Here is a 57,671-nt window from a genome sequence, read left to right as displayed (position 1 = left end):
ACCTGCTGGGGTGTCACGGCGTTGATGTTTTTCACCTGCTCGGTGAGGTAGGTTTCGGGCAGGCCGTGCAGGTCGAGGGTGTTGAGCTGGCCGATGATGCCGCCGGGGGTAGAGTTGCGGAGCACAAACATGCCTCCCTCGTAGTTCTGAATGCCCTGCAATTCCTCGGCGGTGGGCGGCGTTTTTTGCAGGCGCTCCACTTCGCTCATTATTTCGCGCAGCGAATTATAGGTGTCGGCGGTGGTCACGTCGGCGTTTTCGGTCCAGTTGCCGGTGCGGTAGTGGGTTTCCACGTAGCTGTAGGGCGAGTAGGTGTAGCCTTTGTCCTCCCGGATGTTGCGCGTGATGCGCGAACCAAACGAGCCGCCGAGCAGCGAGTTCATCACCCGCAGCCGGATAAAATCGGGGTTGGAAGGGTCCACGGCCGGCAGGCCCACCACAATGGTCGACTGCGGCGCGCTGGGCCGGTCCAGGGTCAGCACGTCGCCCTTGGTCAGCGGCTTGGCAATTTCGATGCGCGGGGCCGGTCCCTGCGGGAAGTCCTGCCAGGCGCTGCTGATGGCCTGGCGCAGGGCCGGCGCATCAAACCGCCCCGCCACGTACACGCTGGTGCGCTGGCCGCCAAACTGGTTTTTATAGAAGCTTTGCACCTGCTCCAGGGTCAGGGCGTCGAGCTGGGCATCGGTGGGCAGGGGGCGGCCGTAGGGGTGGCTGCCGTAGATGGCGGCCGAGTACTTCTGGCGGGCCTGGGTGCCGGGGTAAGAGCGGGCCAGGTTCATCTGGCGCTTCAGGTCGGTTTTGAGGCGGGGCAGCTCCGAGGCGGGCAGGGCCGGGTGCAGCACCACATCGGCCATGAGCGCGGCCAGCTGCGGCGCATACTCGCTCAGGCAGGAGGCCCACAGCGTGGTTTGGTCGAGGCCGGCCGAAATACTGAGCGTGCCGCCCATGCGGGCCACTTGCTCGGCCAGCTGGGTGGCCGACCGGCTGGCCGTGCCTTCCTGCAGGAGCTTGGCCAGCAGGTCGGCCACCGCCACTTCATCGGCGGCTTCGTGCACGTTGCCGGCCTGAATGGCCACCATCATCGTCACCTTGGGCACCTGGCCGTAGGGCACCAGCCGGGCCTTCAGGCCATTGTCGAGGGTGAATTCTTCCTTGGCGGGCAGGGCAAAGTCGCGCGGGGCGCTGCCTTCGGGCGGGTTTTCCTTGGGTGCTGCCGGCGTGGCGGCGGCGGGCCGGGTCGGCGTTTTGGACTTGGCTTTTGGCTTCTGGGCCTGGGCATCTGCGGCGGCGGTGGCAATGAGGGCGGCACCTAGTAGCCCGATAATCAGCTTGTTCATGGCGAAAGAGTAGGAGTCTGGGCTAGCTCTTGGCCAGCGGATTGACGGTGATAATGGTCCGGTTGCCGGGCCGCAGGTACTCGCGAATGGTCTTCTGCATCAGCTCGGGCGTCACCTTGCGGAACTCGCCCTCGATGCGGTTAATGCGCGCCGGGTCGTTGTCGAACAGCGCGAACGCGGCCAATAGGTCGGCCCGCCCAAAGTTGTCGGACCCGCTCAGCTGGTCGTAAAAAGCGGAGCGGATTTTCACCATCGCCAGGTCCAGCGTGGCCTGGTCGATGCCCGTTTTGGCCAGGCGGCTGATTTCCTGGTCGAGCACGCTCACCACCGAGTCGGCCTGCACGCTGGGGTCATAAATGATGCTGCCCATCCACAGCATTGGCCCGTTGTAGTTAAACTGGTTGCCGAGGTCGGAATTGATGCCGCCGCTCACGCCGTCGGAGTAGCCGCGCTTTTGCACCAGGGCTTGGTAGAGGCGGCTGTCGTTGCCCTGCAGCAGAATCTGGTCGAGCATTATCAGGGCGTAGTATTCGGGCGTGTTGCGCTCGGGCATGTGGTAGGCGAAGGCCAGCGCGGGCTTGCTGGCCAGCTTGTCGTCCTTCGAAAACCGCTGCTCCTGCTCTTGGCGCGGCTCGGTGAGGTCGGGCTTGGGCGGCGGCGTGGCGCTGGGGATATTGCCGTAGTATTTCTCCACCCAGGCCTTGGCCTCGGCGGGCTCAAAATCGCCCACCACGGCCAACACGGCGTTGTTGGGAGCGTAGTACGTCTTGAAAAACGCCTTGGTGTCGGCCAGGTTGGCGGCGTCCAGGTCCTTGAGGTCGCCGTAAAAATTGTGGGCGTTGTTTCAGTTCTTGTTGGCCTTCTGGGGCATGTCGAGCCACGGGAAGCCGCCGTAGGGCTGGTTGAGCACGTTCACCCGCACCTCGCTTTTCACCACGCCCTGCTGGTTGGTCAGGTTGCTTTGGCTGATGGCCAGGCCGCGCATCCGGTCGGCCTCGGCCCACAAAATGGTTTCGAGCTTGTTGCTCGGCACCACCTCAAAGTAGTTCGTGAAGTCGAACCGCGTGGAGCCGTTCAGCGCCCCGCCGTTCTTCTGAATCAGTTGAATAAACTCGGCCTTGCCCAGGTTCTGCGAGCCCTGAAACATCAGGTGTTCAAACAAATGCGCAAAGCCCGTGCGGTCGCGCGGCTCCGTCCGGAAGCCCACCGCGTAGTACGCCGCCACCGTGGCCGTGGGCGCGGTGTGGTCGGGCGAGAGCACCACGCGCAGCCCGTTTGGCAGGGTGTAGTATTCCACCGGAATCTCGAAAGCTGGCCCGGCGGGCGCGGGCGCGGCCGCCATGGGCGCCGCCGGGCTGGCCGGCGCCGTGACCACGGAAGTGGCCTGCTGGCTGCACGCGCCCAGCGCCAGCGCTACGGCCGGCCCCCACAGCAAGCTGCGGCAAAGTTTAGGTAACTGTCTCATCGGCAAAAAGGTGTAAAGTGGAAGAACATGTATTCGATTTACAAAATATTGGGCAATACCTTGGCCGCGTAGGTGCTAAGCTCCTGCGATATAGCCTCCGCAACCCAGATGCGCCGACGTGCGCCGCGGTTGTCTCCGGCGCGGCCCGCGCCATTTTTGTTTGCCCTCACCCAAATGCGGGACCGTTGCGCCGGTCTGACCGCCCTAGGCGGTCTGACCGGTTGTCGTTGGGGTGAAACCGTGCTTGCTTCAACCGGTCAGACCGCCTAGGGCAGTCTGACTGGCGCAACCGCCGTTCGATAGTAAACAATTCCGTGAAAGGCCACGCCGTTTTTTGCCGGACCTTTGCGGCATCATGTCTTTCCCCCGCTTCCTCGACCTGTCCGCCCGCGTTTCCGGCCACCTACGGCAGGCGCCCGCCGATGCCTCGGCCACCGTGCGCCACCTGCTGCTCGATAGCCGCCGGGCCGACCTGCCCGTTGGGGCGGCCTTCTTCGCCCTGCGCGGGCCCAGCCACGACGGCCACCGCTACCTGCACGACCTCTACGCCCAGGGCGTGCGCCTGTTTTTCGTGGAGGAAAATATTGCCCTGCCCGGTGGCCTCGCCGCCTACCCCGAGGCTGGGATTATGGAGGTTGTCAGTCCGCTGGCCGCTTTGCAGGCGCTGGCGGCCGCCCACCGGGCGCAGTTCACGGCCCCCGTCCTGGGCATCACCGGCTCCAACGGCAAAACCATTGTGAAGGAATGGCTGGCCCAGCTGCTGAGCCCCGACGAGGATATTTGCCGCTCGCCGCGCTCCTACAACTCGCAGGTGGGCGTGCCGCTTAGCGTGTGGGAGCTGAACCCCGAGCGCCACACGCTGGGGATTTTTGAAGCCGGCATATCCGAAGTAGGAGAGATGGCCCGGCTGGCCCGCATCATTCGGCCCACCGAGGGAATTTTCACCAACCTCGGCACGGCTCACGACGCCGGTTTTGCCTCTGAGGAACAGAAGCTGCTGGAAAAACTGACGCTGTTCCAAGGTGCTGATTTTCAACGGCTGTTTTACTGCGCCGACCAGCCCCTGGTGCGGGCCGCCGTAGTAGCCCTGCAGCTCCCGGGCTTTAGCTGGACGCGCCTGCCCACACCGCCCGCCGACGTACGCTTCACCACCGAAGCCAGCAGCCCCGCCAATACCACCCGCCTGCGCGCCGATTACCCCGCTCCCGGCCTCACCGCCGAATTCACGCTGCCCTTCGCCGATGAGCCGTCCATCGAAAACGCGCTGCACTGCCTGGCCGTGCTCTTGCACCGGCAGGTAGAGCCTGCCGAGATTCAGCGCCGACTGCTGCGCCTGCACCCGGTAGCCATGCGCCTGGAAATGAAGCTCGGCCGCCACGATTCCTACCTGCTCGACGATACCTATAATAACGACCTCGCCGGCTTGGCCCTGGCCCTCAATGCCCTGGCCCGGCAGAGCCGCCCCGGTCGCCGCACCCTCATTCTCAGCGATGTGCTCGAATCGGGCCTGAGCAGCCCCGAGCTGTATGCCCGCGTGGCCGCCCTACTGCCTGCGGCGGGCGTGAGCCGTCTGGTGGGCATCGGGGAGGAAATTTCGAGGGAATTAAAAATTGAGCCTGGGTCGACTCCATCTGGCGCTGATGCTTCGACAGACCCGGCTTCATTTTTAATTCAAACCTTCCCGACCACCGAAGCCTTCCTCGCCCAGCTTAATCCCACTGATTTTGCCCACGAAACCATCCTCATCAAAGGAGCACGGCGCTTCGGCTTCGAGCGCATTGTGGCCGCTTTGCAGGCCCAGCAGCATGGCACCGTGCTCGAAGTCAACCTCGACGCCCTCAGCCACAACCTGCAGTACTACCGTCGCCAGCTGAGCCCCGGCACCAAGCTCATGGTTATGGTGAAGGCCTTTGCCTACGGCGCGGGCTCCTACGAAGTAGCCAGCTTGCTGGAGTTTCAGCGCGCTGACTACCTGGCCGTGGCCTACGCCGACGAAGGCATCGCCCTGCGCGAAGCCGGCATCAGCCTGCCCATCATGGTGATGAACGCCGCCCCGGACAGCTTCGAAACCCTGCGCCGCTATCGCCTCGAGCCCGAAATCTACTCCCTGGAGATGCTGGACGAGTACCTGGCCACATTCGATATTCCCGCCGAAAGCCCGCTTCTCACCCCCAAAATCCACCTCAAGCTCGATACCGGTATGCGCCGCCTCGGCTTCGACGAAGCCGACCTGCCCGCCCTGGCCGCCCGCCTGCGCCAGCACGCCGCCCGTCTGCCCGTGGCCAGCATGATGACCCACCTTGCCGCCGCCGATGAGTCCGGCCACGACGATTTCACCCACGAGCAGCTGGCCGCCTTCCGCCGCATGACCACCGCCCTGGAGGCCGCCCTAGGCCACTCCGTGCTCAAGCACGCCCTGAACTCGGCTGGCATCCTGCGCTTCCCGGCGGCGCAGTTCAACATGGTGCGCCTCGGCATCGGCCTCTACGGTGTGGATGCCAGCAACACCGCCGACCCCGCCGTCCTGCGCCCCGTGAGCCAGCTGCGCACCACCATTTCCCAGATTAAGACCCTGCCCGCCGGCACCACCGTAGGCTACGGCCGCCGGGGTACCGCCGCCGCCGCCGAGCGCCGCATTGCCACGCTGGCCATTGGCTACGCCGATGGCTACGACCGTCGCTTTGGCAACGGCGCGGGCACGGTGCTCATCCACGGCCAGGCGGCCCCGCTGGTGGGCTCGGTGTGCATGGATATGTGCATGGTAGATGTAACGAACATCCCGGCCGCGCGGGCCGGCGATGTGGCGCTGCTTTTTGGCGAAGGATTGCCGCTGCCGGAGCTGGCCGCCCGCATCGGCACCATTGCCTACGAGCTGCTCACCAGCGTGAGCGAGCGGGTGAAGCGGGTATTTGTGAGCGAATAAGCGGGGCGCGTTGCCCGCTTACTGCTTTTCCCAATGTGAAATAGTCTGCCGGATTCATCCGACAAGTTTCCCTGTTCAACGCCAAAACAAGTAATTTTTTTGCTCAGCGGGGCGCGCGCGTAATGTTGGCAAGGTATTTATTTTGCTACTTTACAGCTGGTGTAATGTGCCCGGAATACCTTTGGGGTGGCCCAGAGCTTTGTGACGCTCTTTAAGTAATATGAAAACCAATACGTTCTGTTCCCTTCGCTTCTTCTGCAGCGTCCTTCTCTGCTTGGTACTGGCGGTTTCTGCGCACGCCATTTCCCATGCCCAACCGGCCCCGGTAGCGGTGGCCGACGTGCCGCCCCTCGACGGCTTTTGGAAGGGCCCGCTAAAAGTGCCCGGCGGCCAGCTCGAAGTCATTTTTCGCTTCGTGAAACTCGCTGGCGGTGAATATTACTGCACCCTCGACGTGCCGCTCCAGAAGGTGAGCCGCATGAGCGTGAAAACCGAAATCAAAGGCGATACCGTGCGCTTATATGCTGAGGAAGCCGCCACCCGCTTCGTGGGCCGCGTCTCGGCCGATGGCAAGCAGATGGCTGGTATCTGGCAGTCGCCCGGCTTCAAAGTGCCCATGACGCTCACCTTCAGCGCAATGCCGGCCATGAATGCCAAAAACGTGCGCCTCACGCCGCCCTACCGCGAGGAAGAAGCCACGTTCAGCAACCTGACCGTGAACGCCCGCCTCAGCGGCATGCTCACCATTCCGGCCGGGCCGGGGCCGTTTCCGGCGGTGGTGCTGCTCAGCGATAGCGGCCCGCACGACCGCGACGGCACCGTGGGCGACTTCGCCCCGCTGGGCCAGCTCGCCGACTACCTCACCCGCCGCGGCGTGGCCGTGCTGCGCTTCGACGACCGGGGCGTGGGCAAGTCCGGCGGCACCCCTGCTGTCACTACCGACGACCTGGTGAGCGATGCCCAGGCCGGCCTCAATTTCCTGCGTACCCGCCCCGAAATTGACCTTTCGCACCTGGGCCTAGTGGGCCACGGCGAGGGCGGCAACGTGGCCCTGCTGGCGGCGGCTCAGCCCTTGCCCCCTGCTTTTGTGGTCACGCTGGCCGCCTATGGCCTGCCCGGTCGCGACATTGTGGTGCAGCAGCAAGCCACCACGCTACGCACCTTGGGCACCGATGCGTCGCAGATTGAGGCGGCTACCAAGCGCCAGCAGGCCATGCTCGAAATCATCCGGCAGACCACCGACAATGCCCAGGCCCAGGCCATTGTGGCCAACATGCTGAAGCAGAACAATGCCGCCATCGACAACGCCACGGCCCAGGCCAGCGCCGCCGAAATGACTTCGGCCCGCTACCGCTACTTCCTGGCGTTCAACCCGCTCGAAAAGCTGTCGGCCGTCAACTGCCCCGTATTGCTGCTCAACGGCACTTCCGACCTCACCATCAACGCCGATGCCAACATGACGGTCCTCACCAAGGGCTTGAAAAACAACAAGAACATCACGGCTAAGAAGCTGGTGGGCGTCAACCACCTTTTTCAGCCCGACCCAAGCAAGTGGCCGATTGTCAACGGCCAGCTCCAGCCCAACTTCTCGCCCGAAGCCGAGGAAACCATCCGGGAATGGATTGTGGCGCAGGCCAAAAAGTAAATCACTGATTAGCGCGGATTAACCGTGATTTCACTGATTGAATGATTCGCCCGATAACGGGATGGGTAGTAGGTAGCCAAGCATAAGCAACCGTATGCGATTCGGGCCTGCCGGTCCGACTGCCCCAGGCAGTCCGACCGGCAGGCCCGATTTCGTTCTCACGACAACCGGTCGGACCGCCTGGGGCGGTCCGACCGGAGCATCCGAGTGGTTTTGCACAAGTACTTAAGTAGGTAGTCTGTAATCAGGCTTCATCTATCTAAAAATCAGTCAATTGATTTCTGTCTGGCTGCCGATTACTGACTGACTACTCAACAAAAAAAGCCCGGCTTGAGCCGGGCTTTTTTTGTTAGGATAATGCCCAAAAAAAATCAGCGAAATCACGGTTAATCCGCGGCAATCAGTGATTTACTTAATCATGTCTACTTCGGCCTTAATCATAGCATTGTAGCGGCGGCCCTGGCCGTTGGCCAGCGTCAGCAGGTTCCAGCCCTTGCCGATGGTGTAGCTCCAGGTGCGGCTTTCCTTGTACTCGAAGGTGGGACGCATAATCTGGCCGTAGGGCGTGTAGTTGTCCATGAAGTTGGTGGTGTAGAACTTGTCGCCGCCCACAATCCACTCCATGGCCACGAAAAAGCCTTCCTCCGGCGCCGGAATGTTGTAGGTACTCAGGTCGATGGTGTACCACTCGCCACCCCGGGCGGCCGAAACCACCACGTTTTCGGTGAGCAGGTCGGTGTTGGGGGCGTTGTAGTTGCCGTCGGCCTTATAGATGCGGACGCGGAAGGGCTCGCGGGGGAAGCCGTTTTCGCCGATGTAAAAGGACACGGTGCGCACGTTGCCCAGCTTCTTCTGCTTGTCGTTCTTCACGAAGAAAGCGTACTGCGAGCCCGGCAGGCCCTGAATCATGCCCTCGCCAGGGTTGTTCGACTTCGAGCCCAGCTCCAGGTTTTTGAGCTTGCCGCCCTTCACGGTCACGTTGGACAGCTCAATGACGCGCTTTTTCAGCTCGATGATGAGGTCTTCGGTGCTGCCGCGCTTAATGAACACGGCGCTGCGCTCGTAGCCGAGCGTCATCACGATAAGGGAATCCTGGCTGGTTTTCTCGAGGCCGGCCAGCTGAAAATAGCCGTATTCGTTCGTGAGTGCCCCGGTACCCTCTTCACGCAGGCCAATGGAGGCGAACGGAACCGGGTCTTTGGTTTTGGCATCCACGACGCGGCCCGTAATGCGATTTTCCTGCGCCCAGCTTAGCGCTGGCAACAGCAACAGAAAGACTAAAGCGAGAAAAGGTATGCGTTTCATCATCGCCAAAAATAATTATAATGGATGGTAGTCTGGCAAATTTACAAATTTTGCACCACTCCCGTAGCATCCTCGCTAGTACAGGACTCATAATGGCGCGCTATATGCAGATTTTTTTTTTCTGAGTAACAGCAGAAGATGGATTTTATTGCTGTACAATACCATCAGACCCCGCTAGCTGAGGTTTGTGCAAGCGCGTGATTAATGCGGCCAGGCAGTAGAAAAATAAAAAAAATTAACATTATCGGGTATTTTCCCGTATTGGGACCGGACCATTTTCCAGAACTTATCTACTTCATTTCATGAAAAAATCCTTCTTTTCCCTGCTGGCAGCAACGGCGCTGCTGGCTAGCTGCGAAACCAAACGCTCTGATACCAAAGACCAACTCAGCGAAGCCGGTCAGGACACGGCCGTGATGGCCCGCGATGGGAAAACAGCGGCTGATATGGCCAGCGATGCAGGTGCCGCCATCGATAATACCTGGGACATGGGCAAAGCCAAGCTCGCCGATGTAAAATTCAAGGAAATCACGCTGCCCGGCGTGTCGGTACGTGGCGACAGCACCTATAATGTGTACAGTGTGGACGAAACGGTGCTCTTTGATACCGACAAAGCCGAAATCAAGCCCACTGCTGCCGAGGCCCTGAAGCAAATCACCGGTTCTATCGGGCAGCGCTACAAGACCAGCCAGGTGCGTGTGATGGGCTTTGCCGACTCGCGCGGCAGTAAGGACTACAACAAAGACCTGAGCGCGCAGCGCGCCGAGGCCGTGAAGAACTACCTGGTAGCCAACGGCGACATTACCGCCAACCGCGTGAGCGTGGAGCCGATGGGCGAAACCATGCCCGTAGCCTCGAATGCTACGCCCAGCGGCCGCCAGGAAAACCGGCGGGTAGAAATCGCGGTGCGTACCAAGTAAGCAGCCCCGACTATACTACCAAAAAGCCCTTGCAGCATGCTGCAAGGGCTTTTTGTTTGCCCGCCTGGCCCCCTTTTCGGAGGCTCCTTGTCCGGTTGGCAGGCTTGCAGCCAACCGGACAAAGGGCACCAAAGAATCCCGGCGTTTCCGGCACTGCTACACGGCTGCTTCGCAGCGGGCGAGGGAAGTAGTAGAATCCCGGGCAAGGGTGGATGTGGGCAGCTCGGCGCAATAGCAGGGCGTAGTGCCCCACTATTCCGGCGGCCTCTACTTGGAGAAATGGTGATACAGTGCAAATATTTATCTGTTATTTTGTATTGGTGCTTTAAGCGTTCAAGTTTCAATACTGAGTAAATGAGTTTACTATATACGGTATGCTACTGCTTATCTTTCGGGGCCATAAGTCGAGTTAAGTTTTTATAGAATGAGGAGAAGTTTACTATGCGTTCTTCTACTGTTTGGAATAACGAATACCGTTTTGGGCCGGGCCACTGCCCAGGCTCCGCAGGACCACTCGCCCCTGGGAGGATTGTGGAAGGGTAAGCTTCCGGTGTTGGGAGGCAACCTGGATTTAACGATTAGTGTGATTCCGCTGGCGGGTGGCAAGTACTTCGCCGCCCTCGACGTGCCCGCCCAGAAGGTGAGCCGCATGGTGACCGAAGTGACCGTGCGCGGCGACTCGGTGCTGCTGTACATGCCGGCGGCCGGCAGTCGCTACGCTGCCCGCCTCGATTCGGTACGGCGCGAGCTGAACGGGGTCTGGACGCAGGCGGGGGTGAAATCGTCGGTGCGACTGCTGCATTCGCCCATGCCCTCGGTTACGGGCCAGGGCACGCGCCTGGCCCCGCCCTACCGCGAAGAAGAAGTGGTGTTTAACAACCCCACGGCCCGCCTGAATTTTGCCGGTATGCTCACCATACCCGCCGGTCCGGGGCCTTTCCCGGCCGTGGTGATGGTGAGCGACCTGGGTGCGCAGGACCGCGACGGTACCATGGGCAACTACCACCTGATGGGTTCATTGGCCGACTACCTCACCCGCCGGGGCGTGGCCGTGCTGCGCTACGATGACCGGGGCGTGGGCCAGAGCGGCGGCAGCACCAGCACCGCCACCACGGCCATGCTGGTGAGCGACGTGCAAGCGGCGCTGAACTTTTTGCGGGCGCGCCTGGAAATCAACATCAACCGCATTGGGGTGCTGGGGCATGGCGAAGGGGCTAATGTGGCGCTGCTGGCGGCGGCCCAGCCGCTGCCGCCGGCCTTTGTGGTATCGCTGGCGGGCTACGGCCTGCCCGGCGAGCAAACCATTCTGCAACAGCTGGTTGACGAACAACGGGCCCGAAAAGTAGCTCCGCTGGAAATACAGGCAGCCTACGAGCGGAAGCGGACGATGTACGACATCATTCGGCAAACCAATCCGCCGCAGGCGCTGGCCATTGTGAGCAACATGCTGCGGCAGGACCAGCCCACGCTGGAGCCGCTGGCGGCGCAGGCCGCGGCGGCCCAGCTGCTCACGCCCTGGCGGCGGTACTTCCTGGCCTTCGACCCCCTGGCAGAGCTCGACCAAGTGCACTGCCCCGTGCTGCTACTCGGCGGTACCGATGATGCAGAAGCCCCGGCCGACCTCCACCTGGCGGCCTTGGAGAAAGAGCTCAAAAGCGTGAACCACAACCTGACAGTGAAACGCCTGCCGGGTGTGAACCACCTCTTTCAGCCTTCCAAAACCGAGTGGACGCTGATGAACGGGGAGATGAAGCCGCTGTTTTCGCCCGTAGCCCAGGAAACCATTCGGGAATGGCTGGTGGGGCTGGAGGTGAAGAAATAAACCACTAATTAGCGCGGATTAACCGTAATTTCACTGATTGGGTGATTTGCCCGATAACGAAATGGGTACCAACAAAAAAAGCCTGGCAATCGCCGGGCTTTTTTATTAGCATGTCACCCAAAAAAATCAGCGAAATCACGGTTAATCCGCGGCAATCAGTGATTTACTTAATCATGTCTACTTCGGCCTTAATCATGGCGTTGTAGCGCAGGCCCTGGCTGTTGGCGGCCGTGATGAGGCTCCAGCCCTTGCCGATGGAGTAGTTCCAGGTGCGGCTTTCCTTGAACTCGAAGGTGGGGCGCATAATCTGGCCGTAGGGCGTGTAGTCGTCCATGAAGTTGGTAGCGAAGAACTTATCGCCGCTCACTACCCATTCCATGGCTACGAAAAAGCCTTCCTCGGGGGCCATGATGTTGTAGGGCGTGAGGTCGACGGTGTACCACTGGCCGCCTTGTGGGGCCGAAACCACTACGTTCTCGGTGAGTAGGTCGGTGTTGGGGGCGTTGTAGTTGCCATCGGCCTTGTAGAGGCGCACGCGGAACGGCTCGCGCGGAAAACCGTTTTCGCCGATGTAGAAGGACACGGTGCGCACGTTGCCGAGGCGTTTCTGCTTGTCATTCTTCACGAAGAAAGCGTACTGCGAGCCCGGCAGACCCTGAATCATGCCCTCGCCGGGGTCGTTTGAACGAGCCCCCAGGCCGAGGTTCTTCACCTTGCCGGCTTTCACCACCACATTGCTGAGCTCGACGGCCCGCTTGGGTACCTCGATGGTGAGGCTGGGCAGGGCGACGCCCCGCTTCACGAGTACGGCGCGCCGGGCGTAGCCCAGCGCTACCACGATGAGGGAGTCGTCGGCATTCTTGGTGGGAGCGGGCACAATGAACTGGCCGTGCTCGTTGCTAAGCGCACCTATCTGCTCGCTTTTCAGGCCGATGGACGTGAATGGCAGCGGCTCTTTGGTGTCTTTATCAACGATTACCCCCTTTATCTGAATTTGCTGTCCCCAGCTGGAAGTTGCAGCTAGGGCTAAGAATAGTGCTATAAGCGGTAGGCGTGTAGACATAGTAAGCGGTATATTCCGAACAAAATTACAAATTCCTGCGCCGAAAGTTATCAGAAATTATTAGCAGATGCAACCGAATAATCCAAATCACTGTCCGGAAGGGCTTGCGGGAGACGTAAAGGGATTGTTGACCGCCAAAAAAAGGCACTGGGCCGAAAAGCTTTTAGTAGCGTACCTTTGTTTGTATTCTTTCTAAATAAGGTTCAGCCCGTTCAACGCCCGTGTCATTATTTCGTCGTTCCCCGCAAAAGGCCGTTATTAGTACGGCTACCCGGCGCACTGCCAAAGACCTGCGCGTGGGCGAAGCCGGCACTATCTGCTGCCTCGAAGACCCCGAAATGGCTCTTAAGTTGCTGGAAATGGGCTGTGTGCCGGGCGTGCAGGTGCGCCTGAGCGGCCGGGCTCCCTTGGGCGACCCGCTCATGCTGGTGCTTGGCGACCAGGAGTATACGCTGTCGGTTAGGGCTAGTGAGGCGGCTACCATTTTGCTAAAGGAGTAGCAGATGCGCGATGGCCGTAACAGCAAGTAGTTCAGCAACAACAGCGCCGCAAACCGGCCCCGAGGCCGATGCCCGGCCCCTGCGCATTGCCCTTATCGGCAATCCGAACAGCGGCAAAACTTCGCTCTTCAATCAGCTCACCGGCCTCAACCAGAAGGTAGGCAACTTCCCCGGCGTGACCGTGGACCGCAAAACCGGCGTGGCCCAGCTCACGCCCACCCAGCGGGCCGAGATTATCGACCTGCCGGGCACGTACTCGCTCTACCCCAAGAGCCTGGATGAGAAGGTGATTACCGATTTGCTCTACGACAAGGCGGCCGATAACTACCCCGATTTCGTGGTGGTGACGGTGGACGCTAATAACCTGCGCCGCAGCCTGCTGCTGTTCACGCAGCTCGGCGACCTGGGCCTGCCGGCCGTGCTGGCCCTGAACATGATGGACGTGGCCGAGCGCCACGGCGTGAACATTGACCTGCCGGCGCTGGAGCGGGAGCTGGGGGTGCCCATCATCCCGATGAATGCGCGGAAGGGAATTGGCGTGGCCGCCCTCAAAATTGTGATGGCCCAGCGGCTGGACGCGCCGCCGGTGCGCTTCTGGCAGCCCGATGAGCAGCTGCTGCCGCTGGTGCGCCAGCTTCGCTACTACTTCAATCTGCACAACGACTACCTGGCGCTGCACTACGCCCAGCAGTACCGCCAGATTAGCTTTCTGAGCGCCGAGGAAAAGGCGCACATCCAGGAGCTGACGCAGCAGGCAGGGTTTGATGCCACGGCGGCGCAGGCGGCGGAAACCATTAGCCGCTACGCCCGCATCAACGAGATTCTGCTGGAGACGGTGACGGTGGTGCGCACGGAGAAGCGCGAGCCGATAAGCAACCGCATTGATAAGGTGCTGACCCACCGGGTGGGCGGCTACCTCATTTTCTTGGCCATCTTGTTCCTGTTGTTTCAGGCCATTTTTGCTTGGGCGCAGTACCCCATGGACTGGATTGACCAGGGCATTTCGGGACTAAGCGCGGTTATTCAGGCTAACTTTTCGGGGCCGCTGGTGCGCCTGCTCACTGAGGGCGTGCTGGCTGGGCTGGGCGGCGTGCTGGTATTTATTCCGCAGATTGCACTGCTGTTCGGCTTCTTGGCCATATTGGAGGAAACAGGCTACATGGCCCGCGTTACCTTTCTGATGGACAAGCTGATGCGGCCATTTGGGTTGAGCGGCAAAAGCGTGGTGCCTTTGATTTCGGGCCTGGCCTGCGCGGTGCCGGCCATTATGGGGGCGCGCACCATTGAGAGCTGGAAGGACCGGATGATTACGATTTTCGTGACGCCGCTCATGTCCTGTTCGGCCCGCATTCCGGTGTACACGGTGCTGGTGGCGCTGGTGGTGCCGGACCAGGCCGCGTGGGGCATTTTCAACCTGCGCGGTGTGGCCCTGATGTCGCTGTATCTGCTCGGGCTGTTTTCGGCGCTGGGCTCGGCTTGGGCCCTGAAGAAGCTGCTGAAGGCGCGGGAACGGAGCTACTTCATCATGGAATTCCCGGTATACCAGTGGCCGCGCTGGAAAAACGTGGCCCTCACCATCTATCAGAAGGTGAAGGCGTTTGTGCTGCAGGCGGGCCGGGTGATTATGGCCATTTCGGTGCTGCTGTGGGTGCTGGCCAGCTACGGCCCGGGCCAGCAGCAGGCCACGGCCGAAACGCAGGCGCGCCAGGAAGCAGCTACGAAAGGCTGGGATGCCGCCGAAACCAGCCGCCAGGTAGCCTCGGCGCGGCTGGAAACTTCCTACGCCGGCAAGTTCGGCCATGTGCTGGAGCCGGCTATCCGCCCGCTGGGCTACGACTGGAAAATCGGCATCGCGCTGCTCACTTCGTTTGCGGCGCGGGAGGTGTTTGTGGGCACTATTTCGACCATCTACAGCGTGGGGCAGGATGCCGACATGGGTACGCTGCAACAGAAGCTCAGTGCCGAGAAAGACGCTAACGGCCAGCCGTTTTTCACGCCGGCGCGGGCATTTTCGCTGCTGGTGTTCTACGTGTTCGCCATGCAGTGCATGAGCACGCTGGCCGTGACGTACCGCGAAACCAAAAGCTGGCGCTGGCCGCTGGCGCAGCTCGTGTACATGACGGGGCTGGCCTACGCGGCGGCGTTTTTGGTGTACCAGGTGCTGGCCTAAGGGGCGGGCGTGGGCGCGGGCAGGCTGCTGTTCCAGATGTCCTGGTGCAGCTTCCACTGGCCCTGCTGCTGCTTCCACACCACGAGGTACTTGCCCTCGTCTATTTTTTGGGCATTGGGGCCGAGCAGCGTGTAGTGGCCGAGTTCGATGGCGGTATCGGCCATTTCTTCCACATCCTGGGTGTGCAGCTGCACTTGCTTGATGCCCATGGCCATAGCGCCTTCCCAAAAGGCCTGAATGCCCGCTGTGCCCTGGATTGCGTCCATGCCCGTGGGGAGCAGCACGCCGTTGGGCGTGTAAAGGCTAGCCAGGGCAGCGGCATCGCTCCGCTCGAAACAGGCTTCAAATTGGTCGTTGGCGCGCCGGATTTCGGTGGCTGCCAGGGTCGCGGTGGCAATCATAAGAATGAACTGTTTGATAATCGTTTATACAATATATAGATTTATTTGTAAAAAACACTCGCTTTGGAGTGGATTGTGGTGGAGTATGGATGAGCTGTTTGCAACATCGCAATTTTGAAAAGGCGGCAGCGGCCCAGTGTCCGGTTTAGGACCCAGGTGTTCATAAATGGACAGTTTGGAAGGGAGTAATATAGTATTAAATGCTAGTTATTAGCTGAAAATCAGATTATTGAACAAATGGCACGCGGCTTGGCAACAGATAGGAGAACCTCCCTTCTTTCTGCACGAAAATGGACAGAGCCATTGCCGATTCAATTCAAACCCAACGCAAGCGCCGCCGCTGGCTCGCGGTAGCCGGGGCCGTGCTGCTGGCGCTGGGTGCGGTACTGGCCTTCCGCACGGTGCTGAAACCCAGCCTGCGGCGCGGCTACATCCTAACCGCCACCGTGGAAACCGGTGAAGTGGAAGCCGCGCTCACGGCTGCCGGCACCGTGATTCCGGGCCGGGAAGCCGTGCTGACCAGCCCCATTCAGAGCACCATTCGGCGGGTGGCGGTGGCGGTGGGCGCGCAAGTGCGGCCCGGCGAAACCATTCTGGAGCTGGACAAGGAGCTGGCCAATTCCAGCCTGGCCAAGCTCGACGATGAGCAGCTGCGCAACCAGAACAAGAATTCGCAGCTGCAGCTGACGCTGGAGCGCAGTCTCACCGATTTGCGCGCCCTGGCCCGGGTGCAAGCGGTGAAAGTGCGCAGCCTGCAATCGACGCTTCACGACGAGCAGCAGCTGCTGAAAATTGGGGGCGGCACGGCCGAGAACGTGCGCCAGGCCGAGTTGAACCTGACCGTAGCCCAGTTGGAGGCCGACCGCCTGACCCGCCAGATTCAGACCCAGCAGCGTTCGAACGCGGCCGATGTGCGCGAGTTGGGCTACACCGTGTCGATGCAGCAGCGCAGCATTGCGGAGCTGGCCACCAAGCTGCGGCAGGCCGATATCAGCAGCCAGCAGCCGGGCGTGCTAACGTGGGTGAACGACAACCTCGGCACCACCGTGCAGGCTGGCGATGCCCTGGCGCGGGTAGCCGATTTGAGCAGCTTCCGGGTGCGGGCCACGATTTCGGACAGCTACGCCGACCAACTGCACCAAGGCGACCCGGTGAAAGTCCGCATCAACGACCTCGACCTGCGCGGCACAGTGGCCAGCATCAGCCCAAGCGTGGAGAAGGGTGTGGTGACGTTTCTGGCCCAGCTCGATAATCCCCACCACCCGGCCCTGCGCCCCAACCTCCGGGCCGACGTGTTTGTGATAACCCGCGCCCACCACGGCGTGCTGCGCGTGAAAAACGGCCCCTTTTACCAGGGCGGCAAAGAGCAGCCGGTATTTGTGCTGACCAATGATGGGCGCGTGGTGCGCCGCACGGTGCGCTTCGGCGACAGCAATTTCGACTTCGTGCAGATTGCCAGCGGCCTGCGGGCGGGCGAGAAAATCGTGGCGTCGGACATGAAAGAGCATCTGGACACGCCGGAGCTGATGGTGCGGGACTGACCGAAACCTCACGAGACCCCTCCGGGGCGGCCCCTCTCCCCAGGAGAGGGGAGCCTAACGACTTTTTAGGTCGGTCAACCTCATAAATTCTGCATTGATGCTTCTCTTTCCTTTTTTCTGCGAAAGCCTGAACCGCGCGTCTGGCTCCCCTCTCCTGGGGAGAGGGGCCGGGGGTGAGGTGAACCGCCTGCGCGGCTGGCTGCTACTCCTGCTACTCCTGCTGCTTGGGAAACCTGCCACCGCCCAAACCCTCACCCTCCCCGAAGTTATCACCCAGGCCCTCGACCACTCGGCTGCCGGCCAGCAGGCCCTTACCAACCGCGAAACCAGCTACTGGGCCTGGCGCGGCTACCAGGCCAACTACCGGCCGCAGCTGGGCCTGGCGGGCACGCTGCCCAATTTCAGCCGCGTGATTACGCCAGTGGTGCAGCCCGACGGCACCACCGATTTCCGGGCCGTACGCATCAACAACTCCAACCTGGCCCTAACGCTGAGCCAGAACATTGGGCCGACAGGAGCGCAGGTCTTTGTGGGGGCCGAGGTGCAGCGGTTCGATGATTTTAATGGCAACATGAAACGCTACAATAACCAGCCCTTCACGCTGGGCATCGTGCAGCCACTGGGCCAGTTCAACGGACTGAAGTGGGCGCGGGCCATTGAGCCGCTGCGCTACCAAGAAAGTGCCCGCAGCTACGTGGAGGAGCGCGAAACCGTGGCCCAGCGCGTCACGGAGCTGTATTTCGATGTGCTGCTGCAACAGGTGAACGCAGCAGTGGCCGGCCAGAATGCCCAGGCCACTGCCGAGCAGCTGCGCATCGGCCGCGAGCGGTTTGCGCTGGGGCGGCTGTCGCATAGCGACTTGCTGCAGCTGGAACTGAACCTACTCGATGCCCAACAGGCCCGCAACCAGGCCCGGCTCGATGCCGAAACGGCCGCCGTGGCCTTGCAGGCCTACACCGGCCAGCCTGCCGCCCAGGGCCCGCTGGCGCTGGCCGTACCCACGCCGGCCCCGCAGCCGGCCGTGGCCCCGGCGCAGGCGCTAGCCGAGGCCCGGCAATATCGCAGCACCACGTTGGCGCTGCGCCGCCGGCTGCTCCAAGCCGAGCGCGACGTGGCCCAGGCGCGCGGCACCACCGGCTTCCAGGCCAGCCTCACGGCCAACCTGGGCTACGTGAACCAAGCCCCCGTTTTCGCTGATACCTACCTGAACCTGCAAAACCAGCAGCAGGTGCGGCTGGCCTTTTCGCTGCCGCTCGTGGACTGGGGCCGCTGCCAGGCCATCGTGAAAACCGCCGAGCTCATCCGCGACCAGACCCGGCACGACGTGGCCCAGGAAACCCAAAGCTTCGAGCAAACCGTGCTCACGCAGGCCGGCCAGCAGTCCGCGCTGGCCGAGCAGGTGCAGCTCGCCGGCCGGGCCGACTCGCTGGCCCAGCGCCGCTACGACATTGCCCGCGCCACCTACCTGCTGGGCCGCATCAGCCTGACGGATTTGACCTTGGCCTCGGTGGCTAAGGACGGGGCGCGGCGCGGCTACATCTTCGCCCTGCGCGCCGGCTGGGTGGCCTATTACCGCCTGCGGGCGCTGACGCTGTATGATTTCGAACGACAAACTCCCCTCCTCAGATGAGGAGGGGATGTTTCCGCGAAGCGGAAACGGGGGTGGTTGAACTCGTTGAACGACACCCGAACGATGCGGCGCGCTTTCGGAGCGGCTTGGTTGGGGAGTTATACTCCCCATTATCCCCACTAATCAAAAGCCCATAACGCGGAGTGCAACTCCACTACCGGGCCACTTTCGGAGTGCAACTCCGAAAGAGCACATACTTCCTCACACCATCAATTCGCCATTATGACTTCTGCTCCGCCCGTGCTGCGCCTCACCAATATCGAAAAAATCTACCAAACCAAAACCATTGAAACGGTGGCGCTGAACAGCGTGAACCTGACCGTGAACCGTGGCGAGTTCGTGTCCATTATGGGGCCGAGCGGCTGCGGGAAGTCGACGCTGCTCAGCCTGATGGGCCTGCTGGACGAGCCCACCAGCGGCACGATTGAAGTGGATGGCCGGGCCGTAACATCCTACTCCGATAAAGAGCTGGCGGGGCTGCGCAACCTGAAAATCGGCTTCGTGTTCCAGAGCTACCATTTAATAAATGACCTCTCGGTGGTGGATAATGTGGAGCTGCCGCTGCTGTACCGCAGGGGAATGGGCAGCAAGGAGCGTCGCCAGCGGGCCATTGCCGCCTTGGATAAAGTGGGCCTGAGCGCCCGCACCGGCCACTTCCCCAGCCAGCTCAGCGGCGGGCAGCGGCAGCGGGTGGCCATTGCGCGGGCCCTGGCCGGCGGCCCGGAAATCATCCTGGCCGATGAGCCGACGGGCAACCTCGACTCGGTGATGGGGGAGGAGATTATCGAGCTGCTGCTGGAGCTGAACCGCGAGCAGGGCGTGACCATAGTGATGGTGACCCACGACCTGCAGCAGGCGCTGAAGACCCAACGCGTGGTGCGCTTCTTCGACGGCAGCCAGGTGGGCTGATTCAGTTAAGAGTTATGAGTTAAAAGTTATGAGTGAGTGCCCGCTGGCCTCCTCATGTCCATCCGATAGAAACTCATAACTCATAACTTTTAACTCATAACTCAAAAAGCCATGTTCCTCTCGTACTTAAAAATTGCCTGGAAGGTGCTCATGCGCCGCAAGTTCTTTACCTTCATCAACCTGTTTGGTGTGAGCTTTACGCTGATGATTCTGCTGGTGGTGATGGCCATGTTCGACCATGTGGTGGGGCCAAACACGCCGGCTAAACGCGTGAACCGGATGCTGTTCGTGAACATCATTCGGCACCAGCGAGTCGACAACCACGGCTGGATGAACATGCCGGCCAGCATCCATTTCGTGGACGACTACGTGCGGAAAATGAAAACCCCGGAAAAGGTGGGCATCACTACGGCCGTTTCCAACGCCACGGCCTTCACCAAAAGCAAGCTGCTGGCGCTGGATATGGCCTATACCGATGGCAACTTCTGGCAGCTCATGGACTTTGATTTCCTGGGTGGGCGGGCCTTCACCGGGGCCGAAGTGCAGCAGGCCCAGCACGTTTGCGTGCTGAACGAGGCCACCGCCCGCGACTACTTCGGCACGACCGATGTGGTGGGCCGCACCATCGAAATCGACCTAAAGCGCTACCGGGTGGCGGGCGTGGTGCGGAATGTGTCGGCTGCCCACGTCTATGCCTATGCCGACGTGTGGGTGCCCTACACCTTGAGCGCGCAGTATTTCAAGGATAACCGCATTGAGGGCGAGTTTATGGTGGTGCTGCTGGCGCCTTCGGTGGCGGCGGTACCGGCTGTGCGCGAAGAATACCGCCAGCTGATGCGCCGGGTGGAAATTCCCAATCCGAAGGAGGTGAAAGCCCTGTTTTCCTACGCCGACCCCATCACGGAGAGCTTCTCGCGGGCCCTGCTCAACCACCAGGACCAGACGCTGGATGACGATAACATTGAGGCGTTTTACCTAATAGTGTCCGGCCTGGCGCTGCTCTTTATGCTGCTGCCGGCCCTGAACCTGGTGAACCTGAACATGACGCGCATCCTGGAGCGCTCGGGCGAGATTGGGGTGCGCAAGGCCTTCGGCGCGGCCGGCTCTGATTTGGTAAGCCAGTTTCTGGTCGAGAACGTGGTGCTGGCCCTGGTGGGCGGGCTGCTGGGCCTGGGCCTGGCCGCCGGCGCGCTGGCCCTCGTGAACGAGGCGCATCCCATCGCCTATGCGCACTTCGAGTTGAGCTGGGGCGTGTTTGCCTGGGGCATGCTGCTCACGCTGGTGTTTGGGCTGATGAGCGGCGTGTACCCGGCCTGGAAAATGTCGCGCCTCAACCCCGTGGCTGCCCTGCGCGGCGGCGGCGAGCAGAAGTGAACGCCTTGTCTCAGCTGTCATCCTGAGCGCAGCGAAGGACCTTATCACGTCTGCGCTCCTTGCTATTACTGCCAACTGCTCCAGCGTGATAAGGTCCTTCGCTGCGCTCAGGATGACAGACAACTTTCTCTTAAATCTCCTCCAATCTCCATGCTCCGCCACCTTTTCACCCTCATCTGGAACCGCAAGCGGGCCAACCTGCTGCTCATCTCCGAAATCTTTTTCTCCTTCGTAGTGCTGTTTGGGGTGGGGGCGGTGCTCATCACCACCGCCAAAAACTACCTGGCCCCGCACGGCTTCAACTACGAGCAGGTGTGGCGGCTGCATGTGCGGGCCGGCCAGGGCCAGAAAATGCCCCGCGCCGAGCTCGATGATGTGCTGCGCCAGGTGAAGGCCCTGCCCGGCGTGCGCACGGTGGCCCTCACCAGCGGCAACGTGCCGTTTGTGTTCAATACCAACAACTCCGTATTTGGCTACAAGGGCAAAAAATCGCCGGTGACCAACGTGTACGACGCCGACGACCACTACGCCGAGACCATGCAAATGCCCCTGCGCGAGGGCCGCTGGTTCCAGTCCGCCGATGATGGCAGCAACCACCGCCCGGTGGTCATCAGCCAGGACCTGCGCCAAAGCTTGTTTGGCAATGGCCCGGCCCTGGGCAAAATCTTCACCTGGGATACCCCTGACCCCAACCCCAAAGCCCAGGACGAGTTTCTGGTGACCGGCGTGGTGGACCCCGTGCGCATGGAAAGCGACTTTTCGGCCCCCATTCCCTCCGTCTGGCTGCGCCTGCTGCCCTACGATACCACCCATTGGGAAACGGCCAACGTGCTGGTACGCGTGGCCCCCGGCGCGGGCGGCGTGCTCCAGGAGAAAATAGCCCGCACCGTGGCCGGCGTCACGCGCCAATGGACTACCGAAGTGCGCGTGATGAACGACGACCGCCTGCACCGGCGCATGTACACGCTGGTGCCGGTGGTGGGGCTGTCCATCATCGGCCTGTTTCTCATCATTAATGTGGCGCTGGGCCTGTTTGGCGTGCTGTGGTACAACATCAGCCAGCGCCGGGCCGAAATTGGGCTGCGCCGGGCCATGGGGGCCACGGGCGCGGGCATCGGCTGGCAGTTTCTGGGCGAAATGATGGTCGTCACCACGTTTGGCGTGGTGCTGGGCATCCTGCTGGCCGTGCAGTTTCCGCTGCTCAATGCCTTCGACCTGCCGGTGCAGCCTTACCTGCTGGCCATTGCGGCAGCAGCGGGGGCGGTATATGGCATCACGGCGCTGTGCGCGTGGCAGCCCAGCCGGCTGGCGGCGGCCATTCAGCCCGCCGTGGCGCTACGGGAGGAGTGAGTTTGACGGCGCGGGTTTTAGCCGTTTGTTACCTTGAATGTTAAATTTTTCGCTCCCTGGTAACGAACTGCTACCTTGGCCGGTACCCCGGGCAACCAAACCCCGCAAAGCAGCATCTGCCGCTTTAGTACCTCCGGCTTTTCTCACCTTTTTTCTGTTTCACGTTATGAAAAACCTCACTGCTACCGCCTTATTCTGCCTCCTGAGCACGGGAGTTGCCTTTGCCCAAGCGGCCCCGCAGCTGCGCGATGTCGCCAGTTTCCACGCCGTGGAGGTGAGCAGCGGCATCGAATTGCGCCTGGCCCCCGGCACTACCCAGCGCGTGGAAGCCAGCGCCGACGATGCCGACCAGCTCGCCCGTCTTAAAACCGAAGTGCGCGACGGCGTGTTGAAAATCACTTTTGACCGCGAGTGGGCCGAGTCGTTGGGCCTGAAAAATATCCGCAACCTGCGCGTGAGCGTGGCCGCTACCAGCCTCACCTCGCTGCACGCCAGCAGCGGTGCGCGGGCCGAGGTAGTGGGCGCCTTCACCACCCAAAACCTGGAGGTGCAGGTATCGTCGGGCGCCACCCTCCGGGCCAATTTCAGCAGCACCGACCTGCGCGCTCAGGTGAGCAGCGGCGGCGTAGTCACACTGGCCGGCACTGCCCAGCGCCTCGATGTAGGGGCCAGCAGTGGCGGCGTATTCAAAGGCAGCGAGCTGCTGGCCCGCGCCTGCGACGCCAATGCCAGCAGCGGCGGCAACGTAGCCGTAGCCGTGCAGGAAACCCTCACCGCCAACGCCAGCAGCGGCGGCGACGTGCGCTACTCCGGCTCACCCCGCGTGAGCAAGCACACCAGCAGCGGCGGAAGCGTAAAGGGGCGGTAAAGCTACTGCGCCGCACCCAACGTCTGTCATCCTGAGCTTGCGAACCGAAGGTCGGCGTAGCCAAGGACCTTATCACGCTTGCGCCGATTGAGCTTACTACAAACTGTTCAGTAGTGATAAGGTCCTTGGCTACGCCGACCTTCGGTTCGCAAGCTCAGGATGACAATGAAAATGTAAAAAGTCAACTATGTTCCTCATCGTCGATGACGACCTGGCCATCCGCACCTCACTGAAGCTGCTGCTGAAGCAGGCCGGCTACCCCGCGCAGGCCGTGGCCACGCCCGCCGAGGCTCTGGCCGCCGTGCGCGAAACGCCGCCCCGGCTGGTGTTGCTGGATATGAACTTTGCGCTCGATACCAGCGGGCACGACGGCCTAGCCCTGTTGGCCCAGCTGAAGGCTGAGGCCCCGCAACTGCCCGTCATCCTCATCACCGGCTGGGGCAGCATCGAGCTGGCCGTGGCCGGGATGAAGGCCGGCGCGGCCGAATTCGTGACCAAGCCCTGGCACAACGACTCGCTGCTGCAAACCATCGGCACGGTGCTGGCTTTGCAGGAAGCCCCCGCCGAAGCCGCGCCGGTGCCCGCCGCCAACCCGCGCCGCCAGCTCGACCAGCAGTTTCACTTTCAGGCCATTATCGGGCACGATGCTCAGCTGTTGCACGTGCTGCGCCAGGTGGGCCAGGTGGCCGCCACCGATGCCGCCGTGCTCATCGAGGGCGAAAGCGGCACCGGCAAGGAGCTCATCGCCGAGGCCATCCACCGCAACAGCCACCGCGCCCGCCAGCCCTTCGTGAAAGTGAACTTGGGCGGTATCTCGGCTTCGTTGTTTGAAAGCGAGATGTTTGGCCACCGCCGGGGCGCGTTCACCGATGCCAAAACCGACCGCGTAGGCCGCTTCGAGTTGGCCAACGGCGGCACCATTTTCCTCGATGAAATTGGGGAGCTGGAGCTGGCCAGCCAGGTGAAGCTGCTACGCGTGCTGCAGGACCGCACCTACGAAGTGCTGGGCGACAGCAAGCCGCGCCGGCTCGATATGCGCGTCATCGCCGCCACCAACCGCAACCTGGCCGAGCTGGTGCAGCAGGGCCGCTTCCGCGAAGACCTGTTCTACCGCATCAACCTGATTGCGGTGCGCCTGCCCGCCCTGCGCGAGCGCCCGCAAGACATTCCGCTGCTCACCCAGCACTTCATCGCCCAGCTGCGCGCCACCTACCAGCGCCCCGCCCTGAAAGTGGGCACCCGCGCCCTGCACTGGCTGCGCGAGCAAGCCCTGCCCGGCAACATCCGCGAGCTGAAAAACCTGGTGGAGCGGGCCGTGCTCGTGAGCGGCCATGAGGAACTGGGCCCCGAGGACTTCCAGGCCAATGTGTTGCAAACACCAGCTCACTCAATAAACATCTCACCGCTGCCCGCCCCCGGCTCCATGACCCTCGATGAGCTGGAGGCGCACATGATTCGGCAGAGCCTGGCGCACTACGACGGTAATATCAGCCGCGTGGCCAAGGCGCTGGGCCTGAGCCGGGGCGCGCTGTACAGAAGGCTGGAAAAGCACGGCATCCCGTTCGACGCGTAGGCGTTCACCTCACCCCCTGACCCCCTCTCCAAAAAAGAGGGGGCACCGGACTTGCTCTTGGCTGGTTCAGAATTCGTTGATTTTTCGTCCTCACGAGCCGGTGTCCCCTCTTTTTTGGAGAGGGGGTCAGGGGGTGAGGTGAACGCCCGCCCATGTCCCTTCGCGTCCAGTTCCTGCTTTTCGTCACCATCATCCACGTCGTGCTCATTGCCGTGGCGGCGCAACTGCGCACCACCAACGTGCCGCTGTTTCTGGGGAGCGAGGTGCTGCTGCTGCTGAGCATTGTGCTCACGGCGCAGCTGTACCGGGGGTTTGTGCGGCCGTTTCAGCTCATTGCGGCGGGCACGGCGGCCATTCAGGCGCAGGATTTCAGCATGAAGTTCGTGCCCGTGGGCCAGCGCGAGATGGACCAGCTCATCGGCACGTACAACCAGATGATTGACGCCCTGCGGCGCGAGCGCGTGAGCCAGCACGAAAAGAGCGTGCTGCTTGAGCGCCTCATTCAGGCCTCGCCGGCCGGCATTCTCATCCTCGATTTCGACGGCCGCATCGAAAGCGCCAATGCCGCCGCCGCCCGCTTCATTGGCCAGCCCGCCGCCGCGCTGGCCGGCCAGTTGCCCGCCGCGCTGCCCGGGGCCTGGGGCCCGGCCCTGGCCGCCCTCACCGACAGCCAGCCCCAGGCGCTGCGCCTCTCGGGCCTGGCCACCTACCGCGCCACCGCCGCCCACTTTCTCGACCGGGGCTTTACCCGCCACTTCGTGGTGCTCGAAGAGCTAACCCAGGAGCTCATCAAGCAGGAAAAGCAGGCCTACGAGCAGCTTATTCGGATGATGGCCCACGAAATCAACAATTCCATCGGGGCCATCAACTCCATTCTGCACAGTTTTCAGCACTACGCGCCCCAGCTCGCCCCCGCCGACCAGCCCGATTTCACCGAAGCCCTCGACGTGAGCATGGCCCGCAACACCCAACTGGCCAACTTCATTGGCAGCTTTGCGCAGCTGGTGCGCCTGCCCCCACCCGCCCCCCAGCCCACCAATGTGTGCGCCCTACTGCGCGCCACTGCCCGCCTGCTGCAGCCCCAAAGCGCCGAGCGCCGCATCCAGTGGCACCTGGACTTGCCCGACGAGCCCTTGCTGGTGTGCCTCGATGCCCAGCAGTTGGAGCAAGCCCTGCTAAACGTCGCCAAAAATGCCCTCGAAGCCATCGGCCAGGACGGCAATATCTGGGTGAGCGCCACGCTCAGCCCGCCCACGCTCACCATCGAAAACGACGGCCCCGCCCTCACGCCCGAAGTGCGGCAGCGCCTGTTCACGCCCTTCTTCAGCACTAAGCGCGACGGGCAGGGCATTGGCCTCACGCTGGTGCGCGATGTGCTGCTGGCCCACGGCTTTTCCTTCCGGCTCGATACCAATGCCGACGGCCGCACCGGCTTTAGTATTGATTTTAAATAATGCCCACTTATAATGAGGGTATTTTTTGAAATAAATAACGTTTCCACAAACTGGTGCCTTCGAAAAATAGGAGTTTGATTTGAATTGTCGCTTAACTTCGCTAAGTGGCATTAGAAATCACACCCTGATATGACTCGTAAGCAACTTATCGCTACTGCCTGCCTGGGCCTACTGCTATTGGTAGCTGGCATCGCGGCCTTCCTGCCGCAAAACCACCCCGATGCCCAGCCCAACGCCTTCGAACCCGCCGACCTGGCCTGGATGCTCTCCGCCTCCGGCCTCGTGCTGCTGATGACGCCGGGCCTGGCCTTCTTCTACGGCGGCATGGTGAGCAAGCGCAACGTTATTTCCACCATGCTTCAGAGCTTCATCGCGCTGGGCGTCATTTCCTTGCTGTGGTACGTGGTGGGTTTTTCGCTGGCGTTTGGCGATAGCATCGGTGGCGTTATCGGCAATCCGCTCACGTTCTTCATGTTCAACAACGTGGGCACGGCCCCGCACCCGCGCCTGGCCCCCAACCTGCCGCTGGTGCTGTTCGCGGCCTTCCAGCTCAAGTTTGCCATCATCACGCCCGCGCTCATCAGCGGGGCGTTTGCCGAGCGTATTCGGTTCTGGGGCTACCTGCTGTTCATGTGCCTGTTCAGCTTGCTCATCTACTGCCCGCTGGCCCACTGGACCTGGCACCCCGACGGTTTCCTGATGAAGTGGGGCGTGCTCGATTTTGCTGGCGGCACGGTGGTGCATATCTCGGCGGGTTTCGCGGCGCTGGCGGGCGCGCTGGCCCTGGGCCGCCGCCACTCGCACCGCGAAGGCCACACCCACGTGCCGCCCAATGTGCCGTTCATCCTCATTGGCACGGGCTTGCTGTGGTTTGGCTGGTTTGGGTTTAATGCCGGTTCGGCGCTGGCGGCCAATGCCACGGCGGTGCAGGCCTTTTTTACCACGCACCTGGCCTCGGCCGCCGCCATGCTCACCTGGATGATGATTGAGGCCGTACGCGGGCAGCGGCCCTCGGCGGCGGGCGCGGCCATTGGGGCGGTGGTGGGCCTGGTGGCCATCACGCCGGCGGCGGGCTACGTGAGCTACGGCCCGGCGCTGTTCATCGGCGTGGTGTCGGCCGCCATCAGCGCCGGCGCGGTCGATTTGAAGAACCGCACCACGCTCGACGATACCCTCGACGTCTTTCCCTGCCATGGCGTGGGCGGCATCGTGGGCATGATTCTCACCGCCATTTTCGCCAAGGAAGGCGGCCTCGCCACCACCGGCTCCTGGACGCTGCTGCTGCACCACCTCGGCGCGCTGGCCTTCATCTCGGTGTTCACCTTCGGCGGCTCCTACCTGCTCTATAAGGTAACCAACGTCCTCATCCCCATCCGGGTAAATGCCACCCACGAAGCCGACGGCCTCGACCTGAGCCAGCACGGCGAAACCGTATTGCCCGCCCCCCACGAAGCCCTGCCCGTCGAGCCAATGATAATGATGCGGGCATAGCCGTAGTAGCTACATCGGATTCGCCGCGCTTGTCATCCTGAGCACCGCGAAGGACCTTATCACGCAGGAGCAAGTCGTTCTGGCGTGACAAGGTCCTTCGCGGTGCTCAGGATGACAGGTGGTTCGCTACGTCCCGAACAAAAACACCGTCGGAATCTTGTGCAGCTCCGGTGCCGGCAACCGCCGCCAGTCCGCAACAGTCAGCGTCTTGATAAACTCCCCTGCGCCCGTCACATCAGCCGCCACGCACAGGCGGGTGCCGGGCTGCAAATGCGCCAGCAAATCGCTGAACAGCGACCCGTTCCGGTAAGGCGTTTCAATAAACAGCTGCGACTGCTGCCGCTGCTGCGCTTCCTTTTCCAAGGCCTTGATGGCCGCCACGCGCGGCGCTTTCTCAATGGGCAAATACCCGTGGAAAGCAAACTGCTGCCCATTCAACCCCGAAGCCATGAGCGCCAGCAGCAGCGACGATGGCCCCACCAGCGGCCGCACCCGCAGACCCTGTCGGTGGGCTTCCCGCGCCAGCGCCGCGCCCGGGTCAGCAATGCCCGGGCAGCCCGCCTCACTCAGAATGCCGGCATCAATTCCCTCCTTCACCAGCGGCGCGAGGGCGGCGCGCACCTCCGCATCGGTGCTGTCTTTGTCGATGACCACGAAGCGGATATCCTCGATAATGCGGTGCGGGGCCACGCTTTTCACGAAGCGGCGGGCCGTGCGGGCATTCTCGACCAGGAAGTAGGGGAGGGCCGCCACGGCGTCCACCACCTGCGGCGGCAACACCTGCGGGGCCGTGTCATCGGCCAGCGGCGTGGGAATGAGGAAGAGGGTTCCGGACATAAATAGTAGCTTGGACTCTGCGAGTCCGAGCGCGAGCGCAGCGAGCATCTCGCATTAGGACTCATTGTTAACTGGCAATCAATAACCAGACGCGAGATGCTCGCTGCGCTCGCTGCTCGGACTCGCAGAGTCCAAGCTACAATTAGCTCATCGCGAACGTCTTCACCATCTCGAATACCTCCTCCGGCTTCTCGGCGTGCAGCCAGTGGCCGGCATCGACTACGGTCGCCACCTGCGAGTTGGGGAACAGCGCGGGAATATTCGTCAGCTTATCCTCGGCGGTGATGTAGTCCGATTTGCCGCCCCGGATGAACAGCGCGGGCTTCATAAATGGCGCGACGCCCATGGTTTCTTCCCCGATGGCGGCGAGCTGCGCGGCCAGCACCTCCAGGTTGATGCGCCAGCCGAAGGTGTTGTCCTCCTTGCGGTAGAGGTTTTTTAGCAGAAACTGCCGGGTGCCGAAGTTGGGTACGTACTTGGCGAGTGCGGCATCGGCCTCCTGGCGGTTGGTGCAGGTGGTGAAATCGACGGACTGCAGGCCGGCCACGATGTCGTCCTGGTGCTCCATGTCGGAGAAGCGCGGGGCGATGTCGACCACGATGAGCTTGGCCAGCCGTTCGGGGTGGTCGAGGGCAAAGCGCATGGCCACCTTGCCGCCCATGCTGTGGCCCATGAGGGTGGTGTCGGGGCCGAGCTGCAGGTGGTCGAACAGCGCCAGCAGGTCCTGCGCCATGAGGGCGTAGGTATGCTCGGGCGAGTGAAACGAGCGGCCGTGGTTGCGCAAATCCACGCTGATAACGCGCAGGTCAGTTTCGGTGGCCCAGCGGCGCGCCAGGGTCTGCCAGTTGTCGAGGGTGCCAAACAGGCCGTGGAGGATAACCAGCGGGCGGCCCTGGCCCTGGTCGAGGTAATGAAGTAGCGGCATGGGGCAAAAGTAGGGCGTGGGGCAGGGAAAGCGGGCTGCAAGGCAAAAAGCCCGGGTTGCCCAGGTTGGCCAGCCGGTTTGGCCCGTGCCTGCTACTCAAGCTGCCCGCCGCAACTTCAGGAAACGGATAAACTTCACTTGTTCAACATAAAAGGGGCGGTATCTTGCACCCCATTTTATTCGGCTTGCTCAGGTTTTTTTTCTGAAACACACCTCTATCCTTGTTGCCGGAGCGCTGCTGCTGGCCCTGCCCGCGCTGGCCCAGGTCACGCCCCCCGGCTCTACTACTCCCGCCACGCCGCCCAATGCCGCTTCGGCCCAGGAGCCCGCGCACCTTCCTAATCCGAATGACCCCGGGGCCCCGCGCAAGTGGAGCCTGCACTTCCAGCAAACGCTTGTCGACCAATGGCATAACGACCTGACTACGCCGTATGCGGGCGAATTTAGCCTGGCCGACCGCGAATCGGCGAAGCTGTCGTTCACGAGCACGCTGTTTATTGGCCGGCGGCTGTGGAAGGGCGCGGCGGTGTACTTCAACCCCGAAGTGGCGGGCGGTACTGGCCTGAGCGGTGCGCGCGGCATCGCGGGCTTCACCAACGGCGAAACGTTCCGCATCGGCAACCCATCCCCCAACTTATACCTGGCCCGGCTGTACCTGCGCCAAGTGTTTGCGTTGGGCTCGGAAACCGATAAGGACGACGACGACCTCAACCAAGTAGCCGGCCCCACGCCCCGGCGCTACTTTGCCATCAACGTGGGCAAGTTCAGCACGGCTGATTTCTTCGACCAGAACAGCTACTCGCACGACCCGCGCACCCAGTTCCTGAACTGGAGCCTGATGAGCGCCGGCGGCTGGGACTATGCCGCCAACACGCGGGGCTACACTGTGGGCGGGGTTTTTGAGTACGTGACGCCCGGCTTTGCGGCCCGTTTTGCCACCACGCTCATGCCCACCGAGGCCAATGGCCCCACGCTCGATTTCGACTACGGCACGGCCCACGCCGAAACCGTGGAGCTGACCAAAGTGTACCACCTCCGGGGCCGGCAGGGCACCATTCGGGCGCTGGGCTTCCGCAACGTGGCGGCCATGGCGACTTACAACACGGCCGTCCGGCTGGCCCAGCTCACCGGCGAGCAGCCCGACGTGACGCTGGTGCGCCGCGACGGCCACACCAAAATCGGCTTCGGCCTGAATGCGGAGCAGGAAATTGCCAAAAACGTGGGCCTGTTTGCCCGCGTGAGCTACAACGATGGCAAGAACGAAACCTGGGCCTTCACCGAAATCGACCAGAGTGCCAGCCTCGGCATTGTGAGCACCGGCGACCGCTGGCAACGGCCCAACGACCGCGTTGGCGCGGCCATTGTCGTAAACGGCATCAGCCCCGAGCACCGCGCCTACCTGGCGGCCGGCGGCTACGGCTTCATGGTGGGCGACGGCCCCGGCACGGGCTACGTGCCCAACAATGGCGCCCTCAACTACGGCCTGGAGCAGATTGGCGAGGTGTACTACAGCTTCGCGCTGCCCACCTATCACGCATCAATTAGCCCTGATTATCAATTTGTTGTAAACCCTGGGTATAACCGCGACCGTAGTGGGCCGGTGCACGTAGTGGCCATTCGCCTGCACGTAGAGTTTTAGGAAAACGGAATAGAAAAAAGGTAGAAAGAAATAACTTCGGGCAACCGCTGTAACGTTCGCAGCATCATGCTGGTAACCGGGTTCACCAACTCACCCTTTCTCCTTTTTTCTCATGAAGAATTTTCGGATTACCTCGATGTGCGCCAGCCTGCTGGCCCTGGCCGTGGGCACGCTCTCGTCCTTCACCGCGCCCCGGCCCCTGGCCGACCGCGAAACCCGCACAGTGGGCGCTTTCACCGAAATCAGCCTCGGCGGCTCGGCCCATGTGGTGGTGAAGCAGGGCAGCCCCCAGAGTGTGGTGGTGGAAGCCAGCAAGGAAGACCTGGCCGATTTTGAGACCGAAGTGAAAGGCAGCCAACTGCGCTTGGGCTACCGCCAAAACGCGGGCAAGGGCATGTTCAACTACAAAAACCACGGCGCCGTGACGGTGTACGTGACCGTGCCCAGCCTCACGGCGCTGCGCGTGGGCGGCTCGGGCAAGCTGGAGCTAAACGGCCCGCTGGAGGCCGATGCCATGACACTGGCCGTGAGCGGCTCCGGCGATTTGCTGGTGCCGCAGCTGCGGGCCGGGCGCCTCGAAACGGCCGTGTCGGGCTCGGGCGATGTGCGGGTGGGCGGCACCTGCCCCAGCAACGAAATCCGCATCAGCGGCTCGGGCAAAGTGCGGGCCCACGACCTGAAAACCGAAACCAGCCGCGCCCGCATCAGCGGCTCGGGCGATGCCCATGTGTATGCCAGCCGCACGGCCGAGGGGGCTATTTCGGGTTCGGGCAGCCTGTACGTGGCCGGCGGGGCCCAGCTCAGCAGCAACACGCACGGCAGCGGCCGGGTGACGAAGGAATAAGAGTTAAGAGTTAAAAGTTAGGAGTTAAGGGTTGGTGAATCTGCATCAACTCTTAACTCTTAACTTCCAAACTGGCCTGCGGGTGTAAAATTCGGGCATATAACCACCCTGCGCCGACCGCCGGGGGATGCAGGCCGTACCTTTACCGGGCCGCCAACCGGCTTTGTGTTTCACCCAATACCACCCCGTGTATCTTCATCATGTGGCGGCCTACCTCCCGGAGGCCGTCGTCACCAACGCGCATTTCACTCGAATCAACGGCTTGGCCAGCGAGTGGATAATTGAGCGCACCGGCATCCAGGAGCGCCGCAAAGCGGCCCCCGGCGAGAATGCCAACACCATGGCCATTGCCGCCACCCGCGCCGCACTGGCTGCCGCTCCCAGCTTTGCCCAGGCTAGTGTCGACCTTATCGTGGCCGGCACCTATACGCCGCACGATACTATTTTCACGGCCGCGCACGCCGTGCAGCGCGATTTGGGCATCAACGAAATCCCGACGGTGAGCATTTCCTCGGCCTGCTCGTCGCTGCTCAACGCCGTTGAAATTGTGGAGGGCTACTTTGCCATGGGCAAAGCCACCCGCGCCGTGGTGGTGGTAACCGAGCACAACACCGCCTACAACAACGAGGCCGACACCATGGCCGGCCACCTCTGGGGCGATGGCGCGGCGGCCCTGCTCATCAGCAAGGAGCGCATCAGCCCCGAGGACCTGCACATTGCCGAGGTCATCACCGGCGGTGCGGCTCCCGTGGGCAAAGCCGACGAGGCCGTGACCCTGAAACCGGTAGAGAAAGGCATCGTGATGCCCTTCGGCCGCGACGTGTTTCAGCAGGCCTGCACCTACATGGCCCGCGTAACCCAGACGCTGCTCGACAAGCACCACATCGCCACCCCCGACCTTACCTACCTCATCCCGCACCAGGCCAACCTGCGCATCTCGAAAAACGTGGCCAAGCAGCTCGGCATCGAGTTGGAGCGTACCGTGAACAACATCGAGCGCCTGGGCAACACCGGCTGCGCCGGGGCCGCCATCGGCCTGGCCGAAGTGTGGGACACGCTGAAGGGCGGCGATAAGGTGATTATCACCGTGTTCGGCGGCGGATACTCGTATGGCGCGATGCTCTTGAATAAGGGTTGAGTTTTGAGGGTTGAATGTTGAGTTTCGAATAACCTGACATATTCAACTCAACATTCAACCCTCAAAACTCAACCCTTCGTTATGTTGCCTCCTACTACCGCCTTTCTGCCCGAAATCACCTTCCAGACCAGCCGGGCCAGCGGACCGGGCGGGCAGAACGTGAACAAGGTAGAATCCCGAGTGGAACTACGCTGGCACCTGATGGATTCGCAGGTACTCACCGACCTCCAGAAGCAGCTGATAATGGAGAAGCTGGCCGGCCAGCTCACCACCGATGGCCTGCTACTGCTCACCGCGCAGGACGACCGCAGCCAACTCCGCAACAAGGAAATCGTGCTGGCGCGCTTCCATGAATTATTATTGAAAAGCCTGCGCCGGCCCAAGCCCCGCAAAGCCACCAAGCCCAGCAAAGGAGCCGTGCGCAAGCGCCTGGAAGGCAAGAAGATTCAAGGGGAGAAGAAGGCCAACCGGCGGAAGTTGTAAATGAGCAATTGAGTAAATGAGTAAGGGCGTGAACGGTAGTGGAGCCGTTCACGCCCTTACTCATTTACTCAATTGCTCATTTACCTACAGCAGCGTCCCTCGCAGCAGCAGCAGCGCAACCGAGAAGTAGATAATCAACCCCGTCACGTCGACCAGCGTGGCCACGAAGGGCGCGGAGGACGTGGCCGGGTCCAGGCCCAGCTTCTTGAGCAGCAGCGGCAGCATGGAGCCCGCCAGCGAGCCCCACAGCACAATGCCTACCAGCGCGATGCCTACCGTGAGGGCCACCAGCGCCCAATGCTCGCCATAAATGGGCGTGATGCTCTGCCAGATGGCAATGCGTCCAAAGCCCACCAGGCCCAGAATCAGGCCCAGCGCCGAGCCGGTGATGAGCTCGCGCCGCAGCACCCGCCACCATTCGCCCAGCGTGAATTCGCCCAGCGCCATGGCCCGGATGATGAGCGACGTGGCCTGCGAGCCCGAATTGCCGCCCGAGCTGATGATGAGCGGCACAAACTGCACCAGCACGATGGCCTTCTGCAGCTCGCCCTCAAAAAACTGCATGGCCGAAGCCGTGAGCAGCTCGCCCAGAAAAAGCACCACCAGCCAGCCGGCCCGCTTCTGCACCAGCGTGAGGAGCGGCATGGTGAGGTAGGGCTCATCGAGGGCTTCGGAGCCGCCGAGCTTCTGCATGTCCTCGGTGTCTTCTTGCTCCCGAATGCTGAGGATATCGTCAATGGTCACGATGCCGAGCAGGATGCCCTGGTCGCTTACCACGGGCAGGGCGTTGCGGTCGTTGCGCCGGAACACGTCGATGGCCTCTTCCTGGTCCTGCGTCACGGTGAGCTGCACGAAGCGGCGGTCCATGAGGTCGCGCACCCGGGCCGTGGGCGCGGCCAGCAGAAACTCCCGGATGCGGATGTCATCAATCAGGATGCCTTGCGCGTCGGTCACATAGAGCATGCTCAGCGTTTCGGACTGCCCGCCGTGCTGCCGGATGAAGTCGAGTACCTGTTGCACCGTCCAGTTCTCGCGAATGGCAATGTAGTCGGGCGTCATCAGGCGGCCCACCGAGTATTCGGGGTAGCCCAGCAGCTGCAGCGTCACCTTGCGCTCTTCCTCGCTCAGGCTCTGCACGAGCTCGGCCACGAAGTTGGCGGGCAGAAACTCGAGCAGGGTGGTGCGGTCATCCGGCGACATCTCGTTGAGAATGTCGGCCATCTTATCCTGGGCCAGGTTGTCGAGGAAGTGGCGCTGCTCCTCTAGGTCGAGGTATTCGAACACCTCGGTGGCCAACTTCAGCGGCAGCAGCCGGAAGATGATGAGCTGCTCCCGTTCCTCTTCCTCCTCGATAAGGGCCACCAGCTCCGCCGGCTGAAAGTCGCGAAGCACCTGTTTCAGCTTGAAAAATTCGCCCTCCTGAATCAGGGACGTGATGGTTTCCAGGGTATGCGGCTGCATGAAAAAGAGGGGAGGGGAGGTGCTTCGCTAGGCAAGCGGGGTTGATGAAGGGAATAAGCTCCACAAAAGTAGGGCCAAGCCGGCGGGAAATGGGTAAGGTAGGGCGGTGGTTGTTTGGGGGGTATTGAACAACGCCGACCGTCATGCCGAGCGCAGCCGAGGTATCTCGCATGGGGTAGTAATTCAATCGATTGGTTTACTGCTGCACGCGAGATGCCTCGGCTGCGCTCGGCATGACGGACTTTCCGCAGGTTTTTCCGTAACAGCGGCGGCAGCCGCGGCGACCCCAAATCCCCGCCGCAGCCCCATCTTGCCGCCCCAAACCCGTATTTATGCCTGATGCTTCTCCCGTTGCCGCGCCCCTGGGCACGCTCGCCGTGCTCGGTGGCGGCGACGACGACCCCCTGCTGACCCTGCTGGCCGGCCTGCTGCCCGACCGTAACCTGCCCATTGAGGTGCTCACCACGGCCAGCCGCCGCCAGCCCGCCCGCACCGCCGCCGCCTACGCCCACTCCTGGCACCAGCTGGGCTGCCCCCACGTCCGGCACCTGCAAGTAGATGAAGACCACCCCGCCGACGACCCCGCCACGCTCACGCGCCTGCGCCGGGCCGCGCTCGTTTTCATGAGCGGCGGCGACCAGGAACGCCTCACCGATTTCCTGCTCGGTACCGAATTTCTAGCCATTCTCAAGCAGAAATACCAGACCGAAGCCGGCTTCATCCTGGCCGGCACCAGCGCCGGGGCCTCCGCCGTGGCCGAGTACATGCTGGTGAACGGCCACGGCTGGCGCAGCCTGCTGGGCGGCCGCATCGAGGTGAAACCCGGCCTGAACCTGCTGCCCGGCGTGCTGCTCGACCAGCACTTTGCCGAGCGCGGGCGCTATGCGCGCCTCATGCATGCCGTGCTGGCCCAGCCGGCCCTGCTGGGCATCGGCCTGAGCGAGGAAACCGGCCTGCTCATTCGGCCCGGCCAGCCCGCTCAGGTATTCGGCGAGGAAGCCGTGGTGGTTATCGACGCGGCCCAGGCCACCCACAACAACCTGCCCGGCCTGCCCGATGGCGCGGTTATCAGCGGGCACGGCTTGCAGCTGCACGTGCTGGTGGCGGGGCAGGCAGTGGACATTGCGGGGCGCGAGGTGCGGCCCGCCGGGGCGTAGTGCGAAGCGGTGCTTCGCAGCTCCGTGCCGCCGAAATTGGGGGGGGGCTGCGTGCGGGAACGCGAAGCACCGCTTCGCACTACGTCCTAGCGGCGCACTTCTACCCAGCCTTTGGCGCGGCGGTCGTCGGCATCGCGCAGCTTGTAGTAGTAGATGCCATCGGGCAGGCCGGCAGCGTCCCAGTTGTTGTGGTAGTCATCGGTCTGGTACACGCGCTGGCCCCAGCGGGTGTACACTTCCAGCGAAGCCGGCCGGCAGCTGAAGCGGGGCTCAAAGTTCTGATTGGCGGCGTCGCCGTTGGGCGTGATGATGTTGGGCATGAACACGTCGCCCACTTCTACGGGTGAGAAGCCGGTCAGCACCTCGCAGTTGCCGTAGCGCGCCGTGAGCGTAACGCGATACGTGCCGGGCTGGGTGTAGCGGTGGGTGGGCTCGGTATCGGTACTAACCGGGCTGCCATCGCCAAAATCCCAGCGGTAGGTGGCGTGCGGAGCCAGCAGCACCGGCGAGAGCGGACAGTCGAACGGCGCGAGGCCGGCGTAGCGCGGCGCGGCAGTGCACACCGGCAGGTTCAGGCCCACATCCTGGGCCGACACGGGGGCCAGCACCACCGTGCGAGTGGCCGTGGCCTGGCAGGAGCCCTGCGTGACGGTGTAGATGAGCGGAAATACCCCGCCCCGGTTGCCGGTATTCGGCGGGGTGAAGTAGCCGCCGGCCGTGACGCCCGTGCCGCTCCACACGCCGCCGGCCGGCGCGTAGCCGCGCAGCTGGAAAGGCTGGCGCAGGTCGGCGCACAGGCTGGTGTCGCGGCCGGGCGTGATGACGGGCAGGCGGCTCACCACCACCGGTTGGCTGAGGGTGCCGCAGCCCATTGAATCGGCAATGCTGTAGGTGAGCGTGTGGGTGCCCGTGCCGGCGGCGGCCGGGTCGAAGCGGCCATTGCTCACGCCCGGCCCGCTGAAGGTGCCGCCGGCCGGCGTGGCCGCCAGGGCCACCGCCGCGCCTACCACGCACTGCGGGGGCACGGGCGCAAACGTGGGCACCACCGGCGGGGCCACCACGTAGCGCACGCTGCGGGTGCTGCGGCAAATGCCGGTAGTAGCCACGGTATAGCTGATGACGTACTGCCCCGGCCCCACGGCGGTGGGCACAAAGCGGTAGCCGCCGCCGGAAGCCGCCTGCACGCCCGGCCCGGCCCACACGCCACCGGCCGGGCTGCCGGCCAGTGCCACGGGGCCATTGTCGAGGCACAGGTAGCGGCGCGGGCCGGCATCGGCCTGCACTACTTCAAAGTTCATTTTGAAAGCGCCGTTGTTGCAGTTTGTGCTGCCGTTGCGCACGGTGTAAGTGCCCGCGCCGGGTGGCAGCGGGAAGCCCTGGCTGCTGCCGCAGCTGGCGCACACGGCCTGGTACACCACGCCGCGCTTATCGAAGCGCGATGTGCCGCCATCAACGTGCTCGGGCACCCCGTTCTGGCCAAAGAAGGTGGCGTACTCCAGCCCGGTCATGCCGGCTGCGAACTCGGCCAGGTAGAAGTCGGAGCCGTCGGTGGTGGTTTGCAGGGCTCCGTTGGTTGTGGGCAGGCCATTGGTGCTGCCGCCCAGGTAGCCGCTGCCCCGGCTGTTCACCTGCCCGCCCCAGCCGCACACGTACACCCGCTCGCAGTCATCGACCAGAAAAGCGGTGGGCACCAGGTTGGGGCCGTTGGCGCTGCCGCCACTGCCAAACGCCGTGCTGTAAAGGCTGCTGGTAAGGTCGGGATTCAGCTTTTGAATGAACTGCGTGCCGCCCGCCGTGGCGTAGAGGCCCAGCGTAGTGGGATACTGCCCCAGCGTCTGGCCCAGTAGATAAGCGTCGCCATCGGCATCGAGCTGCAAGAGAAAAGCCTGGTCGTAGCCGGGCGTGCCCACGTAGGTGGCGCGTTCCACGGTGCGGCCATCGGTGCTGATGCGGGCCACGAACCCATCAATGGAGCCCGGCGCGGTGGGGCGGTAGGCCCCGGCGGTGGTGGGGAAGTTGGGCGACGTAGTGCCGCCGCACACGTAAGTGCGGCCCTGCGCATCGAGCTGGACCGAATACGCGGCATCGGCCCCGGTGCCGCCCAGGTAGCCGGCCCAGAGCATGATGTTCAGCCCCGGCGTGAGCTTGCAGATGAGCGCATCGGACTGCCCGCCGCCCGCCAGCACGTTATTGAAGCTGTTGTTCATCAGCGGGAAATTGCGCGAAAAGGTATTGCTGGCGATGTAGACGTTGCCGGCCCCATCCAGCAGCACATCGCCCCGGAAAGAGTCGCCGTAGTTGGCGGCCAGCGAGGAGGTGGTGACGCCATCGTTGCCTGAGCCCCCGAGGTAGGTGCTGGCCAGCAAGCGGCTGCCATCGGCGCTGAAACGGGTCACGATGAGGTCGGAGCCGTTGGGCATGTTGTACGGAAATCCGTCGCCGAAAGGGTCGAGGTAAGTGCCGCCCCCGAAGCTGCGCTGCACCACGCCGGTCGTGGTGGGGTAGTCGGTGGAGGAGGTGCTGCCCAGCAGCACCAGCTCATTTTGTGCGTTCACCACCAGGCTGTGGGGGAATTCGGCGCTGTTGCCGCCCAGGTAGGTGGCCCACACCCGCGCCGCCGCGCCGCTCACGCTGGTATTGTACTTGATGATGCCGATATCCTCGATGCTGCTGAATGCGGTGTGGAACGCACCGGGCGTGGCCGGATAGGTGCCGCCCAAATTGCTGGCCACAATGCCCCCCGAATACATATTGCCCGCATTATCATAAGTCGCCGTGAAGCCCCAGTTGTCGGCCGTAGAGCCGCTCAGGGTCGAGAACTGCACCGTGGGGTCAATTGTCAGGGCGCGGGCGCGGTCGTAGCTGCCGAGGGCGAAGGTGAGGGTGCGGCCCGTGAGCACGTAGCGGCAGGCCACCGGCTGGCGCTGTCCGGCGGCATCGAGCTGCCAGGCCCGCGGGGCCAGCTCGGTAGTGGTGCCCACCGTGGTTTTAATGACGAGGTTGCCGGCCGCGTCCAGGGCCAGGGCGCTGGCCCCGTCGTAGCGCAGGGCCACGCGGGCGGGGTTGGCGCGGGGGGCCAGCAGCACGTCGTACTCCAGGTGCTGGCCGGCGTTTTCATACAGCGTCAGGTCGATGCCGGGCCATAGGCTGGTGTAGCGCAGCCGCCGGAACGCGCCCACGTGGCTGGCCCAGCGCCGCTCATCGCTGCCGATAAAGTAGTTGCGCTCACCGGCCGTAGGGGTTTCGGCCGTGAGGCGGGCGCGGGTGCTGGCCTGCTCAAAATGCACGGTGTAGGCGTGGGCCGCGATGTCATCGGCTTTGGCCGTGCCGGCGGCGGGGCGGGGGGTGCCGTCGTGGTGGCGCAGGGCGGCCGGGTCCAGGAAAGCGTAGGTGAGGGCGGTGGGCAGCACGAACAGCGTTCCAGCCGGCAGGGCGGCCTCGTAGCGCACGCGGCCATCCCATTGGCCTTTGTTCTGCACAAATTCGAGGCTGGGGGTGGCGGGGGCGGTGGCCGCGCCCCGCGCCGCCTGCGCCGGGCGCGGGAGGGCAGCACAACCTACTAAAGCCAGCACAAAGCGGCCCAACGAGCGGAGAGGTATCGGCATAGAAACGCCAGAGGCAGAAAGGAGTGGAAAGGCAAAGATTGGAAAAAAGTAGCGCCCGGCCCGCGCCGGGCGCGGGCCATGGGCGGAACGGCAATCGCACAAAATTCGTGCGCGTCTTGTGTGGTGCGGGCATATAGTGCGAAGCGCCGCTTCGCACCTACTCTAAGCGGGGCCTATGTGGTGTGGGTATGTAGTGCAAAGCGCCGCTTCGCACCTACGCCCGGCGGGCCGTTACCTTTGCGGACTCCGTTGCTTGTGCCGTGCGCCGCTCTTTCGCTTTCAAATTCACGTTGCTTACCCTGGGCTGGCTGCTGCTGGCCATTGCCTGCGAGCAGGTGCCGGCCCGCGCGTTCTGGCCGGTGGTGTTTGGGGCGCTTACCACGCCGGTGGCGCTGCTGCTCACGGCCCTGCTGGCCTTGTACTGGCTGCGGCGCAACTGGCGGGTGGCGCTACTGCCCATTGTGGCCCTGGGTCTTACGTGGCCGCATGTGCAGCGCGGCCTGGCTTTGCACGCTTCGCTTAAGGAAGAATTAAGTCAGACGAGTGTGAAATTATCCAACGGAGAAATTCTTCATTCCGCTTTCTTCGTGCCTCATTCGAACAGCGTTACGCTGCTGTCGGCCAACGTCCGCATCTTCAACGTGTATGCCCAGCTGCGCGACCCGGACTATGCCTCCTCCAAAGGCTTTATCCGGTGGCTGGCCACGAGCCCGGCCGATGTGCTCTGCCTCCAGGAGTTCTACAACGAGCCGCGCCGCTCGAAGGAAAGCGGCGGTATTTTCCAGTCGGAAGACCAGCTGGGCAAGGGCAGTGGGCGGCACGCCTTCGTGTCCACCACCCTCACCAACAGTGCTGGGGCCGAGTTCGGGCTGGCCATTTTTTCGCGCTTTCCCCTTGTGCGGCAGGGCGTTATTCCCTTCGGCAAGCTCTCGCAGAACCACGCCATGTGGGCCGATTTGGCCCGCCCCGCCGGCCCCGGCCACACCCGTCCCGATACCATTCGCGTTTTCAACGTGCACCTGCAAAGCATGGCCATGGCCGAAAGCGACATTGCCACGGCCACCGAAAGCCGCGCCGGCCTGCGCCAGAAAGCCCCCAACCTCCTGCGCCGCTTCCGCAACGGAGCCGTGGCCCGGGGCGTGCAGGTCGATACCGTGCTGGCCCGCGTGCTGCGCTCGCCCTATCCCGTGCTGCTGGCCGGCGATTTCAACGACCTGCCCTACTCCTACGTCTACGACCAGCTGGCCGACCACATGCAGAACGCCTGGGCCACCGTGGGCCTCGGCATTGGGGCCACGTACAATGGCAAGCTGCCCGGCCTGCGCATCGACCAGCAGTTTGCCAGCCCGCAGTGGCAGGTGCTGGGCTGTAAGGTGCACCGCGAGATAAAGTGGAGCGACCATTTCCCGGTCGAAGGGCTTTATCGGTTAACGGAGTAGCACAATAACTCCCCTCCTTACCAAGGAGGGGATGTTTCAGCAAAGCTGAAACGGGGGTGGTTGGTGTCGTTGAACGATACCGCACAAGCCGGTTGAACTCCCTGCGCATAATACCTCAAACCAGCTTCGAACACCCAGCCGCTAAATAGCGTTGAGCCGTACTCTGTTTCGTTTGGGCTTCGTTCAACGCCCACAACCACCCCCGTCCGAGCCTGCGGCTCGAACATCCCCTCCTTGGTAAGGAGGGGAGTTTTCCTCCCGCTACCTTTGCACCATGTCGCTTAGTCTTTATAACACGCTTACCCGCAAGAAAGAAGAATTCCAGCCCGTGCACGCGCCCCAGGTGGGCGTGTACCTGTGCGGCCCTACCGTATACAGCGAGGCCCATTTGGGCAACGCCCGCGGCCCGGTGGTGTTCGACGTGCTCACGCGCTACCTGCGCCACCTGCAGTACCAGGTGCGCTACGTGCGCAACATCACCGACGTAGGCCACCTCGAAAGCGACGCCGACACCGGCGAGGACAAGATGGAAAAGGCCGCCCGCGCCGCCCGCATCGAGCCCATGCAGGTGGCCCAGCACTTCACCAACCGCTACCGCCAGCACATGCTGGGCCTGGGCTGCCTGCCGCCCGACATTGAGCCCCAGGCCAGCGGCCACATCATCGAGCAGATTCAGGTAATCGAAGAAATTATCGGCAACGGCCTGGCTTACGAAGTCAACGGCTCGGTGTATTTCGATGTGCCGAAGTACAACGCCGAAGGCAAGCGCTACGGCAAGCTCTCGAACCGCAGCATTGAGGACCAGCTGGCCGGCACCCGCGCCAACCTGGAAGGCCAGAGCGAGAAGCGCAGCCCCCTGGATTTTGCCCTCTGGAAGAAGGCCTCGCCCGAGCACATCATGCGCTGGCCCTCACCCTGGGGCGAAGGCTTCCCCGGCTGGCACTTGGAATGCTCGGCCATGAGCCGCAAGTACTTAGGTGAGTTGAGTGACATCCACGGCGGCGGCCTGGACCTGATGTTTCCGCACCACGAGTGCGAGATTGCGCAGAGCCAGGGCAGCCACTCGCACACCGACGAGGCCCGCATCTGGATGCACAACAACATGATAACCGTGAACGGCACCAAGATGAGCAAGAGCCTGGGCAACTTCGTGCTGCTGGGCGATATGTTCAAGGGCCCGACCGGTCCGCTGGCCTTCGGCTACTCGCCCATGGTGGTGCGCTTTTTCCTGCTGCAGGCCCACTACCGCAGCCCGGTTGACGTGAGCGACGACGCCCTGCAAGCCGCCCGCAAAGGCTACCGCAAGCTGATGAACGGCCTGCGCCTGCTGGATAAGCTTAGTGGTGAAATAGTGAGTAGTGAATTGGTGAGTGATGAAGCGAATGATAAACTCGCTAATTCACCAGCTCACCAGCTCACCACATTGGCCGCCAAGCCCGCCGAATTCCTCGACGACGACCTGAACACGCCCCGCGCCATGGCCGCGCTGTTCGACCTCCTCAAGCGCTTCAACACGCTGGCCGCCAACCCCGCCGCGCTGGCCGAAGTAGGCCCCGAGGCCTTCGCCCAGGCCGCCGCCACCTACCGCACCATGGTGCAGGACGTGCTGGGCCTGAGCGACGAGCCCCGCGCCAACGTGGAGCAGCTGCTGGAACTCACCCTCGGCTTCTACTCCGAAGCCAAAGCCGACAAAGCCTACGATAAAGTGGATGTTATCCGGGCCGCCCTCAAAAACCAGGGCATCGTGATAAAAGACACCAAAGCCGGCGTGGAGTGGGCGTATAGCGAAGAGTAAAAGGTGTAGGGGCGGGGCTTGTCCCCGCCCGGCTAATGGAACGACGGCCGAGGCTCGTTCACAATCATTGTTCAACGACGGGCGGGGGCAAGCCCCGCCCCTACAGCATGACATTCCGCACCTTTCGCCTTCCCCTCGCCGCCCTGGCCGGCCTGCTCGTCCTCACCGGCTGCCCCGATAAAAAGGCCACCGAAACCGCCGACACCACGGCTCCGGCCAAGCTGCCCAAAGCCCCGGTTTTCAACGCCGACTCGGCCTACGCCTTCACGGCGAAGCAGGTGAGTTTTGGCCCGCGCGTGCCCAACTCCAAGGCCCACATTGCCACCGGCAACTGGCTGGTGGCCAAGCTAAAAAGTTACGGCCTGAAGGTGATGGAGCAGCCCTTCGAGGCGATGACGTTTGATGGCACCAACATCCACGCCCGCAACATCATTGCGCAGTACCAGCCGCAGGCGGCGCGGCGCGTGGCCATCTTCGGCCACTGGGACACCCGCCCCTTCGCCGATGATGACCCCGACCCCAAAAAGAAAAACAAGTCCATGGATGGCGCCTCCGACGGGGCCAGCGCCGTGGCCGTGGCCCTGGAAATGGCCCGCCAGCTCAGCCTGCAGCCCGACAGCTTAGCCCCCAATGTGGGCGTCGACTTCATTTTCTTCGATGCCGAGGACTGGGGCCACGACGACACCACCCAGGCCGACCTCAAGGACCAGCTGGCCGGCAGCGGCACCGATTCGTGGTGCCTGGGCTCACAATATTGGGCTAAAAACCTGCTGCCCGCCGGCTACAAGGCCGAGTACGGCGTGCTGCTCGACATGGTGGGGGCGAAGGGCGGAAACTTTACCCGCGAAGGCACCTCGCGCACCAACGCCCGTGGCCCACTCGACAAAATCTGGAACACCGCCGCCCAACTTGGCTACTCCAACTTCTTTCGCTTTCAGGACACCGACCCGATTACCGATGACCATGTGTACACGAATCAGGCAGGCATCCCTACCATCGACATTTACGACCACCCACCCGTAGGTGCCAAATACTTCCCCGCCTACCACCACGCCACCACCGACAACATGGCCATCATCGACCGCAACACGATGAAAGCCGTGGGCCAGACCATGTTGCAGACGCTGTACATGGAGTAAAGCGAAAATTGTCATTCCGACGCAGGAGGAATGACAACTTAATAAAAACGGCCGGCGGGACTTTAGAACAAAAAAGGGCGGGCCATGTGGCCCGCCTTTTTTTTGTTCCAATGCCTCCTGGTGAAGCTATTCTACCGTGAGGCGCAGGGCCGCAGTCCCGGCGCGCACCACGTACACGCCGCTGGCCAGCCCGGCGGACAGCTTCAGGGTGGCGGTGCCGGTGGCGTCGGCCGGGGCGGTGGTCACGGTCCGGCCCATGCCGTCGAACACGCGCACCAGCGTACCGGGCAAGGTGCCAACGAGGGCCGTCTGGCCGCCAATGGCTGGGTTGGGGAACAGCTGCAGGCGGGCTGCCGAAGCCAGGAGCACAATGCTCCGCACCGGCGAGTTAGCTGAAGCTGCCATCCGCGTCTACCTGCCGCAGGCGGTAGTAAAGCGTCGGGGCGTAGGCAGGCAACTGGTTGTCCGTCAGGGTGTAGTTTAGGGTGCTGGTACTGATGCCAGCCGCCGGCAAGGTGCCGACTTCGATGAACTGCTCGCCATTCAGGCTGCGCTCCAGGATGAAGCGCTGACTATTGCGCTCGCTGGCCGTGGCCCAGGCCGCATACACCGCGTTGGGGCCGCGCTTCACTGCAAAATCCTTCAGCTCGACGGGCAGCGGCTGCGCCGCATCGGCCGATACGGTAAAGGGCGAGAAGCTGCGGATGCCCGAGCGCGCCAGCGTGTAGGTGTCGGTGGTGGCGGGCACCAGCGTGGCACCCACCTCGGTAGCAGTGCGGTCCCAGAAGCTGTTGTGGTAGTGGCTGATGTAGGCCTGGGCCGGGTCGAAGTCGGCGCTCTGGGCGGCGGTGGTCCACTGGGCCTGCATGGTCACGTTGGCATTGCCTTTCACTTCCTCGCTCACCAGCCAGGTATTTTTCACGCTTTTGGCCACCGCCAGGGGTGTGCCGATGCCGGCATCGGTGGCATCGTAGCCGGCGTACCGGGCATCGCTCGCGCGCACGGCAAATACGTCTTCCGACCGCGTGGCCGACTGCCGCAGCGTCAGCGGTAGGTAGGCCGCGCTGGTGCCCACGGGGAATACCACGGCGGCATTGTCGCTGAGTACCGACTGGCGCAGGCGGCCGGCGCGGTCCGTCACCACGTAGGCGCTGGCCGAGGCGCCCACCACGGCCGCGCCTTTGGCCACGGTCGCATCGAAGCTGCCCAGCGTCAGCCGGGCCCCGGCCAGCTCCAGGTTGCCTTGGGCCAGGATGTTGCCGCCCAGGTTCTTGGCCCCGGCACCTTCCAGCCGCAGCCGGCCGTAGCTGGCCGGCCGAATGGTTTGTGGCGAACTCGTGCCCGCGTACACCACCGTGCTGGTGGGGGCCAGCAGGGCCAGCGTGAGGGGCGCAGCGGCCGCGCCTTCCTCAATGCGCAGCATGGAGCCGGCGGCTACTTCCACCGGCACGTTCAGGGCCGTGTTGTCGCTCAGGACCAGGGTGGCCGGTTGGGCCGGCTGGCCGTTGAGGGCCGGGGTGCCCACAATGATTTTCGCGTTGGCCCCGTCGATGGCGGCCAGGTCGGCCGCGTTCACCGTGCCGGCCAGGTAGTAGGTTTGGTTGGGGGCGCCGGGGGTGGCCGGGGCATTGGTCCAGCGCAGGTTGGTGCCGCCCTGGCCGATGCTGACGCTGGTTTGCGGAGTAATCAGCACGTCGTCGATGCTCACACCGTTGCCGTTGGTGGTGGGGTTCAGCACGTAGTCCCAGCGCAGCATGATTTCCTGACCGGGAGCCAGGTCGAGGCCGGTGAGGATGGTCTGGGCCACGCGGCGGTTCGAGGCGGCATTGCCGTCGCGGTTCTGAATGGTGGTGCCGGTAGAAGGCGCTTCCACTGTGAGGGCGGCCACGGCGGTCCAGGCGTCGCCTACGGCCCCGTTGCTGAGCTGGGCCATGTTCTCGCCGGCCACGCCGCTGCTTTTGCGGTAGGCCACGTTCACGTAGGCAGCGGCCGCGTTGCCCGAGTTGTACCACTGCTCCATGGCATACTGCACCTCCAGGTGGTGGATGGTCACGCTGGCGTCGTTGCGCAGGCGAATGCCCACGAAGCCGGTGCCGGTGTACGTGCCGCTTTCGGCAATGCCGCCGAAGGCCCGGTCAGAGCTGCCGGCTGCGCCAAAGTGGTAATAGTTGCCGGTCACGGTGGAACCGTCGTTGGCCACCAGACTGTCGGGGCTGGCCGACTGGCTGCCGAACTGGGCATCGGCCTGCACGGCGGCATACACGCCCGCCAGCGACGATAGCCGCAAGCTGCCCGCCGCCGTGAGGCGCACGGTCCCGCTCATCGTATCAAAATTCTGTGAATAGGGTGCTAAGTTGATGTCGGTGAATGCGTATTGCGCATTAGCTGTCTGTGCCGTGCCCAGCCCGAGAAGTGTGAAGGCCAGTACTGGTAGGTAGGGTTTTTTCATGTGGAAAGAGAAGAAAAGTAAATATGTTGGAATTAGGATTATACTTATTGAATATGTGTCGGATGGGAATAGTTAAATCAATGGTTTATACAAATCTAACCGCATACCAACAGCCTTACTAGCTTATATTTCAATGTCTTGAAAATTTCATTCTTTCTTTCAACCAGATGTTGTTATAATCAAGACAAGGGCAAGAGTTTGTGTTTTACCTATTGGCAGAATTGGCATCAGCAGCTGGCTGCCGTGCGGTTTCGCCCCGGTTGCGCAGGCAAAATCTGAGCACGCTTCGCCCACCGGCTTATTCAGCCGGCTTGCCAAAGCATGAAAATCCGAAAAAAGGAAGCGCCGCCTATGCCTCCAGCCGTGCCCCCGCGCCGTTCACGGTCAGCGTCACCGTCTGGCCCACCACCAGGGCCAGGTTATCGGCCTCGTGGCCCACCGGGAAGCCGTAGCCCACCGGGAAATCATATATCCGCGCGTAGCGGTGGATGATTTCGAGGGCCGTGCTGCCGAAGGGAATGGCGTTGTCGCGCATGGCCGAGAAGTGGCCCACCACCAGCCCGGCCAGCCCGGCCAGCTGCCCGCTGCGGTGCAGGTGCAGCAGCATCCGGTCGATGTGGTAGAGGTACTCGTCGAGGTCTTCCAGAAACAGAATGCGGCCCGCGAAGCCGGCCTGCGAGGCCGTGCCCGTGATGGTCTGGAGCAGGCTCAGGTTGCCGCCTACCAGCGCGCCGGTAGCCGTGCCGGGCCAGTTGAGCAGGTGCGGAGCCACTTCGATGGGCTGAAAGGCTTCGCCGAACAAGGCCCGGCGCAGGGTTTCCAACGCCAGCTCGCCGCCGGCCTGATGGAACAGCACCGGCATCACGCCGTGGATGCTGGCGTAGCCCAAAGCCAGCAGGTGGGAGTTGAGCACCGTGATATCGGAGAAGCCCGCCACCCACTTGGGCGCGGCCCGGAAACCGGCAAAATCCAGCCCGTCCACAATGCGGGCGGTGCCGTAGCCGCCCCGCGCGCAGAGGATGGCGCGAATACTGGGGTCGTCCAATTGCTGCTGGAAGTCGCGGCGGCGCAGGTCGTCGTCGCCCGCGAACTGGTGGTGGTCGCCGGCAATGCTTTCGCCCAGCACCACTTCCAGGCCCCAGCTTTGGAGGGTGGCAATGGCGGGGGCCAGCTCGGGGGCCGGGATTTTGCGGGCGGGGCTCACAATGGCGACGCGCTGACCGGCGCGCAGGGCGGGAGGGATGGAAATGGACATAACGGAGCGAGATTAAGCAGCCGCAAATAACGCAGGCTGTATCTTCGGAACCAGCGCGGCCCCACCCGGCCACCCCAACGCCTGCTCGCCTGCCAGCATTGATGCCCAAACCGGCCGCCGCTGTATTATCCGGCTACTATTTTCTCTTTTTGTGATGAAAACACTTTTTCTCTTCCTTGCCACCCTGCTGCTCACGGCCGCCCAGGCGGCCAGCGCCCAGGGCGTTATCGACACCACTGGCGGGCGCTACTACCGGCCGCTGTTCCCCAACGTAACCGTGACCTCGGGCGTGGCTTTCGGGGCGGCCGTAAACTCGGTGGGCGCCAACCAGACGTTGCTCATGGATATTTACCAGCCCACCGGCGATGCGCTGGCCCGGCGGCCGGTCATCATTTTCGCCCACCAGGGCGGCTTCGTGACGGGCCTGCGCACCGATGCCTACATGGTGGACGTGTGCACGAAATTTGCCCGCCTGGGCTACGTCACGGCCAGCATCGATTACCGGCTGCTGGACTTTAGCATCGTCCTCGGCGGGGGCTTCGATACCGTGAACATTGCCAAGTCGGCCATTCGGGGCATGCAGGATTTGCGCGCCGCCGTGCGCTTCTTCCGCAAAGACGCGGCTACTGCCAACACCTACCGCGTCAATCCCGGCTACATCATCGTGGGCGGCTCGTCGGCCGGGGCCTTTGCCGCGCTCGAAGTCGGTTACCTTGATAAAGCCACCGAAGTGCCTGCCTACGTGGGTATTGCCGCCCTGGGCGGCGTAGAGGGCGTGAGCGGTAACCCCGGCTACAGCAGCCTGCCCCAGGCCGTGCTCAACCTGAGCGGAGCCACCGAAAGCCCCAATTACATCGAGGCCGGCAACGCGCCGCTGCTGAGCGTGCACGGCACCGCCGACGGCACCGTGCCCTACCTGCAAGGGCGGGTGGGCTCGTTCCTGCCGCCCAAATACGTGTACGGCAGCGGCCGGCTGAACCCCCGCGCCACCGCCCTGGGCATTCGCAACACGCTACGGCCCCTGCGCGGCGCGGGCCACATTCCCTTCGAAACCAACGCCGCCTACGCCGATACCACCTTCCGCACCATCCGCGATTTTCTGCGGCCCGTACTGGCCCTGCCCGGCCTGGTGGTGACGGCCGCCCAGGCCCCGGCCGTGCCCATGCCCGCCCCCCAGGCCTACCCCAACCCCGCTGACGACGCCATCCGCATCCTGCTGCCCGCTGCCTGGGCTACCGCCGCCGAAGCCCAACTGCTCGATGCCGCCGGCCGCGTGGTACGTACCATCAGCCCTACCACCCGCGAGCTGAGTTTGCCCCGGGGCAATTTGCGGGGCGGTATTTATTCACTGAAGTTTCCCGGCCAGCCAGCAGTTCGCATCGAGTTTCGCTGATTGGCTCAAGCCGATTTTCGGCTAATATTATTCGTCAAATAATTGATTGATTGATAAACAAATAGTCAGGAAATGGCCCTGATATATCGGGCCTATTTGGCGTTTGGGGGAATTATGCCACGACCGTTGCCTCGGTGCGGACCTGCACCGTTTGCACTGCCCCGCTCAGCGGACGCACTGCGCCCCGCCGCGCTATGAACAGGCTATTGGTCCGCAATTCCTGGCGCCAGGCCCACAGCTGCTGGAGGGCTACCGGGCCGGTGGCATAAGGCCCGTTCGCGTCAGTTTGCAAGGCTTCGGCGGGTAGCTCCAGCCACGTCAGCACTTCGCGTAGCACGCCTACGTCGGCGTGGCGCAGGTAGGCGTCTATTTCCAGGGCGTGGGTCAGCTGCGTTTCGGGGGCATTGGCCCGCTTGGCGTAGCCGTAGCGGTAGCCGCGCCGCAGGGCCAGCACATCGGCCAGCACTGCCGAGCCGGTGGGATGCCCGCCCGCGCCGCGCCCCCGCAGAAACTGCGGGCCGGCGTATTCGGCGTCAATCACCACGCCATTAAACTCGTGCTCGACGGTAAACAAAGGCGATTCCGGCCCCAGCAGCTGCGGCGTAACCAGCGCCGTGACGTGGCCATTGGGCAGGCGCTGCACGGCCGCTACTACCTTGATTTTCTGCCCCCGCGCCGCCGCGAAAGCAATATCCGCCGCGCTGATTGCTTCGATGCCCAAATTCAGCACCTCATCAGCTTCCAGCAAAACCCCGTAGGCGTGGGCCGCCAGAATCACGGCCTTCGAGCGCGGGTCAAATGCGCCCATGTCCAGCGAGGGGTCGGTTTCGGCGAAGCCTTTGGCCTGGGCCTCGGCCAGCGCCGCCGCGTAGTCGGAGCCCTCCTCGCTCATGCGCGTCAGCACATAGTTCGACGAGCCGTTGAAGATGCCCTGCACTGCCCGCAGCGGCTCGTGGCTGAAGTAGCCATCGAGCGTGCGAATGATGGGAATGCTGCCGCACACGGCCGCTTCGTACAGCAGCGCACCGCCAAAATCCTGCTCCAGCTGCACCAGCTCGGGCAGGTGCCGGGCCAGCATGGCCTTGTTGGCCGTGGCCACGCGGCGGCCCTGGCGCAGGGCCGCGCTCACCAGCCGAAAAGCCTCGGCCGGGTCGTCGATGACTTCTACCAACACGTCCAGCGTGGAATCGGCTACCAATTCATCGGCGTGAAAGCTGAAGTGTTCGGTGGGCAGGGTACGGGGCTTGGTGGGGCTTTTTACGGCGATGCGCGCCACGGTCAGGCCCAGGTCCGGCTGCTGTTGCACAATGTCATAGAAACCCTGGCCCACGCAGCCGAAACCAATCAGGCCGATGCGCAGCGGCTGTTTATCAACGTCCATTTTCTTTTTTATCGTTAAAAAAGCACGTCATGCAGAGCGCAGCGAAGCATCTCTACCGCAGTGGTAAATCATCCTTATTAATAATTAGTTACGCGGTAAACATGCTTCGCTGCGCTCTGCATGATGTGCTGATAAAGTCAATCAATCACTTGTTAATGCACGAACGTGGGCGCGTAAAACAGCTCCAGAAAGTGCGTGATGGCCGCCGTTTCCAGCAAAAAGCCGTCGTGGCCGTAGCGCGAGTCTAGCTCGGCATACATGGCCCCCGGAATGTGCGCCGCCAGCTCGCGCTGCTCGCTCAGCGGGAACAGCACATCCGACGTGATGCCCAGCACCAGCGTGCGCGCCCCAATGCGGGCCAGCGCTGCCGGCACCCCGCCCCGGTTGCGGCCGAGGTTGTGGGTGTCCATGCTCCGGCTCAATGACACGTAGCTGTAAGCGTCGAAGCGCGACACCAGCTTGTCGCCCTGGTAGCGCTGGTAGGCGCTGGCGCGGTGCTGGCGCAGCAGCGCGTCGGTGTCGGTGTCGGTCTGGGTTTCGGCGTAGGCCTCGTAGCTGCGGTAGCTGAGCAGGGCCATGGCGCGGGCGGCGCGCAGGCCGTCGTCGCCCCCGCCGGGCTGGCCGGCGGCATAGGTCGGGTCGGCCTCAATGGCCAGCCGCTGGGCCTCGTTAAAGGCAATTCCCCAGGCCGAATGCCGGGCATTGGTAGCGATGACAACCAGATGGTCGAACAAATCGGGGCGCAGCACGGCCCATTCCAGCGCCTGCTGCCCACCCAAAGAGCCGCCAATCAGCGTGTTGATATCCGCCAACTCCAACTCCTCCCGCAGTGCCTCGTGCGCCGCCACCAGGTCCCGGATGCTGAGCAGCGGGAAGTGCTGGAAGCGCGCCCGGCCGGTGGCCGGGTCGGCATCGAGCGGGCCGGTAGTGCCGTAGCACGAGCCCAATACGTTGGCACACACGATAAACCACTCCGAAGGGTCGTAGTAGCAGCCCGGCCCCACCAGGCCCGGCCACCAGGCCAGCACGTCGGCATTGGCCGTGAGGGCGTGGCATATCCACACCACGTTGTCGCGGTCTTCGTTGAGCTGGCCCCAGGTCTGGTAGGCTACGTGCGCCCCGGTCAGGGTTTCGCCGCTTTCCAGCTGCAGGTCAGGGAGTTCAAACAGTTGGGTTGACATAAATACAATTAAATAGCGCCGCTTTAGAACCAGCGAATCGGTCCGGAACAATAGTTTCTCACTCCCACCTCTCTTCCCATCACGGAAGAGGCCCGGGCCGATGCACTGATTCTAAAGCCGCGATAAAATTTTGGCAGTGAATGATTTATATCTGGCATCCTGAGCTTGCGAAGGATGCCAGATATAAATCATTCACCGCTAACAACTACACCTCCAGCGGCTGGGCGTGCTCCAGTTCAGGCTCGCCCACTTCCTCACCCTCGGTGGGCAGGCTGGCCGTATTGCCAATGGCATCGAACGCCGCCTGCAAATCGGCTTTGATGTCGTCGAAATGCTCGATGCCCACCGACAGGCGCAGCGAAGTCGGCGTGACGCCTGCCGCCAGCTGCGCCTCCTCGCTCAGCTGCTGGTGCGTGGTGGCCGAAGGCTGGATGATGAGCGTTTTGGCATCGCCCACGTTGGCCAGGTGGCTGATGAGCTTCAGGTTATCAATGAATTGCGTGGCCGTCTCCTTGGTGCCCTTCACCCGGAACGAGAGCACGCCGCCGTAGCCGCGCTTCAGGTATTTGGTGGCGATGGCGTGGTAGGGGCTGCTGGCCAGGCCGGGGTAGTTCACGCTTTCTACCTGGGGGTGCTGCTCCAGCCAGTTGGCCACTTTCAGGGCGTTTTCCACGGTGCGGTCCACGCGCAGGCTCAGGGTTTCGAGGCCGATGAGCAGCTGCCAGGAGTTGAACGGGCTGATGGCCGGGCCAAAGTCGCGCAGCCCTTCCACCCGCGCCCGAATGATGAAGGCGATGTTGCCAAACGGCCCGCCCTTGCCAAATACGTCATTGAAAATCAGGCCGTGGTATCCCTCACTCGGCTCGGTAAACTGGGGGAACTTGCCGTTGCCGAAGTCGTAAGTGCCGCCATCCACAATCACGCCGCCTACGCTGGTGCCGTGCCCGCCAATCCACTTCGTAGCCGACTCCACCACGATGCTCGCGCCGTGCTCCAGGGGCCGGAACAGGTAGCCGCCCGCGCCGAAGGTGTTGTCCACAATCAGCGGCAAGTCGTGCTTTTTGGCGATGGCCGCGATGGCGTCAAAATCGGGAACGCTGAAGCTGGGATTGCCAATGGTTTCGAGGTAAATCGCCTTGGTATTTTCGTCGATATGCTCCTCGAACGAAGCCGGATTATCACCATCCGCGAAGCGCACCTCGATGCCCAACCGCTTGAACGCCACCTTAAACTGGTTGTAGGTGCCGCCGTACAGGTAGGCCGTGCTCACGAAGTTGTCGCCGGCCTGCAAAATGTTGTTCAGGGCAATGAACTGGGCCGCCTGGCCCGAGCCGGTGGCCAGCGCCGCTACGCCGCCTTCCAGGGCCGCCACGCGCTGCTCGAATACATCGGTGGTGGGGTTCATCAGGCGGGTGTAAATATTGCCGAACTCCTTCAGGGCAAACAGGTTGGCGCCGTGCTCGGCGCTCTTAAATACGTAGCTGGTGGTTTGGAACAACGGCACGGCGCGGGCCCCGGTGGTGGGGTCGGGCTGCTGGCCGGCGTGGAGTTGGAGGGTTTCGAAGTGCTGGGGCTGAACGGACATGATGGGGGAGGTTTTGAATTTTTGAAAAACCGAGATAACAATTGAAAAAAGTGCGTTAGAGGACTGAAAAAGCCCTTTTTAGCGCCAAAACTCCCCGGAATGGCCCGTGCTGCCGGTGTGGCCCAAACCCACCGCGAAGCCCGGAACGAGCGCGCGGCAGACCCACGGGGCCACCAAAAAAATCCAGAAGAAAGAGGGGAGGGGTTCTAAGCCGGAATCAGCTTAGCAACAACACGGGCGGCAACAGCACATTCGCATTCGCAGCGACGAGAGCGAAGCCACATCCCGGCCGCCAGCGGCCGAAACGAAGAAACCCGACACCACGGCGCACGAAGCAGCCAGAGTAGTCGGGAGAAAAAAAGCAGCGGTTGAGGGATTTTCCATGGCACTCGAATCATCTGTCCCAGCGCGGCCGAAGCTGCGGGTGGGTAGGAATTGGCACCTTTCGTTTTGCGAAGGTTGCCAGTGGGTCACGGAGCCTAGTCTCTCGCCACTTCTGTATAAAACTTGAAAACTGCCCACCGTTAGCGGGGAGTACCTGTTTGGTATCGGCAAATGTACGAGAGAATTTTTGGGATGGGCAAGCAGTTGGGTAAAAATATTTTTCGATTTCGGTTTTTTCAGACCGTCATGCAGAGCACAGCGAAGCATCTTTACCGCCACCAGCATTCCAATCGGATGGGTTAGTTGTGGCGGTAAAGATGCTTCGCTACGCTCTGCATGACGGCCTTTTTTCTTTGTTTAGAAGTCGTTCGTTCGATTCCTTCAAACGCAAAAAAGCCACCCTGAAACAGAGTGGCTTTTCTCACCTTTTTTCTGCAAAAAAGTACCTAGAGACTAGGTAGGGTCAACACCTGGCCGATTTCAATCAGGTCAGGGTTGTCGCCGATGAGCGCCTTGTTGGCGTCGTATATCTGGTGCCACTTGGCGGCGTCGCCGTAGTGGTGCTTTGCAATTTTAGAAAGAGAGTCGCCGCTTACTACGGTATACGTATCGCCGGTAGCATCCGGTTTGGCATTGCCAAAAAAATCGGTGCCGCCAGCCGCCGGCTTAGCCGCGGGCTCTACGGGCTTCTGGTCGCCTTTGTCGCTGATGAAATCGAAGAGTCCCATGGTTTCGGTGATAATAAATGGAGAGATGGATTTTGCCGGAAACGCTTGCAGGCGGGCCGACCGGGTTGCTATACGGGCAAGCTTAGGCGGGGTTGCGCCCTAAACTCTTTTGCGTCTGCATCGTAAGCCGACGAGTCCGCACCTTGCGCGTCACCTTCATTCTTTCACCATTACCCTTTGTGCACATGAAACTCCAGTCCCTTTTTTCGCTCCGTTACTTCGCCAGCCTGTTGCTGCTTGTGTCGCTCTTTGCCGCTTCGTGCAGCAACGACAAGGGCAAGGTAGAAGGCGTGAATATGCTATACGGCACCGATAGCAAAGTGTGGAAAACCGCCAAGGAAACCGACACCACCGGCGACAAAGTGAAGCAAACCGATGCCCAGAAGCAGGAGGAGCTGCGCATTTTCGCCAACGGCACCTACAACATGACCGGTGCCAGCGGAGCCGTGTCGGGCAAATACACGTTCGACCAAGCCGGTAAAACCATCACCATGACCCCCGACGGTGCCACCACCAGCAACACCTTCGCCGTGGAAACCCTCACCGACGACAAGCTCACGCTGAAGTCGGCCGACGGTGCCGCCCTGATGCTGGAGAAGGAGTAGATTTCTCCGGATTCAACCAAAAAAAGCCCCGAACCAGTCTGGTTCGGGGCTTTTTTTGTGGCGCGACCTACCGCGTTCAGGCTACTGCTGCGCCGGCCGCTTCGCAAACACCCGCCCCACCCAGCGCGGCAGGAAAAAGCTGCCCAGCACCAGATACAGGTAATACGTGACCACCCGGTACAGCAGCACCATGAAGCTGGTGAGCGTGGCCGTGCCGATGAACTTGCCGAAAAACGTGGGAAAAGCGCCCTCTACAATGCCCGCGCCGCCCGGCGTGATGGCCAGCAGCAGCAGCACTTTGTAGGTGAGGTTGCGGGCGAAAATGAACAGGAACGTGTCGGTATCCATTGGTACGAAGGCGGCAATGAGGCAGCCGATGACGAGGTAGCGGGCCGTCCAGACGAAGAAGGTGCTGCCCGCCGCGCGCCACCAGTAGATGGCCGGGTTGCCCCGCAGCTGAATGGACGCCTCCATCATGCCCTGGCCGTGCTTGTAGGCCGAGCGCTGCCAGCGCCGCAGCAGCCGGAACGAGAACAGCCGCACCAGCAGCCGCCGCACCGATTTCGGATTGACGAAAATGGCGTACAGCATCAGCCCCGCGTAGGCCGTGACGGCCACGTAGCTCACCACAAAGGCCACCCGCAGCGTGGCAATAAACGCGCCCTGCATGGCCTCGTGCGGGTAGAGCCCGGCCCCGGCGATGAGCACAACCAGCGGCACCATGATGACATAGTACACGTTGTCCATCAGGGCCGTAACCATGATGTATGCCATGGATTTGCCCAGCGGAATACCTTCCTTGTTCAGAATGAACGAGGCAACCGCCGTGCCGCCCACCGCCGATGGCAGCACGCAGGAGGCAAACTCCCAAATCATAATCACGTCGAGGCTCTGGCGGTAGCTCAGCTCGCGCTCGGTGATGTGCCGGATGCGGTAGATGTAGCCAAAATCGCGGGCCAATAGCACCAGCAGCGTAACCAGCAGCCACGAATAGCTGGCGTGGGCCAGGGGGGCCAAATCGCCGGGCTTGTAGCTGCGCCAGAACATGAACCCCACCACGCTCAGGCCAATCACGACGGGCAGAATGAGCCGCGAGGGCTGCAAGCGCTGTAAAAAGTGCGCGTCGTCTTCGGGCAGGGGAGCGAGGGGTTTATCGGTCATCGAAGGAAATAAAGCAGCCGGGCAAAAGTAGGAAGTAGCCAGCCGACGACTGATTAGCAAATCCCGGTCCGACTGCCCGGGGCGGTCGGGCCGGAGTACGCGCCAACTTACGCAAGCAGTAGAGATGAAATGAAGAACGCCATGCCGGGACGAGCCCAGCATGGCGTTCTTGGTTGATAACCCGCCTTGTAGGGCTAGGGCCGCCCGCCGGGGCTGCCGGCGGGCACCGTGCCGTTGGGCGTGCTGGTGCCGGGCGAGGGCGCGTTGGCCGGGGCGGTGATGGGGTTGCTGGCCGGGGCCGGGTTTTGGCGGTTGGTCGAGTCGGCAGGCTGGGCCGTGGCGGGGCGCAGGCCGGGGTAGCCGCCGGGGCGCTGGCCGCCAGTGCTATCGGTGGCAGGCTTGCCGGAAGTGCTGTCGGCGGGCGCAGTGCCGCGCTGCTGGCCGGGGTAGCCGCCGGGGCGGGCACCCGCACCAGCGGGCGCGGCGGTGCCGGGGGCACCAGCCGGCTGGGCTCCGGCCGGGGCGCCACTGGGCCGGCCGCCGCCACCGGCCGGTGCTCCACCGGCGCCGCCACCGCCCAGGTCGCCGCCGCCATCGCCGCCGCCTTTCAGGTCGTCGTTGTTGATGCTTTTGCTGCGGCGCAGGGGCGGGGCTACGGTGAGCTTGCCGATGCGGTAGCTCACGTTCACCTTAAAGCTCATGTTATGCAGCACGTTACGGCTGCTCTGGTCGATGAGGGGCGACACCACGGTGTTGCGAATGGTGATGCTGGGCGTGAAGAAGTTCTCGGCCCCAAAGCCGATGCTGCCGCGCTTCTCGGCAAAATCGCGCTTCACGCTGAGGCTGTACACGCCGAAACCGCTCTGGGTGCCCTGCAGCTGCACTTGGTTGCCGCGATAGAAAACGAAGGCCTGCAGGCCCCACACGGGCGTGAAATTGTAGGAGCCAAATACGCGGCCGCTCATCACAAAGCCTTCGTTGTAGGCGTTGAAGTTGCGGTCGGGCACGTTGTTGGTGAGGGTGGTGTAGTAGGCATCCACGCCTGCGTTCAGGCTTAGCTTGCCGTTGTTGATGTTGGCGAACACGCTGCCGCCGTAGGAGTTCTGCTGGCCGATGTTGGCGTAGCTTGTTTGTACCGTATCGGCGCCTCGCACGGTGCGCAGCGCCTCGATGGAGCCCGTGGTATTGCGCACGAAGGTGCTGAAGTTCAGGTTCAGGCGCTTGTAGGCGGTGCTGTAGCCCAGCTCGTAGTTGTTGGTGAATTCGGGGGCCAGCTTGGGGTTGCCAAAGCTGATATTCTTGGGGTTCTGCGCGTTCACGTTGGGATTCAGGAACTGCAGCGACGG

44 protein-coding genes and 1 riboswitch (2 of these 45 cut by a window edge) are annotated in these 57,671 nt (G+C 62.7%); of the genes, 25 read left to right on the top strand and 19 right to left on the bottom strand.

Annotated features, from left to right (window positions below; translation table 11 throughout):
• The 3 genes in view from HBN54_RS08060 to HBN54_RS23450 are tightly spaced (at most 51 nt apart) and all read right to left on the bottom strand, a layout consistent with a single transcriptional unit that may run on beyond the window.
• A protein-coding gene (locus tag HBN54_RS08060) for a M16 family metallopeptidase (RefSeq protein ID WP_168672664.1) crosses the window boundary here: on the bottom strand, positions 1-1,337 show its 5' portion. It extends 121 nt beyond the left edge of the window; the window shows 1,337 of its 1,458 coding nt (coding positions 1-1,337); the start codon lies at positions 1,335-1,337; its stop codon lies off the left edge, out of view.
• 22 nt (positions 1,338-1,359) lie between these two features.
• Entirely contained in the window at positions 1,360-2,130 is a 771-nt protein-coding gene (locus HBN54_RS23455; protein ID WP_262888264.1) for a M16 family metallopeptidase, read from the bottom strand.
• A 51-nt stretch (positions 2,131-2,181) separates the two neighbouring features.
• Complete coding sequence (locus HBN54_RS23450) at positions 2,182-2,802, bottom strand: M16 family metallopeptidase (RefSeq protein ID WP_235955424.1); 621 nt, start codon at positions 2,800-2,802, stop codon at positions 2,182-2,184.
• A gap of 355 nt (positions 2,803-3,157) precedes the next feature.
• Between HBN54_RS23450 and HBN54_RS08050 the strand changes: the two genes are divergently transcribed.
• Both HBN54_RS08050 and HBN54_RS08045 read left to right on the top strand, forming a co-directional pair.
• On the top strand, positions 3,158-5,725 hold the full coding sequence (locus HBN54_RS08050) for a bifunctional UDP-N-acetylmuramoyl-tripeptide:D-alanyl-D-alanine ligase/alanine racemase (RefSeq protein ID WP_168672663.1): 2,568 nt from the start codon (positions 3,158-3,160) through the stop codon (positions 5,723-5,725).
• Positions 5,726-5,945: 220 nt separating this feature from the next.
• Positions 5,946-7,370: an alpha/beta hydrolase family protein gene (locus tag HBN54_RS08045; protein ID WP_168672662.1), complete on the top strand. Its 1,425-nt coding sequence runs from the start codon at positions 5,946-5,948 to the stop codon at positions 7,368-7,370.
• A 408-nt stretch (positions 7,371-7,778) separates the two neighbouring features.
• Here HBN54_RS08045 and HBN54_RS08040 read toward each other — a convergent pair whose 3' ends face one another.
• A complete protein-coding gene (locus HBN54_RS08040) occupies positions 7,779-8,678 on the bottom strand; it encodes a carboxypeptidase-like regulatory domain-containing protein (RefSeq protein ID WP_168672661.1) in 900 nt (299 codons plus the stop codon).
• Between the two features lie 299 nt (positions 8,679-8,977).
• Between HBN54_RS08040 and HBN54_RS08035 the strand changes: the two genes are divergently transcribed.
• Both HBN54_RS08035 and HBN54_RS08030 read left to right on the top strand, forming a co-directional pair.
• Positions 8,978-9,595 (top strand): OmpA family protein, encoded by a 618-nt coding sequence (locus tag HBN54_RS08035; protein WP_168672660.1) that lies wholly within the window; start codon positions 8,978-8,980, stop codon positions 9,593-9,595.
• A gap of 478 nt (positions 9,596-10,073) precedes the next feature.
• The gene (locus HBN54_RS08030; RefSeq protein ID WP_168672659.1) at positions 10,074-11,417 is read left to right on the top strand and encodes an alpha/beta hydrolase family protein; all 1,344 of its coding nucleotides are present in this window, start codon (positions 10,074-10,076) and stop codon (positions 11,415-11,417) included.
• 163 nt (positions 11,418-11,580) lie between these two features.
• Here HBN54_RS08030 and HBN54_RS08025 read toward each other — a convergent pair whose 3' ends face one another.
• A complete protein-coding gene (locus HBN54_RS08025) occupies positions 11,581-12,480 on the bottom strand; it encodes a carboxypeptidase-like regulatory domain-containing protein (protein ID WP_168672658.1) in 900 nt (299 codons plus the stop codon).
• A gap of 221 nt (positions 12,481-12,701) precedes the next feature.
• Between HBN54_RS08025 and HBN54_RS08020 the strand changes: the two genes are divergently transcribed.
• The gene (locus HBN54_RS08020; RefSeq protein ID WP_317170190.1) at positions 12,702-12,980 is read left to right on the top strand and encodes a FeoA family protein; all 279 of its coding nucleotides are present in this window, start codon (positions 12,702-12,704) and stop codon (positions 12,978-12,980) included.
• A 10-nt stretch (positions 12,981-12,990) separates the two neighbouring features.
• The gene (feoB, locus tag HBN54_RS08015; protein ID WP_168672657.1) at positions 12,991-15,150 is read left to right on the top strand and encodes a ferrous iron transport protein B; all 2,160 of its coding nucleotides are present in this window, start codon (positions 12,991-12,993) and stop codon (positions 15,148-15,150) included.
• Here feoB and HBN54_RS08010 read toward each other — a convergent pair.
• Complete coding sequence (locus HBN54_RS08010; protein ID WP_168672656.1) at positions 15,147-15,551, bottom strand: YybH family protein; 405 nt, start codon at positions 15,549-15,551, stop codon at positions 15,147-15,149. The two genes, feoB and HBN54_RS08010, sit on opposite strands and share 4 nt — an antisense overlap.
• Before the next feature lie 290 nt (positions 15,552-15,841).
• On the opposite strand from HBN54_RS08010, the gene HBN54_RS08005 reads away from it, so the two are divergent.
• From HBN54_RS08005 to HBN54_RS07965, 9 genes are all read left to right on the top strand, one after another.
• Positions 15,842-17,092: an efflux RND transporter periplasmic adaptor subunit gene (locus HBN54_RS08005; protein WP_168672655.1), complete on the top strand. Its 1,251-nt coding sequence runs from the start codon at positions 15,842-15,844 to the stop codon at positions 17,090-17,092.
• 97 nt (positions 17,093-17,189) lie between these two features.
• Positions 17,190-18,722 (top strand): TolC family protein, encoded by a 1,533-nt coding sequence (locus HBN54_RS08000; RefSeq protein ID WP_168672654.1) that lies wholly within the window; start codon positions 17,190-17,192, stop codon positions 18,720-18,722.
• Positions 18,723-18,962: 240 nt separating this feature from the next.
• Positions 18,963-19,631 (top strand): ABC transporter ATP-binding protein, encoded by a 669-nt coding sequence (locus HBN54_RS07995; RefSeq protein ID WP_168672704.1) that lies wholly within the window; start codon positions 18,963-18,965, stop codon positions 19,629-19,631.
• A 111-nt stretch (positions 19,632-19,742) separates the two neighbouring features.
• On the top strand, positions 19,743-21,005 hold the full coding sequence (locus HBN54_RS07990; RefSeq protein WP_168672653.1) for an ABC transporter permease: 1,263 nt from the start codon (positions 19,743-19,745) through the stop codon (positions 21,003-21,005).
• Positions 21,006-21,155: 150 nt separating this feature from the next.
• Entirely contained in the window at positions 21,156-22,355 is a 1,200-nt protein-coding gene (locus HBN54_RS07985; RefSeq protein WP_168672652.1) for an ABC transporter permease, read from the top strand.
• Positions 22,356-22,521: 166 nt separating this feature from the next.
• Positions 22,522-23,223, top strand: coding sequence for a head GIN domain-containing protein (locus HBN54_RS07980; protein WP_168672651.1), 702 nt, complete (start codon positions 22,522-22,524; stop codon positions 23,221-23,223).
• 187 nt (positions 23,224-23,410) lie between these two features.
• Positions 23,411-24,796 (top strand): sigma-54-dependent transcriptional regulator, encoded by a 1,386-nt coding sequence (locus tag HBN54_RS07975; RefSeq protein ID WP_168672650.1) that lies wholly within the window; start codon positions 23,411-23,413, stop codon positions 24,794-24,796.
• 152 nt (positions 24,797-24,948) lie between these two features.
• Positions 24,949-26,250, top strand: a complete 1,302-nt coding sequence (locus HBN54_RS07970; protein ID WP_168672649.1) for a sensor histidine kinase — start codon at positions 24,949-24,951, stop codon at positions 26,248-26,250.
• 129 nt (positions 26,251-26,379) lie between these two features.
• On the top strand, positions 26,380-27,741 hold the full coding sequence (locus tag HBN54_RS07965) for an ammonium transporter (protein WP_168672648.1): 1,362 nt from the start codon (positions 26,380-26,382) through the stop codon (positions 27,739-27,741).
• A gap of 126 nt (positions 27,742-27,867) precedes the next feature.
• Here HBN54_RS07965 and HBN54_RS07960 read toward each other — a convergent pair whose 3' ends face one another.
• Both HBN54_RS07960 and HBN54_RS07955 read right to left on the bottom strand, forming a co-directional pair.
• Positions 27,868-28,578: an SAM-dependent methyltransferase gene (locus tag HBN54_RS07960; protein ID WP_168672647.1), complete on the bottom strand. Its 711-nt coding sequence runs from the start codon at positions 28,576-28,578 to the stop codon at positions 27,868-27,870.
• 142 nt (positions 28,579-28,720) lie between these two features.
• The gene (locus tag HBN54_RS07955; protein WP_168672646.1) at positions 28,721-29,503 is read right to left on the bottom strand and encodes an alpha/beta fold hydrolase; all 783 of its coding nucleotides are present in this window, start codon (positions 29,501-29,503) and stop codon (positions 28,721-28,723) included.
• Between the two features lie 178 nt (positions 29,504-29,681).
• Between HBN54_RS07955 and HBN54_RS07950 the strand changes: the two genes are divergently transcribed.
• From HBN54_RS07950 to arfB, 4 genes are all read left to right on the top strand, one after another.
• Positions 29,682-31,142, top strand: a complete 1,461-nt coding sequence (locus HBN54_RS07950; RefSeq protein ID WP_317170191.1) for a carbohydrate porin — start codon at positions 29,682-29,684, stop codon at positions 31,140-31,142.
• Positions 31,143-31,254: 112 nt separating this feature from the next.
• Positions 31,255-31,986 carry a head GIN domain-containing protein gene (locus tag HBN54_RS07945; RefSeq protein WP_168672645.1) on the top strand — a complete coding sequence of 244 codons (732 nt, stop codon included), beginning with the start codon at positions 31,255-31,257 and terminating at the stop codon, positions 31,984-31,986.
• Between the two features lie 187 nt (positions 31,987-32,173).
• Positions 32,174-33,124, top strand: a complete 951-nt coding sequence (locus HBN54_RS07940; RefSeq protein WP_168672644.1) for a 3-oxoacyl-ACP synthase III family protein — start codon at positions 32,174-32,176, stop codon at positions 33,122-33,124.
• Between the two features lie 81 nt (positions 33,125-33,205).
• On the top strand, positions 33,206-33,607 hold the full coding sequence (gene arfB, locus HBN54_RS07935) for an alternative ribosome rescue aminoacyl-tRNA hydrolase ArfB (RefSeq protein ID WP_168672643.1): 402 nt from the start codon (positions 33,206-33,208) through the stop codon (positions 33,605-33,607).
• An 84-nt stretch (positions 33,608-33,691) separates the two neighbouring features.
• Here the strand turns inward: arfB and mgtE are convergent, their stop codons facing one another.
• The gene (mgtE, locus tag HBN54_RS07930) at positions 33,692-35,068 is read right to left on the bottom strand and encodes a magnesium transporter (RefSeq protein WP_168672642.1); all 1,377 of its coding nucleotides are present in this window, start codon (positions 35,066-35,068) and stop codon (positions 33,692-33,694) included.
• A gap of 332 nt (positions 35,069-35,400) precedes the next feature.
• On the opposite strand from mgtE, the gene HBN54_RS07925 reads away from it, so the two are divergent.
• The gene (locus HBN54_RS07925; RefSeq protein ID WP_168672641.1) at positions 35,401-36,225 is read left to right on the top strand and encodes a cyanophycinase; all 825 of its coding nucleotides are present in this window, start codon (positions 35,401-35,403) and stop codon (positions 36,223-36,225) included.
• A gap of 86 nt (positions 36,226-36,311) precedes the next feature.
• Here the strand turns inward: HBN54_RS07925 and HBN54_RS07920 are convergent, their stop codons facing one another.
• On the bottom strand, positions 36,312-39,830 hold the full coding sequence (locus HBN54_RS07920) for a DUF7948 domain-containing protein (RefSeq protein ID WP_168672640.1): 3,519 nt from the start codon (positions 39,828-39,830) through the stop codon (positions 36,312-36,314).
• A gap of 260 nt (positions 39,831-40,090) precedes the next feature.
• Here HBN54_RS07920 and HBN54_RS07915 point away from each other — a divergent pair, with 260 nt between their 5' ends.
• The 3 genes from HBN54_RS07915 (at position 40,091) to HBN54_RS07905 (ending at position 44,203) form a co-directional block, all read left to right on the top strand.
• Positions 40,091-41,269 (top strand): endonuclease/exonuclease/phosphatase family protein, encoded by a 1,179-nt coding sequence (locus HBN54_RS07915; RefSeq protein ID WP_168672639.1) that lies wholly within the window; start codon positions 40,091-40,093, stop codon positions 41,267-41,269.
• 274 nt (positions 41,270-41,543) lie between these two features.
• Complete coding sequence (gene cysS, locus HBN54_RS07910; protein WP_168672638.1) at positions 41,544-43,064, top strand: cysteine--tRNA ligase; 1,521 nt, start codon at positions 41,544-41,546, stop codon at positions 43,062-43,064.
• Positions 43,065-43,171: 107 nt separating this feature from the next.
• Positions 43,172-44,203, top strand: coding sequence for a M28 family peptidase (locus tag HBN54_RS07905; RefSeq protein WP_168672637.1), 1,032 nt, complete (start codon positions 43,172-43,174; stop codon positions 44,201-44,203).
• A 126-nt stretch (positions 44,204-44,329) separates the two neighbouring features.
• On the opposite strand, the gene HBN54_RS07900 is transcribed toward HBN54_RS07905, so the two are convergent.
• The 3 genes from HBN54_RS07900 to HBN54_RS07890 form a co-directional block, all read right to left on the bottom strand.
• On the bottom strand, positions 44,330-44,608 hold the full coding sequence (locus tag HBN54_RS07900) for a T9SS type A sorting domain-containing protein (RefSeq protein WP_168672636.1): 279 nt from the start codon (positions 44,606-44,608) through the stop codon (positions 44,330-44,332).
• Positions 44,592-46,652: a hypothetical protein gene (locus HBN54_RS07895; protein ID WP_168672635.1), complete on the bottom strand. Its 2,061-nt coding sequence runs from the start codon at positions 46,650-46,652 to the stop codon at positions 44,592-44,594. The genes HBN54_RS07900 and HBN54_RS07895 overlap by 17 nt, the downstream gene beginning before the upstream one ends.
• 349 nt (positions 46,653-47,001) lie before the next feature.
• A complete protein-coding gene (locus HBN54_RS07890; RefSeq protein WP_168672634.1) occupies positions 47,002-47,907 on the bottom strand; it encodes a S66 peptidase family protein in 906 nt (301 codons plus the stop codon).
• Positions 47,908-48,061: 154 nt separating this feature from the next.
• Between HBN54_RS07890 and HBN54_RS07885 the strand changes: the two genes are divergently transcribed.
• The gene (locus HBN54_RS07885) at positions 48,062-49,300 is read left to right on the top strand and encodes a carboxylesterase family protein (RefSeq protein WP_168672633.1); all 1,239 of its coding nucleotides are present in this window, start codon (positions 48,062-48,064) and stop codon (positions 49,298-49,300) included.
• A gap of 112 nt (positions 49,301-49,412) precedes the next feature.
• On the opposite strand, the gene HBN54_RS07880 is transcribed toward HBN54_RS07885, so the two are convergent.
• From HBN54_RS07880 to HBN54_RS07865, 4 genes are all read right to left on the bottom strand, one after another.
• Complete coding sequence (locus HBN54_RS07880) at positions 49,413-50,681, bottom strand: homoserine dehydrogenase (RefSeq protein WP_168672632.1); 1,269 nt, start codon at positions 50,679-50,681, stop codon at positions 49,413-49,415.
• Positions 50,682-50,833: 152 nt separating this feature from the next.
• A complete protein-coding gene (metX, locus tag HBN54_RS07875; protein ID WP_168672631.1) occupies positions 50,834-51,862 on the bottom strand; it encodes a homoserine O-acetyltransferase MetX in 1,029 nt (342 codons plus the stop codon).
• Positions 51,863-52,067: 205 nt separating this feature from the next.
• The gene (locus HBN54_RS07870) at positions 52,068-53,447 is read right to left on the bottom strand and encodes an O-acetylhomoserine aminocarboxypropyltransferase/cysteine synthase family protein (protein WP_168672630.1); all 1,380 of its coding nucleotides are present in this window, start codon (positions 53,445-53,447) and stop codon (positions 52,068-52,070) included.
• 391 nt (positions 53,448-53,838) lie between these two features.
• Positions 53,839-53,954: riboswitch (SAM riboswitch) on the bottom strand.
• Positions 53,955-54,277: 323 nt separating this feature from the next.
• A complete protein-coding gene (locus tag HBN54_RS07865; RefSeq protein WP_168672629.1) occupies positions 54,278-54,559 on the bottom strand; it encodes a LysM peptidoglycan-binding domain-containing protein in 282 nt (93 codons plus the stop codon).
• 185 nt (positions 54,560-54,744) lie between these two features.
• Here HBN54_RS07865 and HBN54_RS07860 point away from each other — a divergent pair, with 185 nt between their 5' ends.
• A complete protein-coding gene (locus tag HBN54_RS07860; RefSeq protein WP_168672628.1) occupies positions 54,745-55,164 on the top strand; it encodes a copper resistance protein NlpE in 420 nt (139 codons plus the stop codon).
• A gap of 81 nt (positions 55,165-55,245) precedes the next feature.
• Here the strand turns inward: HBN54_RS07860 and HBN54_RS07855 are convergent, their stop codons facing one another.
• Positions 55,246-56,325 (bottom strand): lysylphosphatidylglycerol synthase transmembrane domain-containing protein, encoded by a 1,080-nt coding sequence (locus HBN54_RS07855; protein WP_168672627.1) that lies wholly within the window; start codon positions 56,323-56,325, stop codon positions 55,246-55,248.
• Positions 56,326-56,519: 194 nt separating this feature from the next.
• Positions 56,520-57,671, bottom strand: the 3' portion of a protein-coding gene (locus tag HBN54_RS07850) for a TonB-dependent receptor domain-containing protein (RefSeq protein ID WP_168672626.1). The gene runs 1,767 nt beyond the window's last position; only the last 1,152 of its 2,919 coding nucleotides appear in the window; the start codon falls outside the window, past its right edge — the gene reads right to left on this strand; its stop codon occupies positions 56,520-56,522.

This window comes from Hymenobacter artigasi, from assembly GCF_012275535.1.
Lineage (GTDB): Bacteria > Bacteroidota > Bacteroidia > Cytophagales > Hymenobacteraceae > Hymenobacter > Hymenobacter artigasi.
This window is presented reverse-complemented; position numbering and strand designations above follow the sequence as displayed.

Coding starts and splice junctions, on each gene's coding strand:
- HBN54_RS07990 (WP_168672653.1), top strand. CDS start 19,743: ATGTTCCTCTCGTACTTAAAAATTGCCTGGAAGGTGCTCATGCGCCGC.
- HBN54_RS08045 (WP_168672662.1), top strand. CDS start 5,946: ATGAAAACCAATACGTTCTGTTCCCTTCGCTTCTTCTGCAGCGTCCTT.
- HBN54_RS07985 (WP_168672652.1), top strand. CDS start 21,156: ATGCTCCGCCACCTTTTCACCCTCATCTGGAACCGCAAGCGGGCCAAC.
- HBN54_RS08035 (WP_168672660.1), top strand. CDS start 8,978: ATGAAAAAATCCTTCTTTTCCCTGCTGGCAGCAACGGCGCTGCTGGCT.
- HBN54_RS07900 (WP_168672636.1), bottom strand. CDS start 44,608: ATGGCAGCTTCAGCTAACTCGCCGGTGCGGAGCATTGTGCTCCTGGCT.
- HBN54_RS07970 (WP_168672649.1), top strand. CDS start 24,949: ATGTCCCTTCGCGTCCAGTTCCTGCTTTTCGTCACCATCATCCACGTC.
- HBN54_RS07965 (WP_168672648.1), top strand. CDS start 26,380: ATGACTCGTAAGCAACTTATCGCTACTGCCTGCCTGGGCCTACTGCTA.
- HBN54_RS08005 (WP_168672655.1), top strand. CDS start 15,842: ATGGACAGAGCCATTGCCGATTCAATTCAAACCCAACGCAAGCGCCGC.
- HBN54_RS07890 (WP_168672634.1), bottom strand. CDS start 47,907: ATGTCCATTTCCATCCCTCCCGCCCTGCGCGCCGGTCAGCGCGTCGCC.
- HBN54_RS07905 (WP_168672637.1), top strand. CDS start 43,172: ATGACATTCCGCACCTTTCGCCTTCCCCTCGCCGCCCTGGCCGGCCTG.
- metX (WP_168672631.1), bottom strand. CDS start 51,862: ATGTCAACCCAACTGTTTGAACTCCCTGACCTGCAGCTGGAAAGCGGC.
- HBN54_RS07960 (WP_168672647.1), bottom strand. CDS start 28,578: ATGTCCGGAACCCTCTTCCTCATTCCCACGCCGCTGGCCGATGACACG.
- HBN54_RS08010 (WP_168672656.1), bottom strand. CDS start 15,551: ATGATTGCCACCGCGACCCTGGCAGCCACCGAAATCCGGCGCGCCAAC.
- HBN54_RS07980 (WP_168672651.1), top strand. CDS start 22,522: ATGAAAAACCTCACTGCTACCGCCTTATTCTGCCTCCTGAGCACGGGA.
- HBN54_RS07860 (WP_168672628.1), top strand. CDS start 54,745: ATGAAACTCCAGTCCCTTTTTTCGCTCCGTTACTTCGCCAGCCTGTTG.
- HBN54_RS07925 (WP_168672641.1), top strand. CDS start 35,401: ATGCCTGATGCTTCTCCCGTTGCCGCGCCCCTGGGCACGCTCGCCGTG.
- feoB (WP_168672657.1), top strand. CDS start 12,991: ATGGCCGTAACAGCAAGTAGTTCAGCAACAACAGCGCCGCAAACCGGC.
- HBN54_RS07880 (WP_168672632.1), bottom strand. CDS start 50,681: ATGGACGTTGATAAACAGCCGCTGCGCATCGGCCTGATTGGTTTCGGC.
- mgtE (WP_168672642.1), bottom strand. CDS start 35,068: ATGCAGCCGCATACCCTGGAAACCATCACGTCCCTGATTCAGGAGGGC.
- HBN54_RS08000 (WP_168672654.1), top strand. CDS start 17,190: ATGCTTCTCTTTCCTTTTTTCTGCGAAAGCCTGAACCGCGCGTCTGGC.
- HBN54_RS07955 (WP_168672646.1), bottom strand. CDS start 29,503: ATGCCGCTACTTCATTACCTCGACCAGGGCCAGGGCCGCCCGCTGGTT.
- cysS (WP_168672638.1), top strand. CDS start 41,544: ATGTCGCTTAGTCTTTATAACACGCTTACCCGCAAGAAAGAAGAATTC.
- HBN54_RS07895 (WP_168672635.1), bottom strand. CDS start 46,652: ATGAAAAAACCCTACCTACCAGTACTGGCCTTCACACTTCTCGGGCTG.
- HBN54_RS07945 (WP_168672645.1), top strand. CDS start 31,255: ATGAAGAATTTTCGGATTACCTCGATGTGCGCCAGCCTGCTGGCCCTG.
- HBN54_RS07975 (WP_168672650.1), top strand. CDS start 23,411: ATGTTCCTCATCGTCGATGACGACCTGGCCATCCGCACCTCACTGAAG.
- HBN54_RS07870 (WP_168672630.1), bottom strand. CDS start 53,447: ATGTCCGTTCAGCCCCAGCACTTCGAAACCCTCCAACTCCACGCCGGC.
- HBN54_RS08050 (WP_168672663.1), top strand. CDS start 3,158: ATGTCTTTCCCCCGCTTCCTCGACCTGTCCGCCCGCGTTTCCGGCCAC.
- HBN54_RS08025 (WP_168672658.1), bottom strand. CDS start 12,480: ATGTCTACACGCCTACCGCTTATAGCACTATTCTTAGCCCTAGCTGCA.
- arfB (WP_168672643.1), top strand. CDS start 33,206: ATGTTGCCTCCTACTACCGCCTTTCTGCCCGAAATCACCTTCCAGACC.
- HBN54_RS07885 (WP_168672633.1), top strand. CDS start 48,062: ATGAAAACACTTTTTCTCTTCCTTGCCACCCTGCTGCTCACGGCCGCC.
- HBN54_RS07855 (WP_168672627.1), bottom strand. CDS start 56,325: ATGACCGATAAACCCCTCGCTCCCCTGCCCGAAGACGACGCGCACTTT.
- HBN54_RS07920 (WP_168672640.1), bottom strand. CDS start 39,830: ATGCCGATACCTCTCCGCTCGTTGGGCCGCTTTGTGCTGGCTTTAGTA.
- HBN54_RS07865 (WP_168672629.1), bottom strand. CDS start 54,559: ATGGGACTCTTCGATTTCATCAGCGACAAAGGCGACCAGAAGCCCGTA.
- HBN54_RS23450 (WP_235955424.1), bottom strand. CDS start 2,802: ATGAGACAGTTACCTAAACTTTGCCGCAGCTTGCTGTGGGGGCCGGCC.
- HBN54_RS08040 (WP_168672661.1), bottom strand. CDS start 8,678: ATGATGAAACGCATACCTTTTCTCGCTTTAGTCTTTCTGTTGCTGTTG.